The organism is Streptomyces chryseus (assembly GCF_014650755.1).
GTDB classification, from domain to species: Bacteria; Actinomycetota; Actinomycetes; order Streptomycetales; family Streptomycetaceae; genus Streptomyces; species Streptomyces chryseus.
Genome location: NZ_BMVO01000016.1, coordinates 1 through 57,098, shown reverse-complemented (window position 1 = coordinate 57,098; position 57,098 = coordinate 1). Strand labels below are relative to the sequence as shown.

49 protein-coding genes (1 of these 49 running past the window's edge) are annotated in these 57,098 nt (G+C 72.3%); 27 read left to right on the top strand and 22 right to left on the bottom strand.

Annotated elements, in window-relative coordinates:
• Positions 1-642, top strand: partial view of a 3-hydroxyacyl-CoA dehydrogenase gene (locus tag IE185_RS22345; protein ID WP_138897725.1) — the 3' end only. The gene continues 867 nt to the left of window position 1, outside the view; 642 of the gene's 1,509 nt are visible here — the last part of the coding sequence; its start codon lies beyond the left edge, outside the window; its stop codon occupies positions 640-642.
• Positions 642-1,241 (top strand): TetR/AcrR family transcriptional regulator, encoded by a 600-nt coding sequence (locus tag IE185_RS22340; protein ID WP_138897724.1) that lies wholly within the window; start codon positions 642-644, stop codon positions 1,239-1,241. Before IE185_RS22345 ends, IE185_RS22340 begins: the two co-directional genes overlap by 1 nt.
• Before the next feature lie 39 nt (positions 1,242-1,280).
• On the opposite strand, the gene IE185_RS22335 is transcribed toward IE185_RS22340, so the two are convergent.
• Positions 1,281-1,811, bottom strand: coding sequence for an Lrp/AsnC family transcriptional regulator (locus tag IE185_RS22335; protein ID WP_138909311.1), 531 nt, complete (start codon positions 1,809-1,811; stop codon positions 1,281-1,283).
• 173 nt (positions 1,812-1,984) lie between these two features.
• Here IE185_RS22335 and pdhA (IE185_RS22330) point away from each other — a divergent pair, with 173 nt between their 5' ends.
• From pdhA (IE185_RS22330) to IE185_RS22300, 7 genes are all read left to right on the top strand, one after another.
• The gene (gene pdhA, locus IE185_RS22330) at positions 1,985-3,151 is read left to right on the top strand and encodes a pyruvate dehydrogenase (acetyl-transferring) E1 component subunit alpha (RefSeq protein WP_189715834.1); all 1,167 of its coding nucleotides are present in this window, start codon (positions 1,985-1,987) and stop codon (positions 3,149-3,151) included.
• Positions 3,148-4,176: an alpha-ketoacid dehydrogenase subunit beta gene (locus IE185_RS22325; protein WP_138898833.1), complete on the top strand. Its 1,029-nt coding sequence runs from the start codon at positions 3,148-3,150 to the stop codon at positions 4,174-4,176. Before pdhA (IE185_RS22330) ends, IE185_RS22325 begins: the two co-directional genes overlap by 4 nt.
• Positions 4,176-5,567: a dihydrolipoamide acetyltransferase family protein gene (locus IE185_RS22320; RefSeq protein WP_189715833.1), complete on the top strand. Its 1,392-nt coding sequence runs from the start codon at positions 4,176-4,178 to the stop codon at positions 5,565-5,567. Before IE185_RS22325 ends, IE185_RS22320 begins: the two co-directional genes overlap by 1 nt.
• A gap of 145 nt (positions 5,568-5,712) precedes the next feature.
• Positions 5,713-6,618 (top strand): NTP transferase domain-containing protein, encoded by a 906-nt coding sequence (locus tag IE185_RS22315; RefSeq protein ID WP_138895899.1) that lies wholly within the window; start codon positions 5,713-5,715, stop codon positions 6,616-6,618.
• A complete protein-coding gene (locus IE185_RS22310) occupies positions 6,615-8,030 on the top strand; it encodes a molybdopterin molybdotransferase MoeA (protein ID WP_229843635.1) in 1,416 nt (471 codons plus the stop codon). Before IE185_RS22315 ends, IE185_RS22310 begins: the two co-directional genes overlap by 4 nt.
• A gap of 20 nt (positions 8,031-8,050) precedes the next feature.
• Positions 8,051-9,124 (top strand): potassium channel family protein, encoded by a 1,074-nt coding sequence (locus tag IE185_RS22305; RefSeq protein ID WP_138895900.1) that lies wholly within the window; start codon positions 8,051-8,053, stop codon positions 9,122-9,124.
• Positions 9,125-9,325: 201 nt separating this feature from the next.
• The gene (locus tag IE185_RS22300) at positions 9,326-10,306 is read left to right on the top strand and encodes an NAD(P)H-quinone oxidoreductase (RefSeq protein ID WP_138895897.1); all 981 of its coding nucleotides are present in this window, start codon (positions 9,326-9,328) and stop codon (positions 10,304-10,306) included.
• Positions 10,307-10,457: 151 nt separating this feature from the next.
• Here IE185_RS22300 and IE185_RS22295 read toward each other — a convergent pair whose 3' ends face one another.
• The 6 genes from IE185_RS22295 to IE185_RS22270 form a co-directional block, all read right to left on the bottom strand.
• Positions 10,458-10,997 (bottom strand): bacterial proteasome activator family protein, encoded by a 540-nt coding sequence (locus IE185_RS22295; RefSeq protein WP_138895896.1) that lies wholly within the window; start codon positions 10,995-10,997, stop codon positions 10,458-10,460.
• A gap of 95 nt (positions 10,998-11,092) precedes the next feature.
• Positions 11,093-13,939: an FtsX-like permease family protein gene (locus IE185_RS22290; protein WP_138895895.1), complete on the bottom strand. Its 2,847-nt coding sequence runs from the start codon at positions 13,937-13,939 to the stop codon at positions 11,093-11,095.
• On the bottom strand, positions 13,936-14,703 hold the full coding sequence (locus tag IE185_RS22285) for an ABC transporter ATP-binding protein (protein ID WP_189715829.1): 768 nt from the start codon (positions 14,701-14,703) through the stop codon (positions 13,936-13,938). The genes IE185_RS22290 and IE185_RS22285 overlap by 4 nt, the downstream gene beginning before the upstream one ends.
• Positions 14,704-14,769: 66 nt before the next feature.
• Positions 14,770-15,537: a PadR family transcriptional regulator gene (locus IE185_RS22280; protein ID WP_211362567.1), complete on the bottom strand. Its 768-nt coding sequence runs from the start codon at positions 15,535-15,537 to the stop codon at positions 14,770-14,772.
• A gap of 95 nt (positions 15,538-15,632) precedes the next feature.
• The gene (locus IE185_RS22275; protein ID WP_138895893.1) at positions 15,633-16,304 is read right to left on the bottom strand and encodes a hypothetical protein; all 672 of its coding nucleotides are present in this window, start codon (positions 16,302-16,304) and stop codon (positions 15,633-15,635) included.
• 181 nt (positions 16,305-16,485) lie between these two features.
• On the bottom strand, positions 16,486-18,174 hold the full coding sequence (locus IE185_RS22270; RefSeq protein ID WP_138895892.1) for a protein kinase domain-containing protein: 1,689 nt from the start codon (positions 18,172-18,174) through the stop codon (positions 16,486-16,488).
• 338 nt (positions 18,175-18,512) lie between these two features.
• Between IE185_RS22270 and IE185_RS22265 the strand changes: the two genes are divergently transcribed.
• Positions 18,513-20,165, top strand: a complete 1,653-nt coding sequence (locus IE185_RS22265; protein ID WP_189715827.1) for a protein kinase domain-containing protein — start codon at positions 18,513-18,515, stop codon at positions 20,163-20,165.
• A 10-nt stretch (positions 20,166-20,175) separates the two neighbouring features.
• Here the strand turns inward: IE185_RS22265 and IE185_RS22260 are convergent, their stop codons facing one another.
• From IE185_RS22260 to IE185_RS22250, 3 genes are all read right to left on the bottom strand, one after another.
• Positions 20,176-21,189, bottom strand: coding sequence for a phosphotransferase (locus tag IE185_RS22260; protein WP_138896184.1), 1,014 nt, complete (start codon positions 21,187-21,189; stop codon positions 20,176-20,178).
• 23 nt (positions 21,190-21,212) lie between these two features.
• Positions 21,213-21,638: a pyridoxamine 5'-phosphate oxidase family protein gene (locus tag IE185_RS22255; protein WP_138896185.1), complete on the bottom strand. Its 426-nt coding sequence runs from the start codon at positions 21,636-21,638 to the stop codon at positions 21,213-21,215.
• A 63-nt stretch (positions 21,639-21,701) separates the two neighbouring features.
• A complete protein-coding gene (locus tag IE185_RS22250) occupies positions 21,702-22,376 on the bottom strand; it encodes a response regulator (protein WP_138896186.1) in 675 nt (224 codons plus the stop codon).
• 325 nt (positions 22,377-22,701) lie between these two features.
• Here IE185_RS22250 and pdhA (IE185_RS22245) point away from each other — a divergent pair, with 325 nt between their 5' ends.
• The 6 genes from pdhA (IE185_RS22245) (at position 22,702) to IE185_RS22220 (ending at position 29,279) form a co-directional block, all read left to right on the top strand.
• Positions 22,702-23,850, top strand: coding sequence for a pyruvate dehydrogenase (acetyl-transferring) E1 component subunit alpha (pdhA, locus tag IE185_RS22245; RefSeq protein WP_138896187.1), 1,149 nt, complete (start codon positions 22,702-22,704; stop codon positions 23,848-23,850).
• Positions 23,851-23,853: 3 nt separating this feature from the next.
• On the top strand, positions 23,854-24,834 hold the full coding sequence (locus tag IE185_RS22240; protein WP_138896188.1) for an alpha-ketoacid dehydrogenase subunit beta: 981 nt from the start codon (positions 23,854-23,856) through the stop codon (positions 24,832-24,834).
• Positions 24,835-24,848: 14 nt separating this feature from the next.
• Complete coding sequence (locus IE185_RS22235) at positions 24,849-26,285, top strand: dihydrolipoamide acetyltransferase family protein (protein WP_138896189.1); 1,437 nt, start codon at positions 24,849-24,851, stop codon at positions 26,283-26,285.
• Between the two features lie 107 nt (positions 26,286-26,392).
• Positions 26,393-27,403, top strand: coding sequence for a VOC family protein (locus IE185_RS22230; RefSeq protein ID WP_138896190.1), 1,011 nt, complete (start codon positions 26,393-26,395; stop codon positions 27,401-27,403).
• A gap of 170 nt (positions 27,404-27,573) precedes the next feature.
• The gene (locus tag IE185_RS22225) at positions 27,574-28,677 is read left to right on the top strand and encodes an LLM class flavin-dependent oxidoreductase (protein WP_138896193.1); all 1,104 of its coding nucleotides are present in this window, start codon (positions 27,574-27,576) and stop codon (positions 28,675-28,677) included.
• Positions 28,674-29,279: an FMN reductase gene (locus IE185_RS22220; RefSeq protein ID WP_138896191.1), complete on the top strand. Its 606-nt coding sequence runs from the start codon at positions 28,674-28,676 to the stop codon at positions 29,277-29,279. Before IE185_RS22225 ends, IE185_RS22220 begins: the two co-directional genes overlap by 4 nt.
• 50 nt (positions 29,280-29,329) lie before the next feature.
• On the opposite strand, the gene IE185_RS22215 is transcribed toward IE185_RS22220, so the two are convergent.
• Positions 29,330-29,749, bottom strand: coding sequence for a hypothetical protein (locus IE185_RS22215; protein WP_138896192.1), 420 nt, complete (start codon positions 29,747-29,749; stop codon positions 29,330-29,332).
• Positions 29,750-30,000: 251 nt separating this feature from the next.
• On the opposite strand from IE185_RS22215, the gene IE185_RS22210 reads away from it, so the two are divergent.
• Both IE185_RS22210 and IE185_RS22205 read left to right on the top strand, forming a co-directional pair.
• The gene (locus tag IE185_RS22210) at positions 30,001-30,927 is read left to right on the top strand and encodes a hypothetical protein (RefSeq protein WP_189715825.1); all 927 of its coding nucleotides are present in this window, start codon (positions 30,001-30,003) and stop codon (positions 30,925-30,927) included.
• Positions 30,928-31,135: 208 nt separating this feature from the next.
• On the top strand, positions 31,136-31,354 hold the full coding sequence (locus IE185_RS22205) for a PIN-like domain-containing protein (protein WP_138898642.1): 219 nt from the start codon (positions 31,136-31,138) through the stop codon (positions 31,352-31,354).
• 152 nt (positions 31,355-31,506) lie between these two features.
• Here the strand turns inward: IE185_RS22205 and IE185_RS22200 are convergent, their stop codons facing one another.
• The 4 genes from IE185_RS22200 to IE185_RS22185 form a co-directional block, all read right to left on the bottom strand.
• Positions 31,507-32,373 (bottom strand): ABC transporter permease, encoded by an 867-nt coding sequence (locus IE185_RS22200; protein ID WP_138898643.1) that lies wholly within the window; start codon positions 32,371-32,373, stop codon positions 31,507-31,509.
• Positions 32,370-33,401 (bottom strand): ATP-binding cassette domain-containing protein, encoded by a 1,032-nt coding sequence (locus IE185_RS22195; protein WP_138898644.1) that lies wholly within the window; start codon positions 33,399-33,401, stop codon positions 32,370-32,372. Before IE185_RS22195 ends, IE185_RS22200 begins: the two co-directional genes overlap by 4 nt.
• 102 nt (positions 33,402-33,503) lie before the next feature.
• Positions 33,504-33,830, bottom strand: coding sequence for a hypothetical protein (locus tag IE185_RS22190; protein WP_138898645.1), 327 nt, complete (start codon positions 33,828-33,830; stop codon positions 33,504-33,506).
• A 211-nt stretch (positions 33,831-34,041) separates the two neighbouring features.
• Complete coding sequence (locus IE185_RS22185) at positions 34,042-35,391, bottom strand: aminotransferase-like domain-containing protein (RefSeq protein WP_138909428.1); 1,350 nt, start codon at positions 35,389-35,391, stop codon at positions 34,042-34,044.
• Positions 35,392-35,482: 91 nt separating this feature from the next.
• On the opposite strand from IE185_RS22185, the gene IE185_RS22180 reads away from it, so the two are divergent.
• Together IE185_RS22180 and IE185_RS22175 are read left to right on the top strand one after the other, a co-directional pair.
• Positions 35,483-36,271, top strand: a complete 789-nt coding sequence (locus tag IE185_RS22180) for an alpha/beta fold hydrolase (RefSeq protein ID WP_138899478.1) — start codon at positions 35,483-35,485, stop codon at positions 36,269-36,271.
• A 66-nt stretch (positions 36,272-36,337) separates the two neighbouring features.
• Positions 36,338-36,598 (top strand): DUF2630 family protein, encoded by a 261-nt coding sequence (locus tag IE185_RS22175; RefSeq protein WP_189715823.1) that lies wholly within the window; start codon positions 36,338-36,340, stop codon positions 36,596-36,598.
• A gap of 375 nt (positions 36,599-36,973) precedes the next feature.
• On the opposite strand, the gene IE185_RS22170 is transcribed toward IE185_RS22175, so the two are convergent.
• Both IE185_RS22170 and IE185_RS22165 read right to left on the bottom strand, forming a co-directional pair.
• Entirely contained in the window at positions 36,974-37,195 is a 222-nt protein-coding gene (locus IE185_RS22170; protein WP_138899814.1) for a hypothetical protein, read from the bottom strand.
• Positions 37,196-37,221: 26 nt separating this feature from the next.
• A complete protein-coding gene (locus tag IE185_RS22165; RefSeq protein WP_138907988.1) occupies positions 37,222-37,635 on the bottom strand; it encodes an RNA-binding S4 domain-containing protein in 414 nt (137 codons plus the stop codon).
• 200 nt (positions 37,636-37,835) lie between these two features.
• On the opposite strand from IE185_RS22165, the gene IE185_RS22160 reads away from it, so the two are divergent.
• Together IE185_RS22160 and IE185_RS22155 are read left to right on the top strand one after the other, a co-directional pair.
• Positions 37,836-39,311, top strand: coding sequence for an APC family permease (locus IE185_RS22160; RefSeq protein ID WP_138898020.1), 1,476 nt, complete (start codon positions 37,836-37,838; stop codon positions 39,309-39,311).
• Between the two features lie 68 nt (positions 39,312-39,379).
• Entirely contained in the window at positions 39,380-40,351 is a 972-nt protein-coding gene (locus tag IE185_RS22155; RefSeq protein ID WP_138898019.1) for a hypothetical protein, read from the top strand.
• Between the two features lie 87 nt (positions 40,352-40,438).
• Here IE185_RS22155 and IE185_RS22150 read toward each other — a convergent pair whose 3' ends face one another.
• A complete protein-coding gene (locus IE185_RS22150) occupies positions 40,439-42,502 on the bottom strand; it encodes a PhoX family protein (RefSeq protein ID WP_138898018.1) in 2,064 nt (687 codons plus the stop codon).
• Positions 42,503-42,950: 448 nt separating this feature from the next.
• Between IE185_RS22150 and IE185_RS22145 the strand changes: the two genes are divergently transcribed.
• The 3 genes from IE185_RS22145 to IE185_RS22135 all read left to right on the top strand — a co-directional run bounded on the left by IE185_RS22145 (position 42,951) and on the right by IE185_RS22135 (position 48,821).
• On the top strand, positions 42,951-44,702 hold the full coding sequence (locus IE185_RS22145) for a VWA domain-containing protein (RefSeq protein WP_189715821.1): 1,752 nt from the start codon (positions 42,951-42,953) through the stop codon (positions 44,700-44,702).
• 114 nt (positions 44,703-44,816) lie between these two features.
• Entirely contained in the window at positions 44,817-46,436 is a 1,620-nt protein-coding gene (metG, locus tag IE185_RS22140; protein WP_138895709.1) for a methionine--tRNA ligase, read from the top strand.
• Positions 46,437-46,733: 297 nt separating this feature from the next.
• Positions 46,734-48,821: a CDP-glycerol glycerophosphotransferase family protein gene (locus IE185_RS22135; RefSeq protein ID WP_138907990.1), complete on the top strand. Its 2,088-nt coding sequence runs from the start codon at positions 46,734-46,736 to the stop codon at positions 48,819-48,821.
• Between the two features lie 10 nt (positions 48,822-48,831).
• On the opposite strand, the gene IE185_RS22130 is transcribed toward IE185_RS22135, so the two are convergent.
• Positions 48,832-49,632: a hypothetical protein gene (locus tag IE185_RS22130; protein WP_138895711.1), complete on the bottom strand. Its 801-nt coding sequence runs from the start codon at positions 49,630-49,632 to the stop codon at positions 48,832-48,834.
• A 135-nt stretch (positions 49,633-49,767) separates the two neighbouring features.
• Positions 49,768-51,534 carry an aspartate--tRNA ligase gene (aspS, locus tag IE185_RS22125; RefSeq protein ID WP_138895712.1) on the bottom strand — a complete coding sequence of 589 codons (1,767 nt, stop codon included), beginning with the start codon at positions 51,532-51,534 and terminating at the stop codon, positions 49,768-49,770.
• A 143-nt stretch (positions 51,535-51,677) separates the two neighbouring features.
• On the opposite strand from aspS, the gene IE185_RS22120 reads away from it, so the two are divergent.
• Both IE185_RS22120 and IE185_RS22115 read left to right on the top strand, forming a co-directional pair.
• On the top strand, positions 51,678-53,801 hold the full coding sequence (locus IE185_RS22120) for a SpoIIE family protein phosphatase (protein WP_138895713.1): 2,124 nt from the start codon (positions 51,678-51,680) through the stop codon (positions 53,799-53,801).
• A gap of 152 nt (positions 53,802-53,953) precedes the next feature.
• Positions 53,954-54,787, top strand: a complete 834-nt coding sequence (locus tag IE185_RS22115) for an MBL fold metallo-hydrolase (protein WP_138895714.1) — start codon at positions 53,954-53,956, stop codon at positions 54,785-54,787.
• Positions 54,788-54,827: 40 nt separating this feature from the next.
• On the opposite strand, the gene IE185_RS22110 is transcribed toward IE185_RS22115, so the two are convergent.
• Together IE185_RS22110 and IE185_RS22105 are read right to left on the bottom strand one after the other, a co-directional pair.
• Complete coding sequence (locus IE185_RS22110) at positions 54,828-55,874, bottom strand: AI-2E family transporter (protein ID WP_138895715.1); 1,047 nt, start codon at positions 55,872-55,874, stop codon at positions 54,828-54,830.
• 91 nt (positions 55,875-55,965) lie between these two features.
• Positions 55,966-56,928 carry a pirin family protein gene (locus IE185_RS22105; protein ID WP_138895716.1) on the bottom strand — a complete coding sequence of 321 codons (963 nt, stop codon included), beginning with the start codon at positions 56,926-56,928 and terminating at the stop codon, positions 55,966-55,968.
• Positions 56,929-57,098 lie beyond the last annotated feature (170 nt).

The following is a 57,098-nucleotide window of genomic DNA, read 5'->3' as shown; positions in this document are numbered from 1 at the left end:
GAAGGGGCGGCCCGGCCCGCTCCGCGCACCGCCGCCCCCGAGGAGGCTCCCGAAGCCGTCACCGTCGTCGGGGACCTGGGCCACGCCGACGTGCTCGTCGCGATGATGGAGGAGGCCGGCGTCGCGGTGGAGCGCGTCGAGGCGGGCGGCCCGTACATCGAGCTGCCGGGCGAGGGGCAGCTCGTGCCGGCCGACGGACGGACCTCTGTCGAGTACGCCGACGTCGTGTACTTCGACCTCGCGCTCGACTACCGGGGCGCCACCCGCATCGCGCTGTCCGCATCCGAGGACACGTCCGCGCGGGCGGTCGCCGAGGCCACCGGGCTCTTCCAGCGGCTGGGCAAGGACGTCAGCGTCATCGGTGACGTCCCCGGCATGATCGTCGCCCGTACGGTCGCGATGCTCGTCGACCTGGCGGCGGACGCCGTCGCGCGGGGCGTCGCCTCGGCGGAGGACATCGACACGGCGATGCGGCTCGGCGTGAACTACCCGCTGGGGCCGGTCGAGTGGAGCCGTGCGCTCGGCCGGGACTGGGCGTACGACCTGCTCAAGAACCTGCACGAGTGCTGCCCGACCGGGCGCTACGCCCCGTCCCTGGCGCTCCACCGGCAGGCGTTCGCCGCCAAGGAGGAGGGCGCCTGATGACCACCGCCAAGCGCGACACGTACACCCCCGAGACGCTCCTGTCGGTCGCCGTCCGGGTCTTCAACGAGCGCGGTTACGACGGCACGTCCATGGAGCACCTCTCCAAGGCCGCCGGCATCTCGAAGTCGTCGATCTACCACCACGTCGCGGGCAAGGAGGAGCTGCTGCGCCGGGCCGTCAGCCGCGCGCTCGACGGGCTCTTCGGCATCCTCGACGAGCCGGGGGCCTCGCGCGGCCGGGCGGTCGAGCAGGTCGAGTACGTCACCCGCCGCACCGTGGAGGTGCTGATGGCGGAGCTGCCGTACGTCACGCTGCTCCTTCGCGTACGCGGCAACACGAAGGCGGAGCGCTGGGCCCTGGAGCGGCGGCGCGAGTTCGACCAGCGGGTCGCGGATCTGATGAAGGCGGCGGCGGCCGACGGCGACCTGCGGGCCGATGTCGACATACGCATGGCGACGCGGCTGCTGTTCGGAATGATCAACTCGCTGGTGGAGTGGTACCGGCCGCAGGCGGCCGGGGGCGGTGGTACGGACGGGGAGCAGCTGGCCGAGACCGTGGTGCGCCTGGCCTTCGACGGGCTGCGGACCAGTCGCTGAGGTTCCTCACGACCCATGGGCGCACGGGGCCCCCGCTGCCTACGGCTCGTGGGGCGGTGGGGGCAGCTGGGGCGGCTGTGGTGAGGCGGCCGTGTCGAGGTCGGTCTCCTCGAAGACCAGCAGGGTGCGGGTGCTGAGCACCTCCGGGATCGACTGGATCTTCGTCAGTACGAGTTCGCGCAGCGCCCTGTTGTCCGCCGTGTGGACCAGCAGCAGTACGTCGAAATCCCCGCTGACCAGCGCGATGTGCGCGGCGCCCGGCAGCTCCTGAAGGCGTTCGCGGACCGTGCGCCAGGAGTTCTGCACGATCTTGAGCGTGATGTACGCCGATGCTCCCTGCCCCGCGCGTTCGTGGTCCACGCGCGCGCTGAAGCCGCGGATCACGCCGTCGTCGATGAGGCGGTTGATGCGCGCGTAGGCGTTGGCGCGCGACACGTGCACCCGCTCGGCCACGGACCGTATCGACGCGCGGCCGTCCGTCTGGAGCATCCGCAGGATGTCGCGGTCGATCGCGTCGAGCGGGCGCGCCGGCGGGCGCGCTCCCGCGTCGGCCATTTGTTCAGCTGCCATGTCCCCCCGCCTCCCTCTCATGGACGACCTGCCCCTATCCCAGGCTGTGGAGAACCGTTTGTCCACAGGCTGAAGGCGCCTGTAGCCAAATTGCGTCCACGACCGAACAATCGGTAGGTGAGGCACACCACATTGCTGTGCCCTCTCACCGCTCCCACGAGGAGGTGCACGCGATGAAGAAGAGCACCATGACGGTGCGGCCGGTCGAGCCGGCCCAGGACCTGCCCGGTGCCGCCGCCTACCGGCCGGTTCCTCCCCCGGCCTGGAAGCCCCGCACGGACCCCGCCCCGCTGCTCCCGGACAGCGAGCCGCACCGCGTGCTCGGCACGGCCGCCGCCGCCCGGCTCGACGCCGGGCTCATGCGCAGGCTCTACGCGGAGCTGGTCCGCGGCCGCAGGTACAACACGCAGGCGACCGCTCTCACCAAGCAGGGCCGCCTCGCCGTCTACCCCTCCAGCACGGGCCAGGAGGCCTGCGAGGTCGCGGCCGCGCTCGTCCTGGAGGAGCGGGACTGGCTCTTCCCGAGCTACCGGGACACCCTCGCCGCCGTGGTGCGCGGACTGGACCCCGTACAGGCGCTGACGCTGCTGCGGGGCGACTGGCACACCGGTTACGACCCGCGCGAGCACCGCATCGCACCGCTGTGCACCCCGCTGGCGACCCAGCTGCCGCACGCGGTGGGCCTGGCGCACGCGGCCCGCCTCAAGGGCGACGACGTCGTCGCGCTCGCCATGGTCGGTGACGGCGGCACCAGCGAGGGCGACTTCCACGAGGCGCTGAACTTCGCCGCCGTCTGGCGGGCGCCGGTCGTCTTCCTCGTGCAGAACAACGGCTTCGCCATCTCCGTGCCGCTCGCCAAGCAGACCGCCGCCCCGTCCCTGGCCCACAAGGCCGTCGGGTACGGCATGCCGGGTCGGCTGGTCGACGGCAACGACGCCGCCGCCGTGCACGAGGTGCTGGCCGAGGCGGTGGCGCGAGCCCGCCGCGGTGGCGGCCCGACGCTGGTCGAGGCCGTCACGTACCGGATGGACGCCCACACGAACGCCGACGACGCGACCCGCTACCGGGGCGACGCCGAGGTCGAGGCATGGCGCGCCCACGACCCGGTCCAGCTCATGGAGCGGGAACTCACGGAGCGCGGAATGCTGGACGAGGACGGCGTACGGGAAGCCCGGGAGGCCGCCGAGACGATGGCCGCCGAGCTGCGCGAGCGCATGAACGCGGATCCGGTGCTCGACCCCATGGACCTTTTCGCGCACGTCTACGCCGAGAAGACCGCGCACCTCAGGGAGCAGGAAGCCCTGCTGCGGGCCGAGCTCGATGCGGAGGACGAGCGATGACGACGGCAGCGACGACCACGGTCGACGCGAAGCCCGCCAAGCCGGCGACGATGGCGCAGGCCCTCGGCCGGGCGCTGCGCGACGCGATGGCCGAGGATCCGTCCGTCCACGTGATGGGCGAGGACGTCGGCGCGCTCGGCGGGGTCTTCCGGGTCACCGACGGGCTCGTGAAGGAGTTCGGCGAGGACCGGGTCACGGACACCCCGCTCGCCGAGGCGGGGATCCTGGGAACGGCCGTGGGCATGGCGATGTACGGGCTGCGGCCGGTCGTCGAGATGCAGTTCGACGCGTTCGCCTACCCGGCGTTCGAGCAGCTCATCAGCCATGTGGCACGGATGCGCAACCGCACGCGCGGCGCGATGCCGATGCCGATGGTGATCCGGGTGCCGTACGGCGGCGGGATCGGCGGCGTCGAGCACCACAGCGACTCGTCCGAGGCGTACTACATGGCGACTCCGGGGCTCCATGTCGTGACGCCGGCGACGGTCGAGGACGCGTACGGGCTGATGCGGGCGGCGATCGCCTCGGACGACCCGGTCGTCTTCCTGGAGCCGAAGCGGTTGTACTGGTCGAAGGCGGCGTGGTCGCCCGAGGCGCCGGCGGCCGTCGAGCCGATCGGTCGCGCGGTCGTGCGGCGCTCCGGGCGCAGCGCGACGCTCATCACGTACGGGCCGTCCCTGCCGGTGTGCATGGAGGCGGCGGAGGCGGCCGAGGCGGAGGGCTGGGACCTGGAGGTCGTCGATCTGCGCTCGCTCGTGCCGTTCGACGACGAGACGGTGGCCGCTTCGGTACGGCGTACCGGGCGCGCGGTCGTCGTCCACGAGTCCACCGGTTTCGGCGGGCCGGGCGGGGAGATCGCCGCCCGGGTGACGGAGCGCTGCTTCCATCATCTGGAGGCGCCGGTGCTGCGGGTCGCCGGGTTCGACATTCCGTATCCGCCACCGATGCTGGAGCGGCACCACCTGCCGGGAGTGGACCGGGTGCTCGACGCGGTCGCGCGGCTCCAGTGGGAGGCGGGCAGCTGATGCCGAAGGTGCTGGAGTTCAAGCTGCCCGACCTCGGTGAGGGGCTGACCGAGGCGGAGATCGTGCGCTGGCTGGTGGAGGTGGGCGATGTGGTCGCCGTCGACCAGCCGGTGGTCGAGGTGGAGACGGCCAAGGCGATGGTGGAGGTGCCGTGCCCGTACGGGGGCGTGGTGACCGCCCGCTTCGGTGAGGAGGGGACGGAACTGCCCGTCGGGTCGCCGCTGCTGACGGTCGCGGTGGGGTCGGCGGGGGCGTCGGATTCCGGTCCGGCTTCCGGTTCCGTCCCGGTTCCGGCTGCCGCTGCCGGTTCCGGGTCGGCTCCGGTGGTGGACGCGGCTGCCGCGGCCGGGTCCTCCGCTTCGGGTGAGGCGGAGTCGTCGGGGAACGTGCTGGTGGGATACGGCACGGGCGCCGCGGTGGCGCGGCGGCGGCGTATCCGGCCGGACGCGGCTCGTGGAGCCGTGGCGGTCGCCGAGGTGGCTGCCCCGGCGGTCGCCGAGGTCGTCGGGCACGACGGTCCGGTGCCGGTGATCTCGCCGCTGGTGCGGCGGCTGGCCAGGGAGAACAGCCTCGACCTGCGGGCGCTGAAGGGCTCGGGGCCCGACGGGCTGATCCTGCGGGCCGATGTGGAGGGCGCGATCCGCGGGGCGCGGGCGCCCGAGCGGGCGGCGCCCGCGCCGGTGGCCGTGGCTTCCCCCGCCGGGGCGGAGCGGGTGCCGCTGCGCGGGATGCGCGGCGCCGTGGCGGACAAGCTGTCGCGCAGCCGGAGCGAGATCCCGGACGCCACCTGCTGGGTGGACGCGGACGCGACCGAGCTCATGGCGGCCCGTGCGGCGATGAACCAGGCGGGCGGAACGCCGGTGTCGGTACTGGCGCTGCTGGCCCGGATCTGCACGGCGGCCCTGGCCCGTTTCCCGGAGCTCAACTCGACGGTCGACATGGCCTCCCGCGAGATCGTGCGCCTGCCCGGCGTGCACCTCGGGTTCGCGGCGCAGACGGAGCGGGGGCTGATGGTTCCCGTCGTGAAGGACGCGCACGCCCGCAATGTGGACGACTTGAGCGCGGAGTTCGCGCGGCTGACGGAAGCGGCCCGCAAGGGGGTGCTGACGCCGGCGGAGCTGACGGGCGGCACGTTCACGCTGAACAACTACGGGGTGTTCGGGGTCGACGGGTCCACGCCGATCATCAACCACCCGGAGGCGGCGATGCTCGGGGTCGGGCGGATCGTCCCCAAGCCCTGGGTGCACGACGGGGAGTTGGCGGTGCGCAAGGTGGTGCAGTTGTCGCTGACGTTCGACCACCGGGTGTGCGACGGGGGGACCGCGGGCGGGTTCCTGCGGTACGTGGCGGACTGTGTGGAGCACCCGGCGCTGCTGCTGCGCACGCTCTGACCGCCGCGCGGAGCGCTGCCCCGCCCCGTGCCGCACCGGGCTCGTGCCGCACCGGAGCCCCGCCCGTCACGCGACGGGCGGGGCTCCGGTGCGGTGGGCGGGGGCGGGGTGGGGCAGAGCGAGGCCCGCCCCGCATACTCGGGGCATGACCACGACCGCGTACGACGCCATCGTGCTTGCCGGAGGGGCCGCCAAGCGGCTCGGTGGGGTGGACAAGCCCGGTGTGCGCGTGGGCGGGCGGACACTGCTCGACCGGGTACTGGGCGTGTGCGGCGGAGCCGGTACGACCGTCGTCGTCGGCGGGCGCCGGGCGACCGTGCACGCCGTCGAGTGGGCGCGGGAGGAGCCGGCCGGGGCCGGGCCGCTGGCCGCGCTCGACGCGGGGGTGCGGCGCACCACCGCCGAGAGCGTGCTCGTACTCTCCGCCGATCTGCCGTTCGTCCGGCGTGCGACGGTGCGGCGCCTGCTCGACGCCCTGGCGGGCGATGGCGGGGAAGCGGCGCTGCTCGTGGACGCGGACGGGCGGGACCAGCCGTTGGTCGCCGCCTACCGCGCCGAGCCTCTGCGCCGTGAGCTGGCCCTCCTCGCCACCGAGCACGGAGGTCTCGCGGGACTGCCGCTGCGGCTGCTCACTCACGAACTCGCCCTGACGCGCGTGAGCGCCGGGCCGCTCGACTCCTTCGACTGCGACACCTGGGAAGACATTGCCGCCGCCCGGTCGAGGATCAGGGAGCATGGGCACGTGCTGGATGAATGGATGACCGCAGTCAAGGACGAACTCGGCATCGAGCTCGATGTCGACATCAACGTCCTGCTCGACCTCGCCCGCGACGCCGCGCACGGGGTCGCCAGGCCCGCAGCGCCGCTCACCACGTTTCTGGTCGGCTACGCGGCGGCGCGGGCGGGCGGCAACGGACCGGACGCCGTCGCCGAAGCGGCCCGCAAGGCCGCCGCTCTGGCCGCCCGTTGGGCCGCCGAGGCGGAGGAGGAGGCCAAGGGCGTGGCCACGGGCGAGGGCCCGGGGCCCCGCGCGGAAGACGGCGCCGGGTGAGCCAGGAGGACCGCGAGGTCGACGAGGCGCTCGCCCTCGTCAGCCGGGCGACAGAGGCGAGGGGACCGGCAGCGCAGGCGCACGCGCCCCACGCGGCGGGTCCCGGTGCCGAGCCGGATCGGGGCGGTGGCGAGACCGGCGGGACCGGACCGGCGGCCACTTCGTCCGCGCCCCCGGCCCGTACCCGGGCCACGCCGTGGCGCGAGGCGCGGGCGGTCGCCGCCCGGGCCGGTGGCGAGGGCGCGCCCCGCACGCGGCGGGTGGCGCTCGCGCAGGCTCTCGGGCAGGTGCTCGCGGAGCCCCTGCGCGCCCTCACCGACCTGCCGTCCTTCGACACGTCCGCCATGGACGGCTGGGCGGTCGCCGGGCCGGGGCCTTGGTGGAGCGTCGGCCAAGGCGGTCAGGTGCTGGCCGGGCACGCCGCTCCCGGAGCGCTGGCCGAAGGCGCGGCCGTACGCATCGCCACCGGTGCCCGTGTCCCGCCCGACGCCACCGCCGTGATCCGCAGTGAACACGCCCGGCTGGACGAGGCACAGGCGCGGCTGTACGCGCGCCGTGAGGTCGTCCAGGGGCAGGACATCCGCCCGCGCGGCCAGGAGTGCCGTACCGGCGACCAGTTGCTGCCGGCCGGGGCCCTCGTGTCGCCCGCCGTGCTCGGCCTCGCGGCGGCCGCCGGGTACGACGAGCTGGACGTCGTACCCCGGCCCCGCGTCGAGGTGCTCGTCCTGGGCGACGAGCTGCTGGACGAGGGGCTGCCGCACGACGGGATGGTCCGCGACGCCCTCGGCCCTCTCCTGGCCCCCTGGCTGCGCGCCCTGGGCGCCGAGGTGCTCGCCACCCGCCACCTCGGCGACGACGCCGACGCGCTCCACCGGGCCGTCACCGCCTCCGAGGCCGACCTCGTCGTCACCACGGGCGGCACGGCGGCCGGTCCTGTCGACCACGTCCACCCGATCCTGCGCAGGGCCGGCGCCGAACTGCTCGTCGACGGCGTCGCGGTGCGGCCGGGTCACCCGATGCTGCTGGCGCGCCTCGGCGGGGGCGCCGAGGGCCGGTACCTGGTCGGCCTGCCCGGCAATCCGCTCGCGGCGGTGTCCGGCCTGCTGACCCTCGCCGAGCCGCTGCTGCGGGCCCGTGCCCAGCGGCCGGCTCTCGCGCCGTACTCCTCGCCCGTACGGGACGCGGTGAACGGTCACCCGCACGACACCCGGCTCGTTCCCGTCGTCCACCGCGCGGGCGGTGCGGACGGGAACGGACCGGAACAGGCCGTGCCCCTGCACTACAACGGCCCGGCCATGCTCCGTGGCATCGCCGCCGCCGACGCTCTGGCCGTCGTCCCGCCCGGCGGCGCACGGGCCGGCCAGGACCTCGACATCCTCGAACTGCCCTGGACAGAAGGACGTTTCACGTGAAACTTCCCGGCCAAGACGCGATGGCCAGGCACGCCGACGAGCACCTCGTCACGGCTCGGATCAAACTGCCGCGCCGAGTCGTCGACCGCCCGCTGCGTCAGGTCGGCAAGCGGCTGCTGATGGCGCTGGCGGTCCTGGTGCTGACGGTGCTCATCGTCTACATCGACCGCTCCGGCTACCACGACAACGCCGACGAGAACCTTGACTTCCTCGACGCCGTCTACTACTCCACCGTGACGCTGTCCACGACCGGTTACGGCGACATCGTGCCGCACAGCGACAGCGCCAGGCTCACCAACGTGCTGCTGGTGACGCCGCTGCGCGTGCTCTTTCTCATCATCCTGGTCGGCACCACTCTCGAGGTCCTCACGGAGCGGACCCGGGAGGAGTGGCGGCTGAACCGCTGGAGGGCCCACTTGCGCGACCACACCGTCATCGTCGGATTCGGCACCAAGGGGCGTTCCGCGATCCAGACCCTGGCCGCCACGGGGCTCAGGAAAGAGCAGATCGTGATCGTCGACCCGAGCGCGGCGGTCGTCGAAGCGGCCAACGCCGACGGGTTCACGGGAGTCCTGGGCGACGCGACCCGCAGCGATGTGCTGCTGCGCGCGGAGGTCCACCGGGCCCGCCAGATCGTCATCGCGACCCAGCGCGACGACACGGCGGTCCTGGTCACGCTCACCGCACGGCAGCTCAACCGGGGCGCGAAGATCGTCGCCGCGGTCCGTGAGGAGGAGAACGCGCCGCTGCTGCGCCAGTCGGGCGCGGACGCCGTCATCACCAGCGCCAGCGCCGCCGGGCGCCTCCTCGGCCTGTCCGTGCTCAGCCCGAGCGCCGGCACGGTGATGGAGGACCTGATCCAGCAGGGCAGCGGCCTGGATCTCATCGAGCGGCCGGTGATAAAGGCCGAGGTGGGACTGAACGTGCGGGAGACCGAGGATCTGGTGGTCAGCGTGCTGCGCGGACACCGGCTGCTCGGGTACGACGACCCCGAGGCCAGCCCGCTCCAGCTGACGGACCGGGTGATCACCATCGTGCGGGCCTCGCCGGGCGCCACGAGCGCGGGGGACATGCGGGTGACGTCGCCGGAGTGAGCGCCGTCCGGCGCCGCCGGGGACCGCGGTGAGCGCCCTTCGGCGAGTCCGGGCCGGTGGCCTTGGCCCGGCCGCCGCCGCAGTACGCACCTTGCGGCGACGCCGGGCCGGTGACCGCCGCCCGGTGCTGCCGGGACCGATTCGGGCGGAGTGACCGGGCGGCCGGAGTGGTTCGCTCCGCTGCGGAGTAGCCTCGCGGCCATGTATGCGATCACGATCCCTGAACCCGGTGGCCCCGAGGCGCTCGTATGGGCGGAGGTCCCCGAGCCCGTACCCGGCGAGGGCGAGGTCCTCGTCGAGGTCGTCGCGAGCGCCGTCAACCGCGCCGACCTGCTGCAACGCCAGGGCTTCTACGACCCGCCGCCCGGCGCCTCCCCGTACCCCGGTCTCGAATGCGCGGGCCGGATCGCCGCGCTCGGGCCGGGGGTCTCGGGCTGGTCCGTGGGCGACGAGGTGTGCGCGCTGCTGACCGGCGGCGGGTACGCCGAGAAGGTCGCCGTACCGGCCGGGCAGCTGCTGCCCGTGCCCCCCGGCATGGACCTCGTCACGGCGGCGTCCCTGCCCGAGACCACCTCGACGGTCTGGTCGAACGTCTTCATGATCGCTCACCTGCGGCCGGGCGAGACGCTGCTGCTGCACGGCGGCGCGAGCGGCATCGGCACCATGGCGATCCAGCTCGCCAAGGCGGTCGGCGCGCGGGTCGCGGTCACGGCCGGCGGCCCGGAGAAGCTGGCGCGGTGCGCGGAGCTCGGCGCGGACATCCTCATCGACTACCGCGAGCAGGACTTCGTACAGGAGCTGCGCAAGGCCACCGACGGGGCCGGCGCGGACGTCATCCTGGACATCATCGGGGCCAAGTACCTGGACCGGAACGTGAAGGCGCTCGCCGTCAACGGCCGCCTCGCGATCATCGGTATGCAGGGGGGTGTGAAGGGCGAGGTGAACCTGAGCGCCCTGATGAAGAAGCGCGCCGCGATCACGGCGACGACGCTGCGGGCGCGTCCGCTCGGCGAGAAGGCGGCGATCGTCGCGGCGGTGCGGGAGCACGTGTGGCCGCTGATCACCGCCGGCCGGGTGCGCCCGGTCGTGGACCGCGTCGTGCCGATGGCGGAGGCGGCGGAGGCCCATCGGGCGCTGGAGGCGGGCGCGCACGTCGGCAAGATCCTGCTGACGACGGGCTGAGCGCCGGCTCGACGTACGCGGAGAAGGCCCGCACCGCCGTCCTGGCGGTGCGGGCCTCCCGCGTTACGGCGCTCGGCGCGATCCGGCGTCGGCGACCCGGTGACGCGCGGTCGGGATCCGCGGTCGATCCCCACCCGAGGCCGGTCGGAACCTAGAGGTACGGGCCCGAGCGCACCGGCCCGTGGCCGTCCTCCTGGCCGTCTTCGTCGTGCCCCGAGCCGGGCGGGAGCGCGCGCCGCATCTGCTCCAGCTGCGCACGTGCCGCCATCTGCTGGGCGAACAGGGCCGTCTGGATGCCGTGGAAGAGGCCTTCGAGCCACCCCACCAACTGGGCCTGCGCGATCCGCAGTTCCGCCTCGGAGGGGATCGCCTCGTCCGTGAACGGCAGGGAGAGCCGCTCCAGTTCCTCGACGAGCTCGGGCGCCAGCCCGTCTTCGAGCTCCTTGACCGAGCTGGCGTGGATGTCCTTCAGCCGTACCCGGCTCGCCTCGTCGAGAGGAGCCGCCCGTACTTCCTCCAGGAGTTGCTTGATCATGCTGCCGATGCGCATGACCTTTGCGGGCTGTTCGACCATCTCCGTCACCGGCACCTCGCGAGACTCGTCGTCCGCGCCGCCGAGAGCCATTCCGTCCTGTCCTACGACCAGGACGTGGGGGCTCTCCTGCGACCGTTCACTCCTCGGCATCTCCATGCGGCCATTCTCTCGTACACGTGCTTCACCACACGGTGTGCCCCCGTACAGGGGTGATCCACCCTGTACGGGGGCACGGGAAGCAACCGCCGTGCTCAGCCCGCCGCGCGCCGCGCCACGGCGGTGCGGGAACGGGTCACCAGCGCGGCCAGCAGCGCCGCGCCCACGGGTACGGCGACGAGCAGCGCCGCGAGGGTCTCCCACGGGACGACGATCGGGACGTACGGCACCTCGCTCATGCCGCCCATGCCGTCGGCCACGGCCTCCTCGTACCACTTGAGCTGCTGGCGTTCCTCGGTCAGCCGCAGCCCGATGGCGGGGAGGACGCCCGCCGCCGAGCCGAGCGCCACGCCCATCGCGGCGACCACCCCGCACTGGAAACCGCTCAGCGTCCTGCGCACCCGCGGGGGCGCGCCGACGGCGGCGAGGGTCTTCAGATCGGGCTCGGCGTCGGTCTGGGCGAGGCCCGTGGCGATGCCCGCCGCGCCGATGGTGACGAGCCCGGCGAAGACGGCCAGGGCCAGCAGCTCGATGCTGTTGTCGCTGGTGTACCCCTTCTCGACGTACAGGCCGCCGTCGGTGCCCAGGGTGTCGAGGGCCGCTTCGAGCTTCTGCTGCTGGGTGCTGTCCGGCAGGGCGTCGGTCGAGAAGTACGCGCCGACCGGGGCGGTGATGAGCCCCGCTTCCTTCGCGGCGCCGGCGGGCAGGACGACCTTGACTCCGTAGCCTTCGGCCGACTTCGCGACCTGGTGGACGGGGAAGGACTTGATCTCGCCGGGGGCGTCTTTGCCCTTCTGCGCCATCAGATCGGCCTTGTCGGTGTCGGTGATCAGCTTGATGCCGATCTTCCCGTTCTCGATGTTGCGCCGGTCGAAGGAGACCGCCTTGCCGTTCTTGAGGGCATCGACGGCGGCCGGGTCGTCGACCGCGAGGACCGACAGCAGCTTCTCGTCGGCCACGAGGACGTCGTACTCGGCGTACTGGCCGTCCTCCTCGCAGCGCCAGTCCTTGGACAGCTTGCGCCGCTCGGCGGGGGTGAGCTGCTCGACGCCGGGCCTGTCCTGCGTCCACAGGGCGCAGCGGTTCTTCTCGGGCGTGAAGATCTCGTACCGGCCGCAGCCCTTGGCATCGCTGTACGGCAGGCAGTTGGCGTTGCCCACGGCGACGCGGGCGACGTCGGCGCGCTCGTCCACGGGGAAGTGCTTCTGGACGGCCGCGCGGATGTCCGGCACGTCGCGGCCGCCGCCCTCGCCGTTCATCACCGACACCACGCCGTACGGGAGCCGCGCGCTGTACTCCGCGCGCTGCTGGACGTCGTCGCTGGCCGTGTACGTCGCCACCGCGACGGTGCCCGCGACGGCCGCGAGCACGGCGGCGACGGCGGGGGCCGTACGGCCCCGGTTGCGGACGGCGTCGCGCAGGGCGAGGCGCGGCGACAGCGGCAGCCACCTGCCGAGGCGGCCGAAGAGGCCGACCAGGGCGGGGGTGAGCGCGACGATGCCCAGTTCGGCGAGGGCGCTGCCGCCCGCGACGACGGTGACGTTGTCGCTGGCGCTCGCGCCGTACAGGGTGATGGTGATGCCCAGGCCGGCCGCGATCAGGCCGATGACGGGCAGGACGCGGCTGGAGCGGCGGACCCCGCGGCGGCCGGTCAGCGAGGCGAGCACGGACTGCCGGGACGAGGTGATGGCCGGAACGATCGCGGCGAGCAGGCCGGTGAGCACGGCGAGCGCGCCGATACCGAGCAGCTCCAGGGGCCGGATGTCGAAGCTGCCGAACCGCTTGCCCATGTAGTCCTCGAGCAGTGGCCGCAGCGCGAAGGTGAGGAGCAGGCCGAGCGCGGTGCCCACGACGGCCGCGGCGACGCCGATGACCAGGCCGCCGGAGAGCACGATGGCGCGGATGTGGCGGCGGTCGCCGCCGTTGGCGCCGACGAGGCCGAGCTGGCGGGCGGAGCGCCGGGCGCCGACCGCGAACGCGGGGCCGGCCAGCAGGCAGATCTCCAGCATGGCGAGACCGACCACGGTGGCGACGACGGCGAGCGCCGCAGCGTCGGACGCCGCGCTCTGCCCGTACTCGCCTCCCCAGCCGTCCTTCTGGTAGAGCGGCACCTCGGAGTCGGCGGGCGGGTCGAGGGCGACGGCGCGCGAGACGACGGCGACGCCCTGGCTGTTCGCCTTCTGGACCATGTTCCACGTGAAACCGTCTCCGCCGACGGAGACCAGGTAGGTGGCGCTGGTCTCCGTGCCGGGGAGGTCGTCGGCCTTCAGCGCCTTGTCGAGGGGCGCGAGGAACGTGCCGGGCGGGGCGAGGACCTCGTCGGCCTTGAGCGAGTCGGGGAGTTCGTACGAGCCGACGATCCGGTACTCGGTGGCGAGCCCCCGGGCGGCGACCGTCGAGCCGATCTCCAGGCCGCCGGACTCCAGGAAGTGCGTGGTGGCGGCGATCTCGCCGGCCTTCTCGGGGAACCGGCCCCGGTCCAGGGTCATCATGCCCCTGGTCATCGGGTCGGTCGCGTCGATCTCGTGGATCACGGTGTTGAGCAGGCCGTGCCCGGTACGGAGCTTGCCGCTGCCGCTCGCGTCCTTGAGCGTCCTGGCGCCCGCCGGGAAGGCGGCAGGGACGTCACCGGCGCCCTCGGGCCACGGGTCGTTCTCGCCGAAGTCCTTCGCCGGCGCGGTGCTGATGCCGTCGGGCGCCTGGTGGATCGGCACGCCGCCCATGCCCGGGTCGCTCATCCGGGCGTCGGCCGCGCCCAGGTCGCGGTCCATCTGCTGGCCGGTGGACAGCTCGGCGCTGCGCAGGGTCAGGTCGACGGCGCTCACGCCGAGGATCGGCAGGGCGATCATGGCGAGGACGAGGGCGCTGCGGCCCTTGAAGCGCCAGGCGTCGCGGCGGGCGATGCGCACCGCGGCCACCCATGAGTGGTACCAGCGGTTCACTGTGCGGCCGCCTGCCCGGAGAGCAGGGAGTCGGCCTGGCTGCGCAGGGTCTCGTCGACGACGGAACCGTCCCGCAGGAAGACGACCCGGTCGGCCCAGGCGGCGAAGCGCGGCTCGTGGGTGACGAGGATGCCGGCGGCGCCGGCGTCGCAGCGGGCGCGCAGCAGCGCGAGTACGGACTCGCCCGTCTCGGAGTCCAGGGCGCCGGTCGGCTCGTCGGCGAGGACGAGGCGGCGGTCGCCCACCAGGGCGCGGGCGATGGCCACGCGCTGCTGCTGGCCGCCGGACATCTCGTCGGGGAAGCGGTCGGCGAGCTGGCCGAGGCCCATCTCCTCCAGCGCGGCGACGGCGGTGACGCGGGCCTTGCGGGCCGATACGCCGTCCAGTTCGCGGGGCAGAGCGACGTTCTCGGCGGCGGTCAGGGCCGGTATGAGGTTGTAGTCCTGGAAGACGTAGCCGATGCTGCGGCGGCGCAGGGCGGCGAGTTCCTTGCGGCCGACGGTCGTGATGTCGGTGCCTTCGACGACGACGCGGCCCGAGGTGGGGCTGTCGAGGCCGCCCGCGATGGTCAGCAGGGTGGACTTGCCCGAGCCGGACGGTCCCATGACGGCGACGAGTTCGCCGGGGAAGACGGAGAGGTCGACGCCGCGCAGGGCGTGCACTTCGGTGGCGCCGCTGCCGTGGACGCGGGTCAGCTGTTCGAGCTGGAGCACCGGCTGCTGCGACGGTTGTGACTGGTGCGCCTCGTGTGACTCGTGAGGCATGGATCCGGGCATGGCTTCAGGCATGAAGAGGTCCCCCCTGGGACGGGATGGTCGTGCGACGCGGGCTTATCGCCGGGCGCTGCGAGCTGCGGAAGTGGTACGAGCGGTTCCGTGGTCGGTGGTGGTACGAGCGGTTCCGTGGTCTGTGGTGGTACGACCGGTTCCGTGGTCGGTGGTAGTGGTGCGGGCGGCGCGGGCGCCGGTGGCTTCGGTGACGGCCGGGCTCTGGGCGTCCGCCGTGCCGGGTGTGACGGCCGGCGTAGCGTTCTTGGCCCTGCGCGCGGCCGCCGCGGAGAGCCGGGCGAGCCGGGACTCGGAGTGGTCGAGCCAGCGCGCCTCGGCCTCGGTCTGGAAGATCAGCTGCTCCAGGACGAGCAGCCAGGCGACGTCGTCGCGCGCCTTCTCGCCGTCCGCGCCCTCGACCGCGACGAGGGCCTGGGCCTTCAGACGCGTGTAGTCCTGCATGGCCCGCAGGGTCGCGTGACGCTGGGCCTGGATGACGGCCCGGATGTCGACGCCCGGGGCGCCGACGGCCATGGCGAGCTTGATGGCCAGCTCGTCGCGGGGCGGACTGGCCCGGTCCACGGGGCGCCCGAACCAGCTCCGGAGTTCGCCCCGCCCGGCGTCCGTGATGGCGTAGAGCGCGTGGCCCGCACCGTCCTCGCCGTCCTGGACGACCATGCCGTCGCGCTCGAGGCGGCCCAGGGTCGTGTAGACCTGGCCGACGTTGAGGGGCCAGGTGGCGCCGGTGCGCGACTCGAACTCGGTGCGCAACTGGGAGCCGTACCGGGGCCCGTGCTCAAGGAGGGCCAGCAGCCCGTGACGGATCGACATACCGAGTATGTATACCGAGTATGCCGGTGCCTGGCCAACCGCCCTGAGAAGGACTTCACGCGTAGGTCCTGAGGGGGACGCCCCCGTACGACCGGTCAGCCGCGGCGCAGCCGGAGCCCGAGGAACCCGAGCCCCAGCCCCATCAACGTCAGCCCGGCGCCCAGTGGCAGCACATGGACGCCCAGCGGGTCGGACTGCGCCACGACCTGCTCGGACCCCTCGGGCGCGGCGCCCGGCGGCCGGTCGGAGGGCGGAGCGGCGGGTTCCTGGCCGGCCTCGTCGAGGGCCTCCTCGTGTACGTCCCACGACTCGGGCGCGTACGACTCGCGGGGGGCGGCCGAGGAACTCGCCGACGCGGAGGCGGAGCCGGACGCGGAAGCACTCGGCGAGACCCGCGGGCTGCCCGACGGACTCGCGTCGGCGCTCGGCGACGCCTTCTCGTGGCCCTCCTTGTCCCCGCCCGGATCAGCGCTCCGGGCCGGGGGCCGCCCCGGCCGCCTGCGTCCCTCCCCGGCCGGCCGGCCCGCGAGGCTCTCGGCGGGCGAGGCGGCGGAGGCGGCGGGCCGCTCGGGCCGCTCGGGCCGGTCCGGCGCCGCGACGCCCGGCAGCAGATCGCGCTCCGCGCCGTCACCCGGGGGAGTCGTCGCCGAGGGCGCGGACACGTCCGGCGGCCCCGGGGGGCGCTCGTCGGCGTACGCCCCCGAGGCCGGCAGTGCCGGCAGTGCCAGCAGTGCGGCCACCCCCACCGCCGCGAACCGGACAGCCATGGGCCTTGCCTCCTGAGCCGAACGCGCCGGACACGATGTGATCCGGACCACTGGGAACAACAGGCTCAGCGTCACATGCCGCAACATGTCCGGCACCCCAGGTCACACGAAAGGGGCCCGTGCGCCCTGCGGCGCACCGGGCCCCTTCGCGCGTCCGAACCGGCCCGCGCGGCCGTTCGGCCTAGTCCGTGGGCGGGTTGCCGGTCGAGATCTCGACCTCGATCGTGGCGTCGTCCTCGTCCACGTCCGAGCCGGCCTTGGGGAACTGGTTGACGACTAGATCCTTACCCCAGGTGGCGTTGTCGACCCTGCTCTCCTTGATCTTCCACCCGGCCGCCTGGAGGCACGCCTTGACCGAGAGGATGTCCTTGTAGAGGAAGCTCGGCACGGCGACCTTCTCCGGGTCCGTCAACGACTCCCTGCCGGGCGAGCAGTCGGTGGTCTTCATGGTCCGGGTACGGTCCGGGCCCCGGTAGCCGGGCTTCGCCGCCGCCTGGCTCTGCGAGGGGTCGTCGGTGCCGGTGTTCTCCGCCGGCGGGTCCTCCTTGAGCGAGAGGGCCGTCACCACCCCGCCGATCGCGAGCAGTACGACCACGATCGCGCCCACGAGCACCGGCATGTTCCGGCCGCCCCCGCCACCGGAGTTCGGCGCGCCCTGGGGCGACATCGTGTACGGCGGCGGCGTGTGCCCACCCTGGTGCTGACCGCCCGGGTACTGGCCACCCTGGTGCTGCCCGCCCTGATGCTGCATCCCGTGCGTCGCGTACGGCGCGGGCGTCGGGTAGCCGTAACCCGACTGACCGGGCCCGGGGCCCGGGCCGGGAGCGGGCGTGTACGGGCCCGGCGGCGGCGTGGAGGGCTGGTACGGCGTCTGGACGCTGCCGCTCTGCGGGTAGCCCGTCTGGTCGACCGGCGGGAAGACGGCGGAGCCGACCCCGGCCCCGCTCTGCGACGGACCGCCCGCGATGATCACCGGTGCGGCGCCCCCCTGGCCCGACCCCATGACCCGAGCGCACTCGTCGCGCATCGCCTCGGCGCTCGGGAAGCGCTCGTTCGGGTTCTTCTTCAGCGCCCGAGCCACCAGGGCGTCGACCGCCGGCGGCACGGACCGGTTGATCGAGGAAGGAGCCACCGGCTCCTCCTGGACGTGCGCGTACGCGATGGCGAGCGGTGAGTCCGCGTCGAACGGCAGCCGCCCCGTCACCAGTTGGAACAGCATGATCCCGACCGAGTAAAGGTCGGAGCGCGCGTCGACCCCGCGCCCGAGCGCCTGCTCGGGCGACAGGTACTGCGGAGTGCCGACGACCATGCCGGTCTGCGTCATGGACGTGACGCCGGACTGCATGGCCCGTGCGATGCCGAAGTCCATGACCTTGACGACGTCGCGCTTGCTCATCATCACGTTGCCGGGCTTGATGTCGCGGTGGACCAGGCCCATCTCGTGGCTGGTCTCCAGCGCCGCCAGCACATCCGATGTGATCTTCAGCGCTTTGTCGGTCGGCATCGCGCCGTACCGCGTGATGTCCGCCTGGAGTACGGAGCCGAGCGGCTGCCCCTCGACGTACTCCATGACGATGTACGGCATCAGGGCGCCGTCCAGCTCGTCCTCACCGGTGTCGAAGACCGAGACGATGTTGGTGTGGGACAGCTTGGCGACCGCCTGCGCCTCGCGCCGGAAGCGCTCGCGGAACGACTGTTCGCGGCCCAGCTCCGTGTGCAGCGTCTTGATGGCGACCCGGCGGTCGAGGGCGGTGTCGTACGCGAGGTACACCGACGCCATGCCGCCTTCTCCGAGCAGGTCGCGCAGCTGGTACCGCCCGCCCGCGACCGAGCCGCCCGCGTAGCGGCCCTGTCCGCCGTCCTGGCTCATGACTGTGCTTCCCCCTCGCGCAAGATTTACGGGCCAAGTCTGCCCGAGGCCACTGACACGTCAAGCGCGATGCCCGTTCCGTGACCGTACGCGCAAGAAGCGTCGCGGAAGCGTTACAGCCCGGCTGCGGCACGGGAACCGCACGCGTCCGGAATTGAGTCCGGAATTTGCACGGGTACATCGGCAACGGGTTTGATGGCCGGTCCATCTCGAACCGGAGCGTCGCGCGGAGGCTGTAGCGTGACGTGGCGGAGCACCTAGGGGCCCTGGCCTTGAGACCTTGAGGCCCATGAGGACGACCGCGGATGCGGCGCGGACAGAAACGACGGCGAGGACTGATGGCACCCGAACCCGAGGGAAGCGGCGGCGGAGTGTCGGACGCCCCGGAATCATGGGGTATGGGCGGATTGGTCGGCGATGGTCGCTACCGGCTGACGCACCGGCTCGGCCGCGGCGGCATGGCGGAAGTGTTCGCCGCCGAGGACGTACGGCTCGGCCGTACCGTCGCGGTGAAGCTGCTGCGTTCCGACCTCGCCGAGGATCCGACCTCCAAGGCCCGCTTCACCCGTGAGGCACAGTCGGTCGCCGGCCTGAACCACCACGCGGTGGTCGCCGTGTACGACTCCGGCGAGGACCAGGTCGGCGGCAGCGTCGTCCCCTACATCGTCATGGAGCTCGTCGAGGGCCGTACGATCCGCGAGCTGCTCCAGAACGCCGAGGCCCCGGGCCCCGAGCAGGCGCTGATCATCGTCTCCGGCGTACTCGAGGCGCTCGCCTACAGCCACCAGCACGGCATCGTGCACCGCGACATCAAGCCCGCGAACGTGATCATCACGCACAGCGGCGCGGTCAAGGTCATGGACTTCGGCATCGCGCGCGCCCTGCACGGCGCGCAGTCGACGATGACGCAGACCGGCATGGTCATGGGCACGCCCCAGTACCTCTCCCCCGAGCAGGCGCTGGGCAAGGCCGTCGACCACCGCAGCGACCTGTACGCGACGGGCTGCCTGCTGTACGAGCTGCTCGCGCTGCGGCCCCCCTTCACCGGTGAGACGCCTCTCTCGGTGGTCTACCAGCACGTCCAGGACATCCCCGTGCCGCCGTCCGAGATGTCGGACGTGGCCCCGCCCGAGCTCGACGGGCTCGTCATGCGCTCCCTCGCCAAGGACCCGGACGACCGGTTCCAGAGCGCGGAGGAGATGCGCGGGCTCGTCCAGTACGGCCTGTCCATGCTCCAGGAGCAGGGCAGCCACACCGGCATGTGGAACACCGGCCCGGTGGAGATGCACGACGGCGGCCACACCCCGGTCGGCGGCACCTACCCGACCACGGCGATGGGTCACCCGAACCACGGCGACACCTCGCAGATGCGGGCCGGCGGCGCGATCCTGCCGCCGATGAACCCGGACGACGGGGCGTACGACGGCGGGAACGGCGGCAGCCGGGGCGGCCGCGGCAAGATGTGGATCTTCGCGGTGCTCGCGATCATCGCGATCACGGCGGGTGTCGCCTTCGCGGTGAACAAGGCCGGCGGCAACGGCGCCGAGGAGAAGAAGACCCCGCCGAAGGTCTCCGAGTCCTCGCCGAAGCCGGAGAAGACGCCGTCCGAGAAGCCCTCGGACGACGAGGAGACCTCGCCGGGCACCGACCCGGGCACCTCCTCGACCGGTGGTCAGCAGCCGACCTGGAAGCCGTCGGACATCCCGTCGACGGCCCCGAGCACCCCCCCGTCGAACACCCCGAGCATCACGCCGTCGAGCCCCAGCCACACCGACCCGGGCACGACGACGGACGGTGGCACCACCGACGGTGGCACCACCGACGGCGGTACGGACGACGGCGGTACGGACGACGGTGGCACGACCGACGGCGGCACGGACGACGGCGGCACGACCGACGGCGGCGCCGACGCGGGTGGTACGGACGCCGGCGGGACGGACGCGGGCGGCACCGACGCCGGCGGCACCGACGCGGGCGGCACCACCCCCTGAGCCCCGCCGCTCACCCGGCGAAGGCCTCGCACACCGCCTCGTACTCCTTCGTCCACCACACCGCCAGGGCCGACGCCGCAGGAAACTGCGGGTCGGCCCTTCGGTCGTGCCGCTGGTAGCGCCAGCGCAGTATCCAGAAGTCGTTCAGCCGCTCCCACCACACCCGGTGCACGGCGGCCGCCACCTCGTCCGCCCCGGCCCCGGCCGCCCGCCGGTACGCCGCCGCGTACGCCCGTACCTTCGCCAGCTCCAGCGCGCCGTCCGGCCGTACGAAGAAGATCGCGGCGGCCCGTACCGCCTCCTCCGCGCGCGGCTGGACCGCGAGCCGGTCCCAGTCGACGATCGCGGCCGGCTCGGCGCCCCGGTAGAGCAGGTTCAGCGGATGGAAGTCGCCGTGCACCCAGCCGGTGGCGGGCTCGGCGACCGGCGGGGGCCGCCGGTGCGCGTGCCGCTCCAGGAGCGCGCGCCGCTCCACCAGGCGGTGCTCGGCCAGTACGTCGAAGGCGTCCCGGGGCCGTCGCCCGCGCGCGAGTGTCAGCAGCTCGTCGATCAGCGCGTAGGTGTCGGCGGGGTCGGCGCAGTCGTACGTACGCCGGTCCGCCTCCTCCATGACCCGGTCCAGGCAGGTGTGCACGAGCCCCAGCAGGGCGCCCAGGCGCCGTGACTCCACCGTCGTCAACTGGGCGCCGTCCCGGTGACGGCCCTCCACCCAGGGGTGCAGGGCGTAGCAGTGGCCGGCGATGACGGTGACGGTGCCGCCGTGGGAGTCCTCGACGGGCGGGGCGACGGGGACGCCGAACGCCTGGAGGTGGCGGGTGGCGCGGTGCTGGCGCCTGATGGTGTCGCGGTCGCCGTCGAGGTGGTGCTTGAGGAAGTAGTCACCGCGCGTGGTGACGAGGCGGTAGCCGTGGTTGAGCAGGCCCTGGGCCACGGGTTCACAGGAGAGCGGGTCGCCCGTGTCGCGGTAGCGGCGCAGCAGGTCGCCGACGGGCGGCGGAGGGGCGAGTACAGATGAGCGGGGCACCCGCCAGATGGTAGATCACCGCGTCACAGCGCGTGCTCGTACCGTCGCTCGGGGGCGCTGTTGAGGGTGTGCGCGGTGACGAGCTGCGGCTCTATGCGCATGTAGACGGGGTCGAAGGGCTCGCCGTCGACGGAGTGCGGGCCCCGGCCGAAGAGCTCCAGTTCGGCGGCGTCCGGCTCGAAGAGCTCGGCGGTGCCGGTGCACTGGACCGCCCACAGGGTGCCGTCGCCGGGCGCGCGCGGGTCGAAGTTGTCCGCACCGTACGCGACCACGCTGCCGTGGCAGGCCTGGTGGTGGTTGAACCCCGCGTGCATGCGCAACAGCACGCGGCCCTGTACGACGACGTGGCGGGCGACGGCCAGGAAGGGCAGGGCTCGCATGCTGGTGGCGACTCGGCCGTAGGGGACACGGCGGAGGAGTTCGATGGCGCGGAGGTCCTCGGTGGGCATGCGACTCACTGTCGGTCACCGGGTGGGGCCGCAAAAGGGACGGAAGTCCCGAAACGCGCGTGGTCAGCGTCTCTCTTCGGCCTGCTTGCGCGCCACGTACGCGGCGGCCTGCGAGCGGCGCTCCATGCCCAGCTTGGACAGCAGGCTGGAGACGTAGTTCTTGATGGTCTTCTCCGCGAGGTGCAGCCGCTCACCGATGGCCCGGTTGGTCAGGCCCTCGCCGATCAGGTCGAGGATCCTGCGCTCCTGCTCGGTGAGGTTCGCGAGCCGGTTGTCGCCGGCGCCGCCGTTGCCGCCGGCGCTTCCCGACCGCAGCCGCTCCAGGACGCGGGCGGTCGCCACCGGGTCGAGCAGCGACTTGCCCGCCGCCACGTCGCGTACGGCCGTCAGCAGCTCATTGCCCCGGATGGCCTTGAGGACGTATCCGGACGCACCGGCCATGATGGCGTCGAAAAGCGCCTCGTCGTCGGCGAACGAGGTGAGCATCAGGCATTTGATGTCCTCATTCAGCGAACGGACTTCCCGGCACACCTCGACGCCGCTCCCGTCGGGCAGCCGTACGTCGAGAACGGCCACGTCCGGACGGGTCGCAGGGATCCTGACCAGGGCATCTCCCGCGGTGCCGGCCTCGCCGACCACCTCGATGTCGTCCTCGACGGAGAGCAGTTCGTGGACGCCGCGCCGCACGACTTCGTGGTCGTCGACGAGAAATACGGTGATTTTTCCATCTTCGGGCACGCCGTCATCCTCACACAAGAACTCTTCCCGTGTCGTGGGTCGCCGGGATAACGTGCCCCTGTTCCGGCGGCCCGCAAGGCTGTGACCAGTGGTTGTTCCCGAATTCTTCGATTTACTTGGATTTCCAAGCAAAATCGCAGGTCAAATGGGGTTTCGCAGTTATGCGAAGCACTGGGTAACGTGCCTTTGGCAGGGCGTTTCGCCGGGGCACCTGTCACACCTGTTCCGGCCGAGTCGCACCCACCCCGTGCACGAGGACGCAGGCAGGTGAGCCGCACTGGTCACCGGCAGACCCCGGGGGCCGGACAGACGGAGGAGCACGCACGTGACCGTGGAGAGCACTGCCGCGCGTAAGCCGCGACGCAGCAGCACCAAGCGCGTCAGCGCCAAGAAACCCCAGCGATCCGAGCCGGAGCTCGTACAGCTGCTCACCCCCGAGGGCGAGCGGATCGAGCACCCGGACTACTCGATCGATCTCACCCCGGACGAACTGCTCGGCCTGTACCGGGACATGGTCCTGACCCGTCGCTTCGACGCCGAGGCCACCGCGCTCCAGCGCCAGGGCGAGCTGGGCCTGTGGGCCTCGCTGCTCGGCCAGGAGGCGGCCCAGATCGGCTCCGGACGGGCTCTGCGTGACGACGACTACGTCTTCCCGACGTACCGCGAGCACGGTGTCGCCTGGTGCCGGGGCGTCGACCCGACCAATCTGCTGGGAATGTTCCGTGGCGTGAACCACGGTGGCTGGGACCCCAACACCAACAATTTCCATCTGTACACGATCGTGATCGGCTCGCAGACGCTGCACGCGACCGGGTACGCGATGGGTGTCGCCAAGGACGGCGCGGACTCCGCGGTCGTCGCGTACTTCGGCGACGGCGCCTCCAGCCAGGGCGATGTCGCCGAATCGTTCACCTTCTCCGCGGTCTACAACGCCCCGGTCGTCTTCTTCTGCCAGAACAACCAGTGGGCGATCTCCGAGCCCACCGAGCGCCAGACCCGCGTCCCGCTCTACCAGCGCGCGCAGGGCTTCGGTTTCCCGGGCGTGCGGGTCGACGGCAACGACGTCCTGGCCTGCCTGGCCGTGACCCGCGACGCGCTGGAGCGCGCCCGCCGGGGCGAGGGGCCGACGCTGGTCGAGGCCTTCACGTACCGCATGGGCGCGCACACCACCTCCGACGACCCGACGAAGTACCGGGCCGACGAGGAGCGCGAGGCGTGGGAGGCGAAGGACCCGATCCTGCGCCTGCGCACGTACCTGGAGAAGCAGGGCCTCGCCGACGCCGCCTTCTTCGAGGAGCTGGAGGCGGAGTCGGAGTCGCTGGGCAAGCGGGTCCGCGAGGCGGTCCGGGCGATGCCCGACCCCGATCAGATGGCGATCTTCGAGAACGTGTACGCGGACGGTCACGCCCTGGTCGACGAGGAGCGGGCACAGTTCGCCGCGTACCAGGCGTCCTTCGCCGAGGAGGGCAAGTAAGTCATGGCCGTACAGAAGCTCCCCCTCGCGAAGGCGATCAACGAGTCGCTGCGCACCGCCCTCGACACCGACCCCAAGGTCCTGATCATGGGCGAGGACGTCGGCAAGCTCGGCGGCGTCTTCCGCGTCACCGACGGCCTGCAGAAGGACTTCGGCGAGGAGCGGGTCATCGACACCCCGCTCGCCGAGTCCGGCATCGTGGGCACCGCGATCGGCCTAGCCCTGCGCGGCTACCGCCCGGTCGTGGAGATCCAGTTCGACGGGTTCGTCTTCCCGGCGTACGACCAGATCGTCACGCAGCTCGCGAAGATGCACGCCCGCTCGCTCGGCAAGATCAAGATGCCGGTCGTCATCCGTATTCCGTACGGCGGCGGCATCGGCGCCGTCGAGCACCACAGCGAGTCGCCGGAGGCGCTGTTCGCGCACGTCGCCGGTCTGAAGATCGTCTCGCCGTCCAACTCCGCGGACGCCTACTGGATGATGCAGCAGGCCATCCAGAGCGACGACCCGGTGATCTTCTTCGAGCCGAAGCGGCGCTACTGGGACAAGAGCGAGGTCGACACCGAGGCCATCCCGGGCCCGCTCCACAAGGCGCGGGTCGTGCGTGAGGGCGCCGACCTGACGCTCGCGGCGTACGGCCCGATGGTGAAGGTCTGCGTCGAGGCGGCCGCCGCGGCGGCCGAGGAGGGCAAGTCCGTCGAGGTCGTCGACCTGCGGTCGATGTCCCCGATCGACTTCGACACCATCCAGACGTCGGTCGAGAAGACCCGCCACCTGGTCGTCGTCCACGAGGCCCCGGTCTTCTACGGCTCGGGCGCCGAGATCGCCGCTCGCATCACGGAGCGGTGCTTCTACCACCTGGAGGCGCCGGTGCTGAGGGTGGGCGGCTTCCACGCGCCGTACCCGCCGGCGCGCCTGGAGGAGGAGTACCTGCCGGGACTGGACCGGGTACTCGACGCCGTCGACCGCTCGCTTGCGTACTGAGGAGAGCCGTGACGATGACTGAGACATCCGCTCCCGCCGCCGACACGGCGCGCTTCCGCGAGTTCAAGATGCCCGATGTGGGCGAGGGTCTGACCGAGGCCGAGATCCTCAAGTGGTACGTCCAGCCGGGCGACACCGTCACCGACGGCCAGGTGGTGTGCGAGGTCGAGACGGCCAAGGCCGCCGTCGAGCTGCCCATCCCGTACGACGGCGTGGTGCACGAGCTGCGCTTCGGCGAGGGCGTGACGGTCGACGTCGGCCAGGTGATCATCACGGTCGACGTGGCGCCGGGCACGGCGGTCGCCGCACCCGAGGCCCCCGCGCAGGTCCCGGTGGCGGAGCCCGAGCCCGCCCCGGAGCCCGAGGAGGCCAAGCCCGCGGCCCGACAGCCGGTGCTCGTCGGGTACGGCGTCTCCGAGGCGTCCACCAAGCGCCGCGCCCGCAAGGGGACGGCGGCTCCCGCGGCGGCGGTGGCGGCCGTGCAGACCGAGCTCAACGGCCACGGACCCGCCGCCACGCAGGCGCCCGCATCGCGCCCGCTGGCCAAGCCGCCGGTCCGCAAGCTCGCCAAGGACCTGGGCCTCGACCTGGCCGGGATCACGCCGACCGGCCCCGACGGGATCATCACCCGCGAGGACGTCCACGCGGCGGCCGCGGTCTCGGTGAGCCCGCAGCCGGTGGCCGCCCGGCCCGCCCCGGAGCTTGAGGAGGCCTTGGCGCCCGCACCGGCCGAGGCCGTCGGCGGTGCGGCCCGTGAGACCCGTACCCCCGTCAAGGGCGTACGGAAGGCGATCGCGTCGGCCATGGTGAACAGCGCGTTCACCGCGCCGCACGTCACGGAGTTCATCACCTTCGACATCACCCGCACCATGAAGCTCGTCGAAGAGCTGAAGTCCGACAAGGACATGGCGGGCCTGCGCGTGAACCCGCTCCTCCTGATCGCCAAGGCGCTCCTGGTCGCGATCAAGCGCAACCCGGACGTCAACGCGTCCTGGGACGAGGAGAACCAGGAGATCGTGCACAAGGAGTACGTGAACCTGGGCATCGCGGCGGCCACCCCGCGCGGTCTGATCGTCCCGAACATCAAGGACGCCCAGGCCAAGACGCTGCCGCAGCTCGCGGAGGCGCTGGGCGAGCTGGTGACGACGGCCCGCGAGGGCAGGACGTCGCCGGCGGCGATGCAGGGCGGCACGGTGACCATCACCAACGTCGGCGTCTTCGGAGTCGACACCGGTACGCCGATCCTCAACCCGGGCGAGTCCGCGATCCTCGCGGTCGGGGCGATCAAGCTCCAGCCGTGGGTGCACAAGGGCAAGGTCAAGCCCCGCCAGGTCACCACGCTCGCGCTCTCCTTCGACCACCGCCTGGTCGACGGCGAGCTCGGCTCCCGGGTGCTGGCCGACGTGGCGGCGATCCTGGAACAGCCGAAGCGCCTGATCACCTGGGCCTGAGGGGTGTTCTTCCCGGGGCCCGGGTGCCGCCGTCGGCGGCACCCGGGCCCCGGGCGCTTGTCATAACTCACTGGCCCGGCCGTCACCCGGCAGGGACAGTGAGGACCATGACGTCTCTCGTACATCACGTGACCATCGACTGCGCCGACGCCTACAAGCTCGCCGGCTTCTGGGCCGACGTTCTCGGCGTCTCCGTATCCGACGACGACCAGCCCGGTGACCCCGAGGCGCTCGTCGAGACCCCCGGTGGCGCTGCTCTGCTCTTCATCGCGGTGCCCGAGGCCAAGAGCATCAAGAACCGCCTCCACCTCGATCTGATGCCGGACGACCGCACCCGCGACGAGGAGGTCGAGCGGCTGCTCGCCCTCGGCGCCACTCTGGTCGCCGACCACCGCAGGCCCAACGGGCGGGGCTGGGCGACGATGGCCGATCCCGAGGGCAACGAGTTCTGTGTGGAGTGCGGAGCCGCCGAGCGCGCGGCGCTGAGCGGGACCCGGCTGCCCGTCACCGCGGACGACGTGACCACCGCCGTACGCCTGGCGGTCGACGCGCTCGGCGCGTTCCCGGCCGACGACTGGACGACCCCGGCCGGATCCCTGGACTGGACCTGCTGGGAGACGGTCGAGCACATGAGCGACGACCTTTTCTCGTACGCGGTCCGGATGGGCCCGCGCGAGCCGTCGCTCGACGGCGGGGTGCCCTACCGGGTGTCCTCCGCACGCGCGGGTGGCCCGGCGAGCGCGATCTTCGCAGCCCGCGAGGCCGGCCCCTGCGGACTGCTCCGGACGCTGGAGGCGAGCGGCGCTCTGCTGGCGGCGATGGTTCGCGCGGCCTCCCCCGACCTGCGCTGCCACCACGCGTACGGGATCTCCGACCCGGAGGGCTTCGCCGCGATGGGCGTCGTGGAGACGCTCGTACACACCCATGACGTCGCCCAAGGGCTGTCCCGGTCGTGGACGCCACCGGCGGACCTGTGCGACCGGGCCCTGGCCCGGCTCTTCCCCGAGGCCCCCGCCGACGAAGACCGGTGGGCGGTCCTGCTGTGGGCCACCGGCCGCGCCGAGCTGCCGGGCCGCGACCGGGTCGCCCAGTGGAAGTGGCACAGCGCGCCGCTGTAGTGGCGGCGGGTGCCGCAGTAGCGGCGGCCGGTGGGAGAGCCGCCGGCCGCCGGGTGCGCCTGCCGGTCGCAGCCGTACGCATCGGCGTGGAATATCCCGGCGCATCGCACCGTTGGCGTGGTTGTTAAAGCTTCAACGACAGCCGCAGGACCGCCTCGGAGGTGAGCGCGTTGCAGTTCGGGATCTTCAGCGTCGGAGATGTGACGACCGACCCGACCACCGGCAGGACGCCGACGGAGCACGAGCGCATCAAGGCCATGACGGCCATCGCGCTCAAGGCCGAGGAGGTCGGCCTCGACGTCTTCGCGACCGGCGAGCACCACAACCGGCCGTTCGTCCCCTCCTCGCCCACCACCATGCTCGGCTGGATCGCCGCCCGCACCGAGAAGATCATCCTGTCCACGTCCACCACGCTGATCACCACCAACGACCCGGTGAAGATCGCCGAGGACTACGCGATGCTCCAGCACCTGGCAGACGGCCGGGTGGACCTGATGATGGGGCGCGGCAACACCGGACCGGTGTACCCCTGGTTCGGCCAGGACATCCGCCAGGGCATCCCGCTCGCCGTCGAGAACTACGCCCTGCTGCACCGGCTGTGGCGCGAGGACGTCGTGGACTGGGAGGGCAAGTTCCGTACGGCCCTCCAGGGCTTCACCTCGACCCCCCGCCCGCTGGACGGCGTGCCGCCGTTCGTCTGGCACGGCTCCATCCGCAGCCCGGAGATCGCCGAGCAGGCGGCGTACTACGGCGACGGCTTCTTCGCCAACAACATCTTCTGGCCCAAGGACCACTTCCGCCGGCTGATCAACCTCTACCGCGAGCGCTACGCCCACTACGGCCACGGCACCCCGGACCAGGCGGTCGTCGGGCTCGGCGGGCAGGTGTTCATGCGGAAGAACTCGCAGGACGCGGTGCGCGAGTTCCGTCCGTACTTCGACAACGCGCCGGTGTACGGGCACGGCCCGTCCCTGGAGGAGTTCACGGAGCAGACCCCCCTGACCGTCGGCTCGCCGCAGGAGGTCATCGAGAAGACCCTCACCTTCCGTGAGAGCTTCGGCGACTACCAGCGCCAGCTCTTCCTGATGGACCACGCCGGACTCCCCCTCAAGACCGTGCTGGAACAGCTCGACCTGCTCGGCGAGGAAGTCGTCCCGGTCCTTCGCGAGGAGTTCGCCAAGAACCGCCCGGCCCAGGTGCCGGACGGCCCCACCCACGCGGCGCGCGTCGCCGCCGCGCTCGCCCAGGGCAACCAGGAAGAGGTGACGGCATGAAGCTCGTGGTCGTCTCGGCGGGCCTGAGCGTGCCCTCCTCCACCCGGCTCCTCGCGGACCGGCTGGCGGAGGCGACACAGCACTCCCTGAGCGGAGCCGACATCCGGGTCGTCGAGGTTCGCGAGCTGGCCACCGCCATCGCGAACCACCTGGTCACGGGCTTCCCGGCCCCGGTCCTCTCCGACGCGATCGAGGCGGTCACGGAGGCGGACGGCCTGATCGCCGTCACCCCCGTGTTCTCCGCCTCGTACAGCGGCCTGTTCAAGTCGTTCTTCGACCTGATCGACAACACCGCCCTGGTCGGCAAGCCGGTCCTGATCGCCGCGACCGGCGGCACGGCCCGCCACTCCCTGGCGCTGGAGCACGCCATGCGTCCGCTCTTCGCCTACCTGCGGGCGCTGGTCGTGCCGACGGCGGTGTACGCCGCCTCGGAGGACTGGGGCTCGGAGGGAGACGCCCGTACGGACGACCTCCCGCGCCGGATCGAGCGGGCGGGCGGTGAGCTGGCGGAGCTGATGGAGTCGCGGGCGCGGACCCGCCGGCCCGCCGACGAAGCGGTGGTGCCGTTCGCGCAGCAGCTGGCGGCGCTGCGGACCGGCTGACCGGTTCACGTGACGGCCAGGCCGGGACCCGGCCGTGGTCCTGAAGGCCGTCACGCTCCATTCGGCGTCGCGCCGGACTGTCGTCGGCGTCGCGTCACGGCGTCGACGACGGCCGCGAAGGCGGCGGTCGCGGCGAGGCTCCCCACCATGACCAGCCCTGCACCGACTACGAAGAGGCCGCTGGAGTCGTCCGACCAGTCGTAGAAGGCCGCGGCGGTCAGGCCGAGCGGGACGCCGAGCATGGCCGCGGCGAAGTGGTGCCGGGACGCCGCCCAGTACACCGGCGCGAGCAGCGTCAGCACCAGTCCGATCACCTGCCACGCCTCGTACGGTCCGGTCGTCGTCCCGTCGGGATGCACATCGCGGTGTTGATCCCAGCCCAGCCAGGCGGCCCACGCCGCCATCGCCAGTACGGCGGGCGCAAGGGCGGCCAAGAGGTGGGCAGCGGGTTCCGGCAGTCGTTGTCGCATGGCCACAGCATTCCGTCCCACCGGGTGGCCGGGCAGGGCGCACGTACTCAGCCGTGGTGAGTACGCCGACCGAAGGCTCCGTCACCTGACGGGGCCATTTCCCTGGGCATATGCGGGAGTTGGGCGTAGTGCGGTACGGTGACCGCGTCATCACGCTTCGTGTCCGTCCGGACGCGGGGCGGTCCCCGGTGGTGCTGCGAACACCAATCCGAGGACCTTCACCTTCGAGGACGAACCAAGGAGTCCCGAGGATGCTTCGGCATGTTATCGCGCCCCTTCGGCGCTACACCAAGGCTTCGCACGACGTCGTGCAGCATCCGCGTCTGAACAGCGACGCGAAGATCTTGCTTCTGTACGTACAGGGACTCCCCGAGGGATCGACCGAGCGGCCGCTGAGCGCGCACGCGGAGCGGCTGGGGATCAAGGGCCGGGCGTACCAGAAGGTCAAGCAATCCCTCACCGCCTGCGGGTACTTGCACGAGTGGCGGCACCAGAACGAGCGCGGCCGGTGGGTGACGGACCAGCTCCTCGCCAACGTCCACCTCACCACCGAGGAGGCGGCGGCCGTCCGGGACGGCGACGTACCGAGTACGCACATGCGGACGGTCGGTGAACCGGAGCCTCAGGTGGCCGGTGACTACCCTCCGGTGGATAAGAACGAGGAGAAGAACACCCCCAACCCACCCCCCGACCCCCCGGACGACCCGGACGGCCCGGACGGCCCGGACGACCCGGAACAGGCTGTCGCCGAGGACGTGTTGCTGTCCTTGCGGCAGTCGCGCCGCGAACTGCACCTGGGGGTGAGTGAGGCCCGTACGCTGTCCGCCATCGCGGCCGACTGGTTGCGCAGAGGTATCAGCCCCGCTGACCTGCGGTACGCGCTGACCAGCACGCTGCCGCCGAACGGGGTCCGTTCCGCCGTCGGGTTCCTGCGCCACCGCCTGACGGTGAAGATGCCTCCGCAACGGGCCCTCGTACCCCGGACACCCGACAGCCCACCGCGCACGGACCGTCTGCCGAAGCCACTCATCACCTGCGAGGGGCCGGGCTCCGAGCACGTCTTCCGCCCCGTGGGCGACGAGACGCAGTGCGGCCACTGCCGCCAGGAAGCGGCCTGGAAGACCCACATCGCGAAGTACCCGCCCCTCGCTCCGGACACCGCGCTGGGCGCGAACTGAGGTCCTTCGTGCAGGCCGATGGGGAAGGATTTGGGCAACGGGGTCGGCGGAAGGGAGACGGTCGTGATCGACAGGTTCACGGACGGGCTCCTGACGCCTACGGAGACGTCGTCGTACCTGCAGATTCCGCAGTCCACGCTGGACAGCTGGCTGAGGGGCGAGATGGAGCCGGAGCAGGTGGACGCGCTGTTCCGGGCCGTGGTGCGTTTTGCCGCCCGAGTTCTTCCTCGACCGGAATCCGGGTCGGCGTCTCGCCGAAGAACTCAGGGCGCTCGGGTGGCGCGTCCACCGGATCGGTCAGGTGTTCCCCGCCGACGCGCAGGACGTCCCGGACGAGGAGTGGATCATCCACGGGCTGGCGGTTGCGCGAGGCGGCCCGGCTGCCTGCGCGGTGCGGTCCGACGGCCTCGATCGCACGTGGCCGTGATCGCTGAGCCGGGGCCGGCCGTCCGGAGGTCCTGGCTGCCACGGGACGGAGTGCCGGCGCGTACCGGCCACGCATCCGGTGCGGGTTCTGCGTGCACCCGCACCAGATCGTCGTGGTCCCGTACGCGCCGGGGGGTCACGCGCGGCCGTAGGTCACTTGCGGTTGTAGAGCCGCATCGTCACCGTGCCGAAGGCGGCCAGCAGGACCGCCGACCAGCCGAGCGACCAGGCGATGTCGGCGGCCGGCCAGTTGCCCGCCATCAGTTCGCGCACCGCCGTCGCCACGTGCGTCACCGGGCTGTTGTTCACGAACGCCTGCAGCCAGCCCGGCATCGTCCTCGGGTCGACGAAGACGTTGCTGAGGAACGTCAGCGGGAAGATCACCATCATGCTGACGCCCATCACCGACTTCTCGGTGCGCAGCAGCAGGCCGAACATCGTCCAGATCCACGAGAACGCGAACGAGAAGACCATCAGCAGCGCCACCCCGGCGAGCACGCCGAGCACGCCGCCGTGCGGGCGGTACCCGATGGCCATGCCGACGGCCAGCATCACGGCGGACGCGATCAGGTAGCGGATCACGTCGCCGAGCAGGTAGCCGACCATCGGCGCCGGACGCCAGATCGGCAGCGTGCGGAAGCGGTCGAAGACGCCCTTGGCGATGTCGGTGTTGACGGCCACGCCCGTGTACATCGTGATCATGACGATGCTCATGGTCAGGATGCCGGGCAGCAGGAACTGGATGTACTCCGAGACCGACCCGGCCAGCGCCCCGCCGAAGAGGTACGCGTACATCAGCACCATCATGATCGGGAAGGCCGTCACGTCGAAGAGCTGCTCCGGCACATGCTTGATCTTGAGCATGGCCCGCCAGCCGAACGTCAGCGACGCCGACAGCGCGCCGGGGCGCGGCGGCCGGTCCTTGCTCACGAGCAGTGCGGCCAGCTCCTCCGCCTTCGGAGCTTCGAAAGTGAGTTCGTCGGGGCCCGGGCCCTTGTCCTTGGTCGCGACGGTGCTCATGCCGGCACTCCTGTCGTGGATGCGTTGTGCGGTGCCCCGTCGCCCGGGGCGCTCCGCGCGTTCCGGTCGGTCAGCGCGAGGAAGACCTCGTCCAGGCTCGGCTGCCCCAGCGCGAAGTTGTCGACGGTGATGCCCGAGGCGGCGAGCGCGGACAGCGCCCGCGCCGCCTGTTCCGCCGCTCCGAGGTCGCTCGCGTGTCCGTTGACCGTCGCCGTCAGGGCGACGGGGTCCTGGTCCAGCTGTACGGCGACGTTCAGCGCACCGCGCAGCACCCGCTCGGCCTCCGGTCGCTGCGCCGGGTCCCGCAGCCGCAGATGCACGGAGCCGGAGCCGACCGACGCCTTGAGCTCGCCCTTCGTGCCCTCGGCGATGACCTTGCCGTGGTCGATCACGGCGATGCGCGACGCCAGGTGGTCGGCCTCGTCCAGGTACTGCGTGGTCAGCAGCACGGTCGTCCCCTGCGCCACCACCGCCCGCACGATGTCCCACACCTGGTTGCGGCTGCGCGGGTCGAGACCCGTCGTCGGCTCGTCGAGGAACAGCAGGTCGGGGGTGTTGAGGATGCTCGCGGCGATGTCGATACGGCGCCGCATGCCGCCCGAGTAGTTCTTGATCTGCCGCTCGGCCGCCTCCGCGAGCCCGAACGCCTCCAGCAGCTGGGCCGACCTGGTGCGCGCGGCCGCCTTGGAGTGGCCGAGCAGCCGCCCGAGGAGCACCAGGTTCTCCGTACCGGTCAGGTCCTCGTCGACCGACGCGTACTGCCCGGTGAGACTGACCCGGCCGCGTACCGCGTCGGCTTCCCGCACCACGTCCTTGCCGAAGACGTGCGCCGCGCCGCCGTCGGGGCGCAGCAGGGTCGCGAGCATCTTCACGGCGGTGGTCTTGCCGGCGCCGTTGGGCCCGAGGACGCCGTACACGGTGCCGGCGGGCACCGAGAGGTCGACGCCGTCGACGGCCCGGTTGTCTCCGAACACTTTGACCAGGCCCGCCGTCTCGATGGCGAGCTCCGGGCCGGGGTGTCCACTCATGTCTTCCGCCCCTCCGAGGGGTCGTCGGAACGTCTTTCCCAGTGTTGACCGCCCGGAGGGCCGGAAGTAATCGTTCTTTGGTCCTACGGCTTCAGCGCGGCCTCATTCCCGCGTGTAGAAGATGTAGAAGGTGGCGGCCGCCATCCCGGCCCCGACCGCCAGCCCGATGATCGTGGCGTCGAGAACGGTGTTGTCGGCCAGGCTGTGCAGGAAGCCCACGGCCACGCCGGTGAGCGCTCCGTACGCGGCGGCGCGCACCAGCGGGATCATCGCGCGCTGCGTGCGCCCCAGGAGGAAGCACAGGCCCGCCACGATGGCGGCGCACAGCATGCCGAAACCGAAGTTCAAGCCGGTCACGGCGCCGGCGTCACGGGCGAGGAAAGCCGCGTAGTAGCCGTACACCAGGCCCAGCACGACGGGCACGATCACCTGGCGGCGTCGTACGGCTCCGGCATGGCGCGGCCCGGCCCGCCCTGCCTGTCTTCCCGGTCCTGATGGCTCGGCCGGCCGGGGTGCCCGGCCGGGTGTCGCCGCGTGTCCAGCCATCGCGAGACTCCTTCCGCAGTGCGCACGCGCACGCGCACGCACACCCCACCCTCGCTACCAGGGCACACCCGCGCGCGGTGGTCGGCAAGTGGATCTACGCGCCGCGCGGCGGGCCCTCCCGCGCCACCCGCGCGAGCGTCTCCAGCGCGTACGACAGGACCTCGTACGGCGGTGACGCCAGGCCGATCCGCACCGCGTCCGGCGCGGTGAGCGGCGGTACGGCGAAGGCCCGGCCGGGGGTGAGCGCGACACCGCGCGCCGCCGCCGCCGCGACGAAGGTGTCCGTACGCCAGGGCGCGGGCAGCTCCCACCAGCAGAAGTACGCACGCGGGTCCGTGCGGACCCGGAACCCGTCGAGCCGGCTGCGGACGAGACGGTGGCGGGCCGCCGTGTCCTGGCGCTTGGCGGCGGCGACGGCGGCCACCGTGCCGTCCGTGATCCACCGGGTCGCGGCCTCCAGGTTGAAGCGGCCGGCGGTCCAGGCGCCCGAGCGCAGGGCGTCGGCCAGCGGGTCCCGGTGGGCCCCGGGAGCGACCAGGAAGCCGGTCGTCAGGCCGGGTGCGAGGCGCTTGGACAGGCTGTCGACGAGGACCGTGCGGGCGGGCGCGTGGGCCGCGAGCGGGGCCGGGGCCTCGGGGGCGAGGAAGGCCCACGTGGTGTCCTCCACCACCCCGATGCCCGACCGCGCGCACACCTCGGCCAGCCGCTCCCTGCGCTCCTCGCTCATCGTCACCGCTGTCGGGTTGTGCAGCGTCGGCTGGACGTACACCGCGCCGAGCGGCGCGCCGCGGTGCGCTGCGGCCAGCGCGTCGGGGCACAGGCCGTCGTCGTCCGCCGCGATCGCCACCAGCGTCACCCCGAGCCGTTCCGCGACCGCCTTGACCAGCGGGTACGTGAGCGCCTCGACGCCGAGCCTGCCCCCGGGGCGTACGAACGCGGCGATGGCCGCGGCGATCGCCTGGCGGCCGTTGCCCGCGAAGAGCACCTGCTCCCGCTCCGGTCGCCAGCCGCCCCTCGCCAGCAGCGACACGGCCGCCTCGCGCGCCGCCGGGGTGCCGTCGGCGGCGGCCGGGCGGGTGGCCGCTTCGAGTACGTCGGGGCGCAGCAGGCCGGCGAGAGACCGGGCCATGAGCTCCGACTGGCCCGCCGCCACGGGGTAGTTGAGCTGCAGGTTGATCGCGGGGCCGCCCGATGCCGCCGGCTCCTCCGCGAGCGCGTGGCCGGGCGACGGAGGCGCGGCCCGGACGAACGTGCCGCGCCCGACCTCGCCCACCGCCAGGCCCCGCCGCACCAGTTCGCCGTACACCCTGATCGCGGTGGAGTTGGCGATGCCGTGCCGGCGGGCGAAGGCGCGCTGGGTGGGCAGCCGGTCGCCGGGGCGCAGGCGGCCCGCGGCGATCTCGGCGGCGATGTGATCGGCCACCTGCCGGTAGTCCCTCGCCATGTCGGCCTCTCCCTGAACTCGGCGTCCGGTATTGCACCGAGAGCAAGGATCCTATTGCACCGAGGAGTTGGGCGCGCCTAGCGTCCTGGACATGGCACCCGCAACGCGCGCTGCAGACGTCAACGGCATCACCGTCCGCTACACCGACGAGGGCACCGGCCCGCCGCTCGTCCTCGTCCACGGACACCCCTTCGACCGCACGATGTGGGCCCCGCAGATCGGCGCCTTCGCCCCCACCCACCGGGTGATCGCCCCCGACCTGCGCGGTTACGGCCAGAGCGAGGTCGTCCCCGGTGTCACCTCGCTGTCCGTCTTCGCCGAGGACCTCGCGGGTCTGCTCGACCACCTCGGCGTCGAGCGCGCGGTGTTCGGCGGGCTCTCGATGGGCGGCCAGATCGTGATGGAGTGCTACCGCCTCTTTCCCGAGCGCGTCACCGGCCTGCTCCTGGCCGACACCTTCCCCGCCGCCGAGACGCCGGACGGGGTGCGGTCGCGCAACGCCCTCGCCGACCGGCTCCTCGCGGAGGGCCTGCGGGGGTACGCCGACGAGGTGCGGGACAAGATGGTCGCTCCGTACAACACCGAGGTGTCCGCCCTGGTGCACCGCATGATGGCCGCTGCACCCGCGTCGGGCGCGGCGGCGGCCCTGCGCGGGCGGGCGCAGCGGCCCGACTACCGCGAGCTGCTGACGCGCGTGCGGGTGCCGACGCTGGTCGTGGTGGGGCGGGACGACGCGTTCACGCCCGTCGCCGACGCGGAGGCGATGCACGCCGCGATCCCCGGCTCGGCGCTGGCGGTCGTCGAGGGGGCGGCGCACCTTCCGAACCTGGAGCGGCCCGACGCCTTCAACGCGGCGCTGCGGCGGTACCTCGCGGCCTGAGCTGCGGCGGCGGGGGAGGTGTGCTGGGGTGGGTGGAGGGCCACCGACCGACGGAGGCGAGTCGCCATGGCCGACACGGAAGACGCCAACCAGGAGATTCTCGACAACATCACCGGTCTGGTCGGCGAGGAACGCGAACTGCGCGAGCGCTCCACCCGCAAGCTGGGACTCGACAACGCGGAGCGGGCGCGGCTCAGGTCCGTGGAGATCCAGCTCGACCAGTGCTGGGACCTGCTGCGCCAGCGCCGGGCGAAGTCGGAGTTCGGCGAGGACCCGGGGAAGGCGCGGGTGCGGCCGGCGTCCGAGGTGGAGAACTACAAGAGCTGAAACTTGTCCACAGGCTGTGGACGGCGGGTCGGCACCCGCCACGGCGCCCGCTGCGCGGGGCTTTCCCCACCCCGCCCCTTCCTGAACCGGGGCTCTGTCCCGGACCCCGCCCCTCGAACGCCGGGACGGGCTGATGATCAGCCAAGAAGGCGGGGCGGTGAGCCACGAGTGCGGGCTTCGCGCCTGGCTCGCCCTCGAACGCCGGCACGGTTGACCCGGCGGGCCGGGTGTGACGGCGGGGCGCTTCTCGCGGTGGCCGGAGGAGACGCCCCGGCGCGGCACCGACCCCGAAGCCACGGAAGCCCACGCCCCCCCGCAGCAAGGCCCGCACCCGAAGCCCCCCGCGGGGATCACGCACCCGAAGGCCCCCGCCCCCTAGAACAGCGGCAACTGCCCCGGGAACGGCGGCAGCTCGTAGCCGTCCAGCGTCCGCTGGCCAGGGGCGGCCTGCGGCGCGCTCCGCTTCGAGCCGCCGCACAGCGTCAGTTCCGCGGAGGTGACCCGCACAGCGGGATCGTGGCGGACGAAGCGGCCCGCGACCACGGCGACCTCACGGCCACAGACGGGGCACGGGCGGCGTGGAGAAGTCGACGACATGCGCCCCACTCTGCCAGCAGGAACGGTCAGCCGGCCGTCGGCTTCGGCGGTCCCTGCAGGCGCTCCATCTCGCGCCGGTCACGCTTCGTCGGCCGCCCCGCCCCCCGGTCCCGCACCGCGACCGGTGCGACGAACTCGCGCGGCGGAGGCGGCGGGCTGTTGTCGACGTAGCACTCGGCCGCGGCCGGGGCCCCCACCCGCTTGCGGATGATCCGCGAGACGACGACGACCCGCTCGCGCCCCGCGTGGAACAGCCGCACCTCGTCCCCCGCCTTCAGCGCGTGCGCCGGCTTCACCCGCTCGCCGCCCACCCGCACATGGCCCGCCTTGCAGGCCGCGGCCGCCTGGGCGCGGGTCTTCGTGAGCCGTACGGACCAGATCCAGACGTCGATCCGTACGGTCCCGGTGCCAGTGCCGTGCGTCACGTCGTCCGAAGCCATGCCACCGAGGGTACGACCGTCGATCGCTCCGTGCGCGCCCTGCCCTCCGACCGCACTACTATGCGCACGATCTCCCGTCCGGAGGGGACACCTCCGGACCCGGACCACATCTCTGACTTGTCGCCACATGTCGTGCCAGACAAGGGGAACGGGGGATTCCTCTTGGCTCCGGCGCACTTCCGGAAGCAGTTGAGAACAGCATGAGCCACAACACCGGCAGGGGGCTCCAGCCCAACGCCCTCGGCACCTTCGAGACGATCGTGATGGCCGTCGCGGGCAGCGCCCCCGCCTACTCCCTCGCCGCCACCACCGCCGTCCTCGTCGGCGCTGTCGGCCTCGCCAGTCCGGCCGCGCTGCTCTACTGCGCGATACCCATGCTCGGCATCGTCCTGGCCTTCGGCCGGCTCGGCCGGATCGACGTGAACGCGGGCGCCACCTACTCCTGGGTCGGCCGCACCCTGCACCCGTTCCTCGGTTTCATCAGCGGCTGGGCGCTGGTCGTCGCCGCCACCATCTTCATGGTCGCCGGGTCGCTTCCCGCGGGTCAGATGACCCTCTCGCTGTTCGACCCGGCCCTGGCGTCGAACACCGCGCTCGCCACCGCCGCCGGCGCCGGATGGTTCCTGCTGATGCTGGCCGTCGTACTCGGCGGAGCGCGTCTGTCGGCCCGCGCCCAGCTGCTGGTCTCCGGTGTCGAGCTCGTGATCCTCGTGCTCTTCGCGGTCGGCGCACTGTTCCACCGGGGGGCGGCGACCGCCTTCGAGTGGTCCTGGCTCGGCTTCGGCCACTTCGACGGCTTCACCGGCTTCGCCGCCGGCACCCTGATCGCCGCCTTCTACTACTGGGGCTGGGACGTCACCAGCAACCTCAGCGAGGAGACCCGCGACAGCCGGCGCACGGCCGGGCTCGCCTCACTCGTCGGCGTGGGTGTCGTCTTCCTGCTGTTCGTCGTCTTCACGATCGCCGTCAACGTCATCCTGACGACCGAACAGATCTCGGCGCACGACACCAATGTCCTCGCCGTCCTCGGTGACGCGATCTGGCCGGGCGTCGGCGGCAAGCTCATGGTCCTGGCCGTGGTGCTCTCCACCATCGCCACCCTCGAAACCACCCTGATCCAGGTCACGCGCTCGCTCTTCGCGATGGGCCGCGACCGTACGATGCCGTCCGCGCTCGGCCTCGTGCACCGCCGCTGGAACACCCCGTGGGTCGCCGTCGCGGTCGTCGGCACGGTCGCGCTCGTCCTCTTCGTCGCCTCGAACGCGCTGGGCTCGACCGAGGAGATCATGTCGGACGCGCTCGCGGCGATCGGCCTCCAGACGACGCTGTACTACGGGCTCGCCGGGCTCGCCGCCGTCGTCGCGTACCGCAAGACGCTGCTCACCTCCCCCAAGGACTTCGTCCTGGGCGGCGCCTGGCCGTTCCTCGGCGCGGTGTTCATGTTCTGCGTCTTCGCCGCCTCGCTGACCGAACTCAGCGCGGCGGCCGTCGCGATCGGCCTCGGCGGTCTGGCCGCCGGTGTGATCCCGATGCTCTGGTACTGGCGGCAGGGCAGCGCGTACTACAGCCCGGCGCGGCTCGACGCCACCCGGGCCATCGAGATCGAGGCGGTGCACGTCAACTCGGGCACCGAACGCGGGGATTACGCCGACGCGGGCCTGCCGACCGACTTCTGAGCGCCGGCGGCCCGCGCGCCGTACCGATCACTGACCGACCGTTCTTCTTCTGCGCAGGAGGTGTTCCGATGGCCGCACTCCGCCGCCGCTTCTCTTCCGGTTCCGGTCCGGCCCCCGACTTCGACCCGGACTTCGGCGACCGGCCGCTGACCGCCGCCCGGCAGGACATCGTCATCGGCCGCTGGCAGGGCGTGCGTGACCTGCTCCGCGCCACCGGCGACGACTGGCCGCTGCGCACCCACCGGCTGCGGCTGCTCTCGTACGCCGCCGCGAGCAGCTCGGTGGTGGAGGCGTGGCGGGCCGCCGAACCGGACAGCCCCGACGCGGCCGTACTGCGGGCCGCCACCGAGGTCGTACGGGTCTTCAACCAGGCCATCGACGCCGGACGCGGCACCGAGGTCGACCGCACCCGCATCGACGTCGCCGTCATGGCCTGCCTGAGCGCCGCCGACGCACGGCCCGCCGACCCGATGCCGTGGGTGTCGCTGCTGACGGTGGCGCGGCTGTACGGCGACGGGGTCGGCCGGGCCGAGCTGCGCGAGTGGTGGGAGGAGCTGCGGCGCCGCGACCCGTACAACATCGAGGGCCATGTGCAACTGCTGCGCTACCACTCGGCGCGCTGGCACGGCACACACGGCCGGATGTACGACTTCGCCCGCGACGCGGCGGGAGCGGCGCCCGAGGGATCGCCGCTGCCGGTGCTGGTGCAGATCGCGCGCGTGGAGGAGTACCGGTACGTCGCCGCCGCCGCACAGGGCCGGCCGGTGCGCGGCTTCGACCAGCACTGGCACCACGAGCTGGCGGTGACGGAGGTACGCCGGACGAGGGAGCGGTGGCTGGGCGGCCGGCCGCCGGGCCCGGTGCGCCCGGAGGAGGTCGGCGAGCTCAACCACCTGGTCCACGCGGCCTGCCACGCCGGCCTGCCGGACATCGCACGAGAGGTGTTCGCCCTGCTGGAGGGACGCGCGGCGCGGGTGCCGTGGTCGTACACGGGGGACGCGTACGAGCAGTACGTGAGGTGGCGGGCGCAGACCGGGTAGGGGCGCCGCTTCGTACGGGCGGACGCCGAAGGGGCCGGACGGCCGCCGGGGCGCGGCACCGTCCAGCCCCTCGGGAGGCAGTCGTCCCTAGACGCCGATGTCGCGGCCGTCCTTGCGGTACACCGCCACCACAGACGGGCGGACGAGCTTGCCGGGGCCGTCGGGCCAGACCGACGCCGGCTTCTCGACGCTCGCGCCGTCGATCTCGCCCGGGTGCTGGACCGCGACGAGCACGCGGCGGTCCTGGATGATGGGGCCGCAGGTCTCGGCGCCCTTCGGGACCGTGAGGAACTGCTTCAGCTCGCCGCGCCGCTCACCGCGCGTCGCCACGCCGAACAGGCCGTCGTGGGAGCCGAGCTGGTTGCCGTCCGTGGACAGCCACAGGTTCCCGTGCGGGTCGAAGGCGACGTTGTCCGGGCAGGAGATCGGGCTGACCTTGTCCTTCGGGAAGCCCGCGAAGTACGTCGCCGGGTCCTCCGGGTCGCCTGCGACCAGGAACAGCCGCCAGGCGAAACCGTCCGACGCCGGGTCGTCCCAGTGCTCGGCCAGCTCCAGCACCTGGCCGTGCTTGTTGAGGTTGCGCGGGTTGGCCTCGTCCGCGCCCGCCTTGCCGGGCTTGCCCCGGTCCGTGTTGTTCGTCAGCGCGACGTACACGCGGCCCGTGCGCGGGCTCGGCTCGACGTCCTCCGGGCGGTCCATCTTGGTCGCGCCGACCTTGTCGCCCGCGAGGCGCGTGAAGACGTACACCTCTTCGGCGGTCATGCCGGGCACGTGGGAGACGTCGCCGGTGGCGAGCGGGATCCACTGGCCGCTGCCGTCGAACTCGCCGTCGTTCGGCAGCTTGCCCGTGCCGTCGATCTCGGCGGCCGGGCTGTCGCCGGTGATCTTGGCGACGTACAGCGTGCCCTCGTCGAGGAGGGTGAGGTTGTGCTCGCGGGCGGCCCGCGACGTGCCCTTCTTCATCCGCTTCGACGAGACGAACTTGTAGAAGTAGTCGAAGCGCTCGTCGTCGCCCATGTAGACGACCGGGCGGCCGTCAGCCGTCAGGCGCGGCTGCGCGGCCTCGTGCTTGAAGCGGCCGAGCGCGGTGTGCTTGCGGGGCGTAGAGTCGGGGTCGTACGGGTCCAGCTCGACGACCCAGCCCTGGCGGTGCGGCTCGTTCGGCTCCTGCTTGACGTCGAAGCGCTTGTCGAAGAGCTCCCACTTGCGCTCGGTGGCGCCGGTGGAGATGCCGTAGCGCTTGTCGGTGGCGCTGGAGCCGTTGGCGAAGTACTGGTTGAAGTTCTCCTCGCCGTGCAGCGTCGTGCCCCACGGGGTGGTGCCGCCGGCGCAGTTGTTGAGCGTGCCGAGGACCTTCGTGCCGGTCGGGTCGGCGGACGTCTTCAGCAGGTCGCTGCCGGCGGCCGGGCCGGTCAGCCGGAACTCGGACGTCGTGTGCAGGCGCCGGTTCAGGTGGTGGCGGGTGACCGGCGTGAGCTTGCCGGACTTGCGCTCCTCCTGGACGACGACGACGGACAGGCCGTGCGCGGCCCAGGCGGTCTCGACCTGCTCGCGGGTGGGCTTGGCCGGGTCGTACCCCTTGAACATCAGGATCTCGTCCGTGTACTCGTGGTTGGCGACGAGCACCTGGCGGCCGTGCTCGCCGGGCAGCGGGAGCAGGGAGAGGAAGTCGTTGTTGTAGCCGAACTGGCCGGCCTGCGCCTTGGCGGACTGCTTGTCCGGGTCGAAGGCGGGGGCGCCGCGCAGGATCGGCTCGCCCCAGCGGATCACGACGTTCTGGGCGTAGCCGGCGGGCACGGTGACGGCGTCGGTCGTGTTGGGCGCGACGGGCGCGAAGCGCAGACCGCGGGCGCCGTCGGTCCTGCCGAACGGGCCGGCCTGCGGCGTGGCGGCGCTCTCGGCGGCCTCGGCGCTCGGGGCGGCCGGGCCCGCGAGGGCCGAGGTTCCGGCGGCGGCGGCCACGGTCACCACCGCGGCGGCGCGCATCATCGACCGTCTCGACAGAGCGCCGGCTATGACGTCGCCGGCGTACTCGTTGTCGCTGGTGTTCGGGACGTCCTGGAAACAGGCGTCGCCGCAGCGGTAGCGACAGGTCAGCGCGGAGCGCCCACCCGAGTGCGGCGAGTTGAGCAGCGGCAGCAGATTGCGCACGGACCCCTCCGGAATGGCTCTACGGGATGTGGTTCGGCGCGACCTGCGCCGACAACGTGTCGGAATGTCTTCGGCCGTGACGTTAAGGGCGTACGCCCGCTCTTCGGCGGCCTTGGGGTGAACACGAGGTGAATGCGGAACGGCCGTGCGGAAGTTGGTTCGACGGGTGGCCGCGGGCTGCCCCGGGAGCCCGGCCGGTGCGCGTGGCATCCGGGAAGTGGGCGGGGTACGTGGGAGGTTGGTGGTACGCACCGGGCCGCCCGGAGGGGGCGCGTTCGGCATCCGCGCGGGCCCCCGCGAGCCGCGCGCGCCCGCAACCGGGACGGCACGGCTGACCCTCCCGAAGATCGACGGGCGGGGCCGCTAACCTTACGTGTCCGCCCTGGCCAGGGATCATCCGCCGGGTGCGGGCGTGCATCGCACCCAACTCATGCGAAAGGCCTCGCCCATGGGCATTCGGAGCTTGCTGCGCAAGGTGTTCGGACGCGATCGAGCGGAGAGCAACGAGCAGCCGCCGGCACGGGAGACCTCGGCGGCAGCTTCCGTTCCGTCCCAGGCCGAACGTAAGCCGGAGCCGGCCACCGCGCCGGAACCGGAATCCGCCGACCCCGAGGCCCGGGAGACGGTGGCGTCGGTACCGGCCCCGGCCCAGGCCCCGGCCACCGAGGACGAGACCCCGGCGGCGGACAAGCCGGCCAGGAAGCCGGCGCCGGGCATCGCGTCGGACCTGGTGGCGGCGGCCTTCGACAACCCGCCCTCGGCCGGTTCGTCGTCCTCCTCCCGTACGAAGACCTCCTCGCCGGGACCGAACGTCCCGGCCCAGTCCACCCCCGGCGCCCCGAAGCCCTCGGCCGCGGTCCCGCCCCAGTCGTCGGGCGATTCCCCCAAGCCGCCCGCCGCGGAGCCCGAGGACGCCCCTCGGCCCGTCGCCGCCGAGGCGGCGGCCCCGGCACCGGCGGACAAGGCCGCTGCCGAGACGCCGCAGGCCGCCGAGGCCCCGGCCGACGCGGAGGCGGTCACGTCCGGGACGCCCGCTGCCGCCGGGCCCGCCGAGGACACGACGGCTGCCACCCCCGCCGAGACGGCGACCGAGCCGGAGCCGGTGACCGCCGAGGCGGAGCCGCAGGCCGAAGCAGTGGCCCCCGCCTCCGCACCGGAGGAGCCGGCCGCCGCGACCGAGGCTGCCGCTGAGCCGCTCGCAGCCGACGCGGACGCCGACGCGACCGAGGCCGCACCGGCCACGGACACCGAGGCCACCACCGACGACGCCCCGGCCACGACCGAGCCGGTGACCGCCGACGCAGAGCTGGTGGCCGCCGACGCCGAGCCGCAGGCCGCCGAGGCCGACGCCGTCGTCACGGAGCCGGAGCCCGAGCCGGTCACGGAGCCCGCCCCGGCGGCGGAGGCCGAGCCGGCCGCCGAGGCCGAAGCCGAGCCCGAGGCCACCCCGGCCACGGAGTCCGAACCCGAAGCCGACGACGCCCGGCCCGAGCCGGTGGCGGCCGAGGCCGAGGCCGAGCCCGAGCCGGTGGCGGCCGAAGGCGGCGCCGCGCTGCCCCGGGCGGACGTGGCGTCGCGGGCGCCCGCGCTCGTCGCGCACTACGAGGCCGCCGGCGCGGCCCTCGACGAGGCACGGCTGGCAGGGGCGCGGGCGGACGTCTACCTCGTACTCGACCGGTCCGGCTCCATGCGCGGGTTCTACAAGGACGGCAGCGCCCAGGACCTCGCCGACCGCACGCTCGCCCTCGCCGCGCACCTCGACGAGAAGGCCGCCGTGCACGTCGTCTTCTTCTCGACCGACATCGACGGCACCGTCGACGTCGGCCTGGACGCGTACGACGGCCGCGTGGACGAGGCGCACGCCGCCATCGGCCACATGGGGCGTACGAGCTACCACCGCGCCGTCGAAGAGGTCGTCGCGCACCACGAGAAGTCCGGCAGCGGCCGCCCCGCGCTGGTCGTCTTCCAGACCGACGGCCCCCCGGACGCCAAGGGCCCGGCCAAGCAGGCCCTGGCGGACATGGCGGACAAGCCGCTGTTCTGGCAGTTCGTCGCGTTCGGCGAGCACGACGCCAAGGGCTTCGACTTCCTCCGGAAGCTCGACGTACCGAACGCCGCGTTCTTCCACGCCGGCCCCGCCCCGCGCGAGGTCCCGGACGCGGAGCTGTACGCACAGCTGGTCACCGGCCTCACGGCGTAGGCAGCAACAGGGCACAGGCGGCGCGGGCCCCGAGGGGGCCGGCGCCGCCTTCGCCGTCTCACCCCCCGGTTAAGCGTGTGAGTGGATCTCTTGTGGGCCGTTAGGATTTCGACCATGGCGGCCACTGGATCCGAGAAGCAGGGGACGAGCGAAGGCGTGAAGGCCTTTTACGTATCGACCCCCATTTACTACGTCAACGACGCTCCTCACCTGGGCCACGCCTACACGACCGTCGCAGGGGACGTGCTCACGCGCTGGCATCGTCAGCGCGGCGAGAAGGTGTGGTACCTCACCGGCACGGACGAGCACGGTCAGAAGATCATGCGCACGGCCGAGGCGAACAACGTCACGCCCCAGGCCTGGTGCGACAAGCTCGTCGAGGAGGCATGGAAGCCCCTCTGGGAGCACCTGAACATCGCCAACGACGACTTCATCCGCACGACGGAGAAGCGGCACACGGACCGTGTGCAGGAGTTCGTCCAGGACCTGTTCGACAAGGGCGAGATCTACAAGGGCGGGTACGAGGGCCCGTACTGCGTCGGCTGCGAGGAGTACAAGCTCCCCGGAGATCTCATCGAGGCGGAGGACGGCACGAAGCTGTGTCCGGTCCACAAGAAGCCGGTGGAGATCCTCAAGGAGGAGAACTACTTCTTCAAGCTCAGCGAGTACGGCCCGAAGCTCCTTGAGTTCTACGAGGCGAACCCGGACTTCATCCAGCCCGAGTCCGCCCGCAACGAGGTCCTGAACTTCGTCCGGCAGGGCCTGCAGGACCTGTCCATCTCGCGCTCCACCTTCGACTGGGGCATCCCGATCCCCTGGGACGACAAGCACGTCATCTACGTGTGGGTCGACGCGCTCCTGAACTACGCGACGGCTGTCGGCTACGGCGCGAACCAGGAGAAGTTCGACGCCACGTTCCCGGCCAACGTGCACCTGGTCGGTAAGGACATCCTGCGCTTCCACGCGGTGATCTGGCCGGCCATGCTGATGGCGCAGGGTCTGCCCGTACCGGGAAGGGTCGCGGCCAACGGCTGGCTGATGGTCGGCGGCGAGAAGATGTCGAAGTCGAACCTGACCGGCATCAAGCCGCAGGACCTGACCTCGCACTTCGGCGTGGACGCCTACCGCTGGTACTTCCTGCGGGCGATCGCGTTCGGCAGCGACGGCTCGTTCTCGTGGGAGGACTTCACCGCCCGCTACACCTCCGAGCTGGCCAACGACTACGGCAACCTCGCCTCGCGCGTGGCCGCGATGGTCGGCAAGTACTTCGACGGCAAGCTGCCGGAGGCGACGGCGGACGGGGACGCGGAGGCCGCCGTCCGGACCGGCCTGGCGAAGGCGCTCGCGGAGGCCGACCGGAAGATCGGCGAGGAGCTGGACTTCCAGGGCGGCATCCTGGCGATCTTCGACTTCGTGAAGCAGGTCAACGGCTACATCACGGAGCAGGAGCCGTGGAAGGTGGCCAAGGACGAGTCGCCGGAGGGCAGGGCCCGGCTCGCGACGATCCTCTACACGGCCGCGGAGTCGCTGCGTGCCATGGCCGTCCTGCTGAACCCGGTGATGCCCGAGACCTCGCAGAAGCTGTGGGACTCGCTGGGCGCCGAGGCGCCGCTCGGCGCCCTGGCCGACCAGCCGCTGCTGGAGGCCGCCGACTGGGGCCGGCTGCCGGCGGGTGTGACGGTGACCAAGGGCGCGGTGCTGTTCCCGCGCCTGGAGGAGCCGAAAAAGGTGTAAGCGGAACGCGATCTACCGCGCGGCGGGGCCGGTCTGGGACACTCTCCTTGACCGGCCCCGCCGCGTCGTCCGCTCGTCTGAACGGACAACGCGCTCCGGTGTGAGCAAATTTCACCGGCATATGCGACATCTGCGGTGATTGTTGTCACGGTGCGTTGCGACGACGGCCGTGGACGGCATACGGTCAGCCGCCGAGCCTCCTCGCCGCTGTCCCCTATACACGCGCGCGCGAAGAACCGGCACCCCCGGACGGCTCCCCCCGGCCGATCGCCTCTCCCCGCCAGGAGTTCATTCACCGTGCCCTCCGCCGGACTCATCCCCCGCCGCGTGAAGCAGCTCGCCGCGCTGCTCACGCTGTTCGCCGCGTTCACCGCGCAGCTCGTCGGCGCCCTGCTGGCCCAGGTGCCGGTGTTCGTCACCGCCGCCGCCGCAGGCCTCGCCCTCGACCTGTACCTGCGGCACCGCCAGCCCCGCCTGCTCTCGATGCTGAGCAGGGTCCGCTTCGACGTCACCGTCCGGCAACTGCTGCGCGACATGATCATCCTGCTCGGCCTGCTGCGCGTGGAGGGCGTCCACCCGCTGCGCGAGCAGGCCCCGCTCACCGTCGCGCTGCTCCTGGTCTACGCGCTGCACTTCCTGTGCCAGGCCATCGCCGTACTGGTCCGCCGCACCCGGACGCTGCCCGTCGTCACCCGCAACATCGACGCCTCGGCGCTGCGGCTCTGCGCCGCTCCGCCGCGCCTCCTGGCCCGCCGCCCGGGGCACCGGCTGCTGACCTTCTCGGTGCCCGCCACCACGGGCCTGCTGGTCACCGCCGCGACCGGGGACGTGCGCGCCGGCGCCGTCGGCACCGGTCTGTCCGTCCTGCTGATGGCGGCCGGCACGTTCCACCTGGCCACCTGGCTGCTGCCGGGCAAGCGCCCCGCGAGCCAGGAGCAGACCCTGGAGTGGCTGGACTCCTGGCTCGCGGAGTACCGGCCGACCGTGGCGATGTACTTCTCCGGCGGCACCTCGTCGGCGTACCAGGCGAACATGTGGCTCTCCACGCTCTCCGCGCTGGACGGCAAGCCGCTGATCGTGCTGCGGGAGCGTTTCATGGTGCAGAAGATCCAGGCCACCGACGTGCCGATCCTCTGCATCCCCCGGGTCGCGCACATGTTCGCGCTGGAGAGCTCGACGCTCAAGATGATGCTGCACCCGGCGAACTCCGGTAAGACCTCGCAGGTCCTGCGCATCCCCTCCATCAAGCACGCCTTCACCAACCACGGCGAGAGCGACAAGCTGTCCAGCTGCAACCCGTACGCGAAGGCGTACGACGAGGTGTGGGTGGCCGGACCGGCGGCCCGCGAGCGCTACCGGCAGGCCGAGATAGGCGTCGACGACAAGGACGTCGTCGAGGTGGGCCGCCCGCAGCTGGCCCCGATCCAGCCCTGGAAGGGCGCTCCCGAGGGCCCCTGCACCACCGTCCTGTACGCCCCCACCTGGGAGGGCTGGGACGGCAACCCCGGCAACACCTCGGTCGTCCTGGCCGGTGAGAACATCGTCCGCGCGCTCCTGGAGGACGAGGGCGTACGGCTGCTCTACAAGCCGCACCCGATGACCGGGTCCGTCGACCCGGAGGCGGGCGCGGCGGACCGGCGCATCCGCGCGATGATCACCGAGGCCGCCGCCCGGCGCTCCGGCCCCCGCCCCGGCCTGGAGGCCGTGGCCGAGGTCGCCCGCCGCAAGGCCGAGCTCGACCGGCTCACCAGCAGCGACTTCCGGCCCGGCGCGGACGAGCTGGAGCGGATGATGCTCCAGAGCACCCCCGAGGAGGGCCGCGCGGCGCTCGTCGCCGAGGCCCAGGAGGCCTGGGAGGAGGCGTACTGGGCGTCGTTCCCCGCGTGGGAGCACCAGATCGTCGTCACGCCCCGGCTGGGCATCTACAGCTGCTTCAACCAGGCCGACCTGCTGATCAGCGACGTGTCGAGCGTCGTCTCGGACTACCTGCACAGCGAGAAGCCGTACGCCGTGGCCAACACCAGCGGTCTGACGGAGGAGGACTTCCGCGCCACCTTCCCGACCGTGCGCGCCGCCGCCGTCCTCACCCCGGACGCGTCGGGCGTGCCGGAGCTGCTGGAGTCCGTACGCCACCCGGAGAAGGACCTTTACAAGGCGGCCCGCGCGGAACTGAAGGCGCACCTCCTCGGCCCCTCCGACCCGCCGTCCCTGGTGCGCTTCAACGCGGCGGCCGTCGCCCTGTGCGCCGAGGCCGACGAGCGCCGGGCGCTGATGACGGCCCACCTCACGCAGGGCATCCCGATCCAGCGCGGACCCGGCTCCCCGGCCGGGCGGCAGGAGGCACAGACCGGTACCGACGGCTCGCGGGAACCGGCCACGGCCTAGCGGCGGTCCGTCACCTCCGCAGGGATGCCTTGTCGCCCATCACCACCACCGGCTTCTTCGCCGGGTCCAGCGTGCGCAGCAGGTGTTTCATCACCGGCCGGGTGAACGAGACGCATCCCTGCGTCGGCCCGTCGTGGTCGACGTGCAGCCAGATCCCGCCGCCCCTGGACTCGCCCAGCGGGCGAGTCCAGTCGAGCGGGGTCGTGCCGGGGGTGCGGTTGTAGTTGATGGCGATGACGTAGTCGAAGGCCCCGGCCAGCGGTTCGCCCTCGACGCCTGTGCCGGGGGCGGTGAACTCCGGGCCCCTGTCGTACGGCAGCCTCGTCCCCGGGTCGGGCAGCAGACCGCCGGCGTCGGTGAGGGTGAAGACGCCGACGGGGGAGCGCAGATCGCCCTGGACGTGCCGGTCCGTCCAGCCGCGCACCGCGTTGTGGACGGGCCAGGTAGGTCCGGGCCGCCATGCGCCGCCGGGGCGCTCCCGCTCGTAGAGGACGGCGGTGCCCCGGTTCTCGTCGCGGCCGGCGCCCGTGACGACCAGCGCCTGGCGGGCGTCCGCCGGGACCTCGCGCAGGGTCGCGGGGCCGAGTCCCGGCAGCCGCAGGAGGGGCCCGGAGCGCCCCTGCGGCCCCGGTACGACCTTGCCGGCCGAGCCCCCGGGTACGGCTGTGCCGCCGGGCTCGCCGGGGGCGGAGGCGCCCGGTCCGGTGTGGGCGTGTGAGGTGGGGCCGGTGGCGCCGCAGCCGGTCGCCAGGAGCACGGTGGCCGTCAGCAGCGCGGTCAGCGGAGCCAGGCTTCGGTTCCGGCGCTTCATCTTCTCCCCTTCGTCTTCCTGCTGCCGAACGTAAGGAGTCCTGTCCCCGAAGGGCCCACCGACACGTCGTGAGCCGCCTCCGGCATGAAAGAAGGGGCCCGGAACCGATCGGTTCCGGGCCCCTTCCGACCGTTCTTACTTCTCCGACACCGGCTTGCGGAGCTGGATGTTGAGCTCCCGCAGACGGGCCTCTTCCAGCGTCGTCGGGGCACCCATCATCAGGTCCTGCGCGTTGCCGTTGAGCGGGAAGGCGATCGTCTCGCGGATGTTCGGCTCGTCGGCCAGCAGCATCACGATGCGGTCGATGCCCGGGGCGATGCCGCCGTGCGGCGGCGCGCCGAACTGGAACGCGCGGAGCATGCCGGCGAACTCGCGCTCGACGGTCTCCTTGGAGTAGCCCGCGATCTCGAACGCCTTGAACATCAGCTCGGGCTCGTGGTTGCGGATCGCGCCGGAGGACAGCTCGACGCCGTTGCAGACGATGTCGTACTGCCAGCCGAGGATGTCCAGCGGGTCCTGGGTCTCCAGGGCCTCCAGACCGCCCTGGGGCATCGAGAAGGGGTTGTGCGAGAAGTCGATCTTGCCGGTCTCCTCGTCCTTCTCGTACATCGGGAAGTCGACGATCCAGCAGAACCGGAACACGCCCTCCTCGAAGTGGCCGGCGCGCTTGGCGGCCTCGACCCGGACCGCCGACATGATCTTGGAGACCTCGTCGAACTCGCCCGCGCCGAAGAAGATCGCATGGCCGGGGGCCAGCGACAGGCGCTCGGTGAGGACCTTGACGTTCTCCTCGGTGAGGAACTTGGCGATCGGGCCGCTCAGCGAACCGTCCTCGCCGACCCGCACCCAGGCCAGGCCCTTCGCCCCGTGCTCGACGGCGTAGTCACCGAGCCCGTCGAAGAACTTGCGCGACTGGCCCGCCGTGTCCGGCACCGGCAGCGCGCGGACGTGCTTGCCGGCGAACGCCTTGAACTCCGAGCCGGCGAAGACGTCGGAGATGTCGACGAGCTCCAGCTTGGCGCGCAGGTCCGGCTTGTCGTTGCCGTACTTCAGCATCGACTCGCGGAACGGGATCCGCGGGAAGGGCGACGTGACGTGGCGGCCGCCGCCGAACTCCTCGAACAGCTCGGTCATGAGCTTCTCGATCGGCTGGAAGACGTCCTCCTGCTCGACGAAGGACATCTCCACGTCGAGCTGGTAGAACTCGCCCGGCGAGCGGTCGGCGCGGGCGTCCTCGTCGCGGAAGCACGGCGCGATCTGGAAGTACCGGTCGAAGCCCGAGATCATGAGCAGCTGCTTGAACTGCTGGGGCGCCTGCGGCAGCGCGTAGAACTTGCCGGGGTTCAGACGGGACGGGACGACGAAGTCCCGAGCGCCCTCCGGCGAGGTCGCCGTCAGGATCGGGGTCGCCATCTCGTTGAATCCCAGCGCCGTCATCTTGTGCCGGATGGCCGAGATGACGGCCGTACGCAGCATGATGTTGCGGTGCATGCGCTCGCGGCGCAGGTCCAGGAAGCGGTACTCCAGGCGGCGCTCCTCGCCGACCCCGTCGTCCGTGTTGATCTGGAACGGAAGCTGCTGCGACGCGCCCAGCAGCTCGACCTCCGCGACCTCCACCTCGATCTCGCCGGTCGGCAGCTCCGGGTTGATGTTGTCGGCGCCGCGCGAGACGACCCGGCCGTCGACGCGGACGACCGACTCCTTGCCCACCTTGTCGAGCGCCTCGTAGGCGGGGGTGCCGGGGCGGGCGACGAGCTGCGTGATGCCGTAGTGATCGCGCAGATCGATGAAGAGGATGCCGCCCAGGTCTCGACGATTGTGCAGCCAGCCGCTCAGCCGGACGTCGGTGTCGACGTCAGAGGCGCGGAGCTCGCCGCAGGTGTGGGACCTGTACCGATGCATCGTCGTTCATCCAGCCTTCGGGATTCGGGGTAGTCGGAGCACTCAAGGTTACCGCCCGGCGCATCCCCTTTTATTTGCCGTGCGGTCCCCGCCCCGACGGGCCTCGGACAGCCGGTCCGGCCGCGACCTGTAAAGATGAGGCAATGCGCACCGAGGACATCCTGGCCGCCATCGCGACCGGCCTGTGGCGCTGGGACAACGCGTCAGGGGTCGTCACCCTCGACGCGGAGGCCGCCCGGCTCCTCGGGCTGCCCGCCGAGCCCGTGACGCTCCCCGAGGCCGCCGTACGCTCCCGTTTTCACCCGGTCGACTGGAACGAGATCAACGGCGTCGTCAACCTCGCCGTCGCCGAGGGCACCCTGGCCGAGGCCCGGCTGCGGATCATGGACATGGACGGCCGGCTGCTGAGGACCGTACGCAGCCGCTCCAAGCCGGTGATCGACGGCGGCGACTACCACCTCTTCGGCACCCTCCAGGAAGTCGCCGAACCGCGTCCCGGCGACGCCGCCCACACCCCCGTCACCGGTGACTGGCGCCGCTCCCGCGAGGCGTTCCTGCTGGACGCGGGCCGGGCTCTCGCGGAGGCACGCTCCACGGCCGAGGTGCTGCGGGTCGCCGCCTCGCTGTCCATGCCCGGGTTCTCGCCGGACAGCCTCGCCGTCTTCGGGTCGTCGGGCGGCCGGATCACGGTCCTGGGCCACCACGGGTACGGGCCGCAGGACGACCTGCCCCTGACCGACATGCTGCTGGACACGGACCACCCGGCCTCCGAGGTCGTACGGACCGGGCGGGCCATCTACCTGTCCTCCCCCGAGGAGTACAGCCGCCGCTACCCCGCCGGCCGCCTCCTCGCCCCGCGCCCCGAGCGCCGCTCCTGGGCCTTCCTGCCACTGACGGTGGCAGGCCGCACCATGGGCGCCTGGATGGCCGGCTTCGCGCACCTCGTGGCGTTCACCCCCGACGAGCGCTCCGTGCTGACGACGGTGGCCAGGATGATCGCGCAGGCGCTGGAACGGGCCTCGGTGGCCGAGAACGAACGCGAGCTCTCCCTCGGCCTCCAGCGCTCGATGATGCCGACGCTGGGCCCCGAGATCCCCGGCATGACAGTGGCCGCGCGGTACGTGCCGACCGGCGGCGGACTCCAGGTCGGCGGCGACTGGTACGACATGATCCCGCTGCCCAGCGGGCGAATAGCGCTGGTCATCGGCGACGTACAGGGCCACGACGTGCGAGCGGCCGGCCTGATGGGCCAGCTCCGGATCGCCCTGCGCGCGTACGCCTCCGAGGGCCACCGCCCCGACGCGGTCCTCTCCCGCGCCTCCCGCTTCCTGCACGGGCTGCACGACTTCCCGGGGGCCGACGCCCACGGTCCCGACGACCACTCCAGCCCCCGCTTCGCGACCTGCCTCTACATCGAGGCCGACCCCGCCACCGGCACCCTCGACATCGCCCGCGCCGGCCACCCCGAACCGGCGGTGCGCCTCGGCGACGGCACGGTCATCGTCCGGTCGACGGCGGGCGGGCTGCCGCTGGGCATCGTCCCGGACACGGACTACCCGACGACGCGCCTCGTCCTCGAACCGGGCGAGACGATCATGATCTGTACGGACGGTCTCATCGAGACCGGCGGCCACGACCTGGACACCGGCTGGGCCAGGCTCCGCACGATCCTGGAGGAGCACAACGGCGACAGCCTGGAGAAGCTCGCCGACGCCCTGGTGTCGGCCGTCCACGGCCCCTCCTCGCACTACACGACCGGCCCGCTCGTCGACCGCCGCGAGGACGACATCGCCCTGCTCCTGCTGTGCCGCGAGGGCGCGGGCTGCGGCTGCGGCCCCGGTCCGACGGCGCAGCTGTCCCCGGTCCGGCGTACGGCGCTGACCGTGGCCCAGGCCGAACCGGAGCGCATCGCGGAGGCCCGCAGGCACCTGCGGGACCTGCTGCACGACTGGGCGGACGAGGAGCAGCTCGACGCGGCCGTGCTGATGGTCTCGGAGATGGTCACCAACGTCCTGGTGCACACGGACGGCGACGCCCTGCTGACCGCCGAGGCGAAGGGCGACCCGGGCGTACGGCGGCTGAGGGTCGAGGTGACGGACTCCAGCGACGAGCTGCCGCACAAGCGCCGCCCGGGGGAGATGGCGTCGAGCGGCCGCGGGTTGATCCTGATGGAGATGCTCTCGCACGCCTGGGGCGTGGACCCCAGGGGCGAGGGCAAGTCGATCTGGTTCGAACTCCAGGAGGACAAGGACGCGAACCCCCTCTAGATCCACCGACAGCGGGCCGCCGCCCTTCCCGAAGCGCCCCAACCGCCCCGCGGGCGCAAAATGGTCACAGGAGGCGGACGCCCCGTCAGGCCACCCGCAGGCGCCACCCGCCCCACCCGCTCATGCCGCCGGGGGGACCACGGAGAGCCGCCATGACCACTCGGAAGATCGGAAGCGACACCACCGTACTGGCGGACTGCCTGGAGGTGCCGGGCATCGGCTTCCTCCCGGTCAACGCCTTCGTCCTGACGGCCGACGAGCCGGTCGTCGTCGACACGGGCCTCAGCCTCCCCGACCGCGACTTCCTGAACACGCTCGGCTCCGTCATGGACCCGGCGGACGTGCGCTGGATCTGGCTGACCCACCCCGACCGCGACCACACCGGCGGCCTGTTCGACCTGCTGGTCGCCGCCCCGAAGGCGCGGGTCGTCACGACGTTCCTCGGCGCCGGCATCATGTCGACCGAGCGCCCCCTGCCGCTGGACCGCGTGTGCCTGGTCAACCCGGGACAGACGCTGGACGTGGGCGGCGGCCGTACGCTCCGGGCCTTCCGGCCACCGCTGTTCGACAACCCCGCCACCGTCGGTTTCTACGACGACCGGACGCGGACGTGCTTCAGTTCCGACTGCTTCGGCGGGGCCATGCCCAGCGCGGAGGCGGCCGTCGACGGTACGGCGGCCGAGCTCGCCCCGCAGGACCTGCGCGCGGCGCAGCTCCTGTGGGCCACCGTGGACAGCCCGTGGGTCCACACCGTGGACACGGACAAGTACCTCGCCACCGTGCAGCCGCTGCGCGCCATGGACGCCGAGACGGTGCTGTGCACGCACCTGCCGCCGGCGGTCGGCCTCGCGCCCCGGATGCTCGACACGCTCACCGAGGCCCCCGGCTCCGATCCCTTCGTCGGCCCGGACCAGCAGGCACTGGAACAGATGCTCGCCACCTTCGAACCGGCCCCGGGTGGCGCCGTACCTCCCCAGGCCATGTGAGCGGCCCGCACGGAACCGCCCCGCACCGGCCGATCCCCGCTCAGTGCCGCTCGTACTCGCCCCGTCGCATCTCCCCGATCACCCCGAAGACGGCCGCCGTCAGCGGCACCGCGAGGAGCATCCCGAGGACGCCGGCGACGGACGCCCCAGCGGTGATCGCGATCATCACCACGGCCGGATGCATCTGGACGGTCCGGCTCTGGATCACGGGCTGGAGCACGTGGCCCTCCAGCACCTGTACGGCCAGGACGACCCCGAGCGCCCACAGCGCGATCACGACCCCCCGGTCGGCGAGCGCGACGAGGACGGCGACCGCGCCGGAGATGAACGCGCCGAGGTAGGGGATGTACGCGCCGACGAAGACGAGCGCGCCGAGCCCGACCGCGCCGGGCACCCGCAGGACCAGCAGCCCGACGGTGATGAGGAGGGCGTCGATGAGCGCGATGAACGTCGTACCGCGCATGAACCCCTCGACGGCTTCGAACGCGCGGCGCGCCACCGCCTCGGCGGTGTCGCCCGTGGAACCCGGCGCGAGGGACCTGAGCGTGCCGGCGGCCTTGTCCGAGTCCCGGAGGAAGAAGAAGATCAGCAGCAGCGCCAGGACGGCGACCGCCGTCATCTCGCCGACCACGCTGAGCCCGGTGATCAGCCCGGAAGCGGCCGTACCGCCGAACTTCCCGAGCAGTTCCTTGGCGTTCTGGGCCATGTCGTCCAGCGAGGTGCCGGCCGCCCCGAGGTGCTCGGCCAGGTCCGTGGCGGCCAGCCGCAGCGAGGCGAGGATCTGGTCGCCGGTCTCGACGAGCGCGCTGACGACGATGTACGTCGCGCCGCCCACGACGGCGACGACCGCGACGCAGGTCAGCCCGGCGGCGAGGGACCGGTTCAGCCGCATCGCGACGAGCCGCCGGTGCAGGGGCCCGAGCAGAGCCGTGCCGAGGATGGCGAGCAGGACGGGCGTGACGGCGGTCTTGAAGGTGACGCACAGCCAGACCCCGACCGCGCCCACCCCGGTGACGAGCAGCACGACGACGCACCAGGCGGCGACCCGGCGGGCGGACTCGGGGAGGAGCGGCTGAGTCGGCTGCACCGCCCCAGCGGACCACGGGCGGCACCGACCGGCCCGCCGGAGGGACCCGCCCGGGTGACGGTCCGTCAACCGGGGGGTCCCGACGGGTCGCTTACTCGCCCATGCCGTGAACGGCCGGGATGGTCCCGAGGCGACCGCGCTGGAAGTCCTCGAAGGCGCGCTTCAGTTCTTCCTGCGTGTTCATCACGAACGGCCCGTAGTGAGCCATCGGCTCCCGGATCGGCCGGCCGCCGAGGAGGACGATCTCCAGGTCGGGGCTGTTGGAGTCCTGCTGCTCGTCCGCGCGGACGGTCAGCGAGCCGCCGGCGCCGAAGACCGCGGTCTGGCCCTTGCGGACGGGGCGCCGGTCCGTACCGACCGCGCCGCGGCCGGCCAGGACGTACGCCAGGCCGTTGAAGTCCTCCCGCCACGGCAGCGTGACCTGCGCACCCGGCCGCAGCGTCGCGTGGATCATCGTGATCGGGGTGTGGGTGATGCCGGGGCCGTCGTGCCCGTCCAGCTCGCCGGCGATGACGCGCAGCAGCGCGCCGCCGTCGGGGGAGGTCAGGAGCTGCACCTGGCCGCCGCGGATGTCCTGGTAGCGGGGGGCCATCATCTTGTCGGAGGCCGGCAGGTTGACCCACAGCTGGAGCCCGTGGAAGAGCCCGCCGGAGGTGACCAGCGACTCCGGCGGCGCCTCGATGTGGAGCAGGCCGGAGCCCGCCGTCATCCACTGGGTGTCGCCGTTCTGGATGGTGCCGCCGCCCCCGTTGCTGTCCTGGTGGACGAAGGTGCCGTCGAGCAGGTACGTGACCGTCTCGAAGCCGCGGTGGGGGTGCCAGGGGGTGCCCTTGGGCTCCCCGGGGGCGTACTCCACCTCACCCATCTGGTCCATCATGATGAACGGGTCGAGGTACGTGTAGTTGATGCCGGCGAAGGCCCGGCGTACCGGGAAGCCCTCACCCTCGAAACCGCTCGGAGCGGTCGTGACGGCCAGCACGGGACGCGCCGCGGCGTCGGCCGGTGCGGCCACCTTCGGCAGGGTCAGCGGGTTCTCAACGGTTACTGCGGGCATGGCGGGCCTCCTTGTACGTCCACTTTAGTTGAACGTAGAACTTTCTGCCACCCGTAACGAGAGACGCCCGGGAGGAATTCCCCCGGGCGTTCGCGTGTCGAGCCGTGCGCGTCTAGTGCGTTGGCCACGAAGGTTCGCCGGGGCTGATTAGGCGGCTTTGGGCCGTGGGC

What these genes read in the sequence shown, in the direction of transcription:
- IE185_RS22340 (WP_138897724.1), top strand. Translation starts at nt 642, where the DNA reads ATGACCACCGCCAAGCGCGACACGTACACCCCCGAGACGCTCCTGTCG.
- IE185_RS22335 (WP_138909311.1), bottom strand. Translation starts at nt 1,811, where the DNA reads ATGGCAGCTGAACAAATGGCCGACGCGGGAGCGCGCCCGCCGGCGCGC.
- pdhA (WP_189715834.1), top strand. Translation starts at nt 1,985, where the DNA reads ATGAAGAAGAGCACCATGACGGTGCGGCCGGTCGAGCCGGCCCAGGAC.
- IE185_RS22325 (WP_138898833.1), top strand. Translation starts at nt 3,148, where the DNA reads ATGACGACGGCAGCGACGACCACGGTCGACGCGAAGCCCGCCAAGCCG.
- IE185_RS22320 (WP_189715833.1), top strand. Translation starts at nt 4,176, where the DNA reads ATGCCGAAGGTGCTGGAGTTCAAGCTGCCCGACCTCGGTGAGGGGCTG.
- IE185_RS22315 (WP_138895899.1), top strand. Translation starts at nt 5,713, where the DNA reads ATGACCACGACCGCGTACGACGCCATCGTGCTTGCCGGAGGGGCCGCC.
- IE185_RS22305 (WP_138895900.1), top strand. Translation starts at nt 8,051, where the DNA reads ATGGCCAGGCACGCCGACGAGCACCTCGTCACGGCTCGGATCAAACTG.
- IE185_RS22300 (WP_138895897.1), top strand. Translation starts at nt 9,326, where the DNA reads ATGTATGCGATCACGATCCCTGAACCCGGTGGCCCCGAGGCGCTCGTA.
- IE185_RS22295 (WP_138895896.1), bottom strand. Translation starts at nt 10,997, where the DNA reads ATGGAGATGCCGAGGAGTGAACGGTCGCAGGAGAGCCCCCACGTCCTG.
- IE185_RS22285 (WP_189715829.1), bottom strand. Translation starts at nt 14,703, where the DNA reads ATGCCTCACGAGTCACACGAGGCGCACCAGTCACAACCGTCGCAGCAG.
- IE185_RS22280 (WP_211362567.1), bottom strand. Translation starts at nt 15,537, where the DNA reads ATGTCGATCCGTCACGGGCTGCTGGCCCTCCTTGAGCACGGGCCCCGG.
- IE185_RS22275 (WP_138895893.1), bottom strand. Translation starts at nt 16,304, where the DNA reads ATGGCTGTCCGGTTCGCGGCGGTGGGGGTGGCCGCACTGCTGGCACTG.
- IE185_RS22270 (WP_138895892.1), bottom strand. Translation starts at nt 18,174, where the DNA reads ATGAGCCAGGACGGCGGACAGGGCCGCTACGCGGGCGGCTCGGTCGCG.
- IE185_RS22265 (WP_189715827.1), top strand. Translation starts at nt 18,513, where the DNA reads ATGGCACCCGAACCCGAGGGAAGCGGCGGCGGAGTGTCGGACGCCCCG.
- IE185_RS22255 (WP_138896185.1), bottom strand. Translation starts at nt 21,638, where the DNA reads ATGCCCACCGAGGACCTCCGCGCCATCGAACTCCTCCGCCGTGTCCCC.
- IE185_RS22240 (WP_138896188.1), top strand. Translation starts at nt 23,854, where the DNA reads ATGGCCGTACAGAAGCTCCCCCTCGCGAAGGCGATCAACGAGTCGCTG.
- IE185_RS22235 (WP_138896189.1), top strand. Translation starts at nt 24,849, where the DNA reads ATGACTGAGACATCCGCTCCCGCCGCCGACACGGCGCGCTTCCGCGAG.
- IE185_RS22230 (WP_138896190.1), top strand. Translation starts at nt 26,393, where the DNA reads ATGACGTCTCTCGTACATCACGTGACCATCGACTGCGCCGACGCCTAC.
- IE185_RS22220 (WP_138896191.1), top strand. Translation starts at nt 28,674, where the DNA reads ATGAAGCTCGTGGTCGTCTCGGCGGGCCTGAGCGTGCCCTCCTCCACC.
- IE185_RS22215 (WP_138896192.1), bottom strand. Translation starts at nt 29,749, where the DNA reads ATGCGACAACGACTGCCGGAACCCGCTGCCCACCTCTTGGCCGCCCTT.
- IE185_RS22210 (WP_189715825.1), top strand. Translation starts at nt 30,001, where the DNA reads ATGCTTCGGCATGTTATCGCGCCCCTTCGGCGCTACACCAAGGCTTCG.
- IE185_RS22200 (WP_138898643.1), bottom strand. Translation starts at nt 32,373, where the DNA reads ATGAGCACCGTCGCGACCAAGGACAAGGGCCCGGGCCCCGACGAACTC.
- IE185_RS22195 (WP_138898644.1), bottom strand. Translation starts at nt 33,401, where the DNA reads ATGAGTGGACACCCCGGCCCGGAGCTCGCCATCGAGACGGCGGGCCTG.
- IE185_RS22185 (WP_138909428.1), bottom strand. Translation starts at nt 35,391, where the DNA reads ATGGCGAGGGACTACCGGCAGGTGGCCGATCACATCGCCGCCGAGATC.
- IE185_RS22180 (WP_138899478.1), top strand. Translation starts at nt 35,483, where the DNA reads ATGGCACCCGCAACGCGCGCTGCAGACGTCAACGGCATCACCGTCCGC.
- IE185_RS22175 (WP_189715823.1), top strand. Translation starts at nt 36,338, where the DNA reads ATGGCCGACACGGAAGACGCCAACCAGGAGATTCTCGACAACATCACC.
- IE185_RS22170 (WP_138899814.1), bottom strand. Translation starts at nt 37,195, where the DNA reads ATGTCGTCGACTTCTCCACGCCGCCCGTGCCCCGTCTGTGGCCGTGAG.
- IE185_RS22165 (WP_138907988.1), bottom strand. Translation starts at nt 37,635, where the DNA reads ATGGCTTCGGACGACGTGACGCACGGCACTGGCACCGGGACCGTACGG.
- IE185_RS22160 (WP_138898020.1), top strand. Translation starts at nt 37,836, where the DNA reads ATGAGCCACAACACCGGCAGGGGGCTCCAGCCCAACGCCCTCGGCACC.
- IE185_RS22155 (WP_138898019.1), top strand. Translation starts at nt 39,380, where the DNA reads ATGGCCGCACTCCGCCGCCGCTTCTCTTCCGGTTCCGGTCCGGCCCCC.
- IE185_RS22145 (WP_189715821.1), top strand. Translation starts at nt 42,951, where the DNA reads ATGGGCATTCGGAGCTTGCTGCGCAAGGTGTTCGGACGCGATCGAGCG.
- metG (WP_138895709.1), top strand. Translation starts at nt 44,817, where the DNA reads ATGGCGGCCACTGGATCCGAGAAGCAGGGGACGAGCGAAGGCGTGAAG.
- IE185_RS22130 (WP_138895711.1), bottom strand. Translation starts at nt 49,632, where the DNA reads ATGAAGCGCCGGAACCGAAGCCTGGCTCCGCTGACCGCGCTGCTGACG.
- aspS (WP_138895712.1), bottom strand. Translation starts at nt 51,534, where the DNA reads ATGCATCGGTACAGGTCCCACACCTGCGGCGAGCTCCGCGCCTCTGAC.
- IE185_RS22120 (WP_138895713.1), top strand. Translation starts at nt 51,678, where the DNA reads ATGCGCACCGAGGACATCCTGGCCGCCATCGCGACCGGCCTGTGGCGC.
- IE185_RS22115 (WP_138895714.1), top strand. Translation starts at nt 53,954, where the DNA reads ATGACCACTCGGAAGATCGGAAGCGACACCACCGTACTGGCGGACTGC.
- IE185_RS22105 (WP_138895716.1), bottom strand. Translation starts at nt 56,928, where the DNA reads ATGCCCGCAGTAACCGTTGAGAACCCGCTGACCCTGCCGAAGGTGGCC.